The following is a 56,654-nucleotide window of genomic DNA, read 5'->3' as shown; positions in this document are numbered from 1 at the left end:
CAGCCGAAGGCGGTGCCACGGGTGTCCATGCCGCCGACCGCGGCGAAGAGCGCCCAGATCAGCGGCGTCCACGGCAGGGTCAGCAGCACCAGCAGGACGGCGGTGAGCGAGGCGTTGCGGTGCGAGAAGGCCGCCGTGTCCAGCAGCATCAGCGCCAGCGCGGCGCCGACGACGTACAGATAGCCGCGGGAGATCCGTTCCCGGTGCAGCGGGCCGGTGGCGGTGGTCAGCCAGGACGGTATGCGCATCGCTCCTCCTTGCGGTTCCGAACCCGTACGGTTCCGGCCCGTGAGGCTCCGACGCCTTCGCCCCGCCCGGTCTCCGGGCCCTACGCTTCCGGCAGTGGATCTCGCGGCCGGGGACCAGCATGCCGTGATACGTGGCGGTGAGCGCCTGTTCCGTCGGTCACTTCTCGGCGCGCGCGGCGCTGTTCCGTACGCCGTAGGCGATGGCCGCCGCGACCGCGGCCAGGGCGGAGACGGTGGTCAGCGCGGTGGGCAGGCCGACGGCGTCGGTGAGGAAACCGATCGAGGGCGGGCCGAGCAGCATGCCGCCGTAGCCGAGGGTGGAGGCCGCCGCGACGCCGCCGGGGCCGGTCAGTTCGCCCGCCCTGGCCATGGCGGTGGGGAAGAGGTTGGCCAGGCCGAGCCCGGTGACGGCGAAACCGGCCACCACGACCGGGGTGGACGGCGCCAGCGCGCCGATCAGCATCCCCGCGGAGGCGGTGAGGCCGCCCAGCACCAACGCCCGTGTCTGTCCGAGGCGTTCGATCAGCGCGGTACCGGAAAGGCGGCCGAGCATCATCGCGCCCGCGACCGCCGCGTAACCGGCCGCCGCGATGCTCGACCCCCCGTGCAGATCCTGCTCGATGTGCAGCGGCCCCCACTCGGCGAGCGCGCCCTCGCCGTACGCGGAACACGCCGCGATCAGCCCGAAGAGGAGGACGATCAGCCCCGTCCTGGCGGGCTTGCCGGGCGCGGTCTTCGCGGCGGGCGCGTGCACCGGGTCCTTCGCCGTCGCGGTGACCGCGTCGGCAGGTGCCGCGACCGTACGGGCCGGGCCGTCCGCGAGCGGCGGTTCCGTACGGGCCTGTACGGGTCCGGCCGTCTGGCGTGCCGCGACCGCCGACGGCTGGCGCAGCGGGTGCGCCAGCAGGACGCGTCCGGCGAGGAAGACCGTCAGCAGGCCGATCGGGGTGAGCAGCAGCAGGTGCGTGGCGGCCGACAGGTGCGGTGCCAGCAGGCCGCCGAGCCCCGCGCCGAGCAGGCCGCCCATGCTGTACGCCGCGTGGAAGCTGGACATGACCGGGCGGCGCATGGCCGCGACCAGGTCGACGGCGACGCTGTTGATCGCCACGTTCATGCCGCCGTAGGCCACCCCGAACAGCAGCAGGACGAGGCCGAGGGCGAGTGCCGAGTGCGTCCTCGGGGGCAGGGCGATGCTCAGGGAGAGGAGGATGCCGGTCAGCACCGTCACCCGGCGGCTGCCGAAGCGGCGGCAGAGCCGTCCGGTGAGCACCATCGTGGCGATGGCGCCGACGGAGACACCGAGCAGCGCGAGGCCCAACTGACCGGCGGTCGCGCCGGTCTGGGCCTTGATCGCGGGAATGCGGACGACCCACCCGGCGAAGAGGAAGCCGTCGACGGCGAAGAAGACGGTCAGGGCGACGCGCAGGCGGCGTAGGGCAGGAGAGGGTGGGGGAGTGTGGTGGGATCGGCCGAGGGCCGTCCCTATTTTGTTTAGCGTCGGCACAAAGTCAGAATAGAGGGGTGACACAGATTCGGACAAGGCTTGAGAGGGGTCGGGGCGCGCTCGGCCCGGCACTCTCCCTCGTGCACACCGGCCGCGCGGCGACCCGCGCCCTGCTCACCGCGGAGCTCGGAGTGACCCGCGCCACGGCCGGGGCGGTGGCCGCGGAGCTGGAGGCGCTGGGACTGATCCGGGTCGACACCCGGCCCACCGGCCCCTCCGGCGCCCAGGGCCGTCCCTCGCACCGGCTCGACGTGGCCCCCGGCGGACCGGTCGCGCTCGCCGCCCAGGTGCACGCCGACGGATTCCGGGCCGCGCTGGTCGGACTCGGCGGCGAGATCGTCGCCACCGCGCCCGGCTCCATGACCGTGCACGCCGACCCCGCGCATGTGCTCGCCGCGGTCGTGGAGGCCGGAGCGGAGCTGCTGAGCGCGTCGGGACGGGTCTGCGTCGGCGCGGGCCTCGCCGTACCGTCCGCCGTCGCGGAGCCCGAGGGCACCGCACTCAACCCGCTGCACCTCGCGTGGCCCGCGGGCGCCCCCGTACGGCAGGTGTTCGCGAGCCAGATCGCCCGCGTCGGGATCACGGGACCCGACGGCGACCCCGTCCCCTCCTTCATCGGCAACGACGTCAACGTCGCCGCGCTCGCCGAGCACCGGCACGGCGCGGGACGCGACGCCCAGCACCTGCTCGTCGTCGCCTCCGGACACCGCGGTGTCGGTGGCGCCCTGGTCCTCGACGGCCGTCTGCACACCGGCAGTTCAGGGCTCGCCCTGGAGGTCGGCCACCTCACCGTGCTGCCCGACGGACGCCCCTGCCACTGCGGCAGCCGAGGCTGTCTCGACGTCGAGGCCGACCCGCTGGCCTTCCTCGAAGCGGCCGGTCGCGCGCCGGGGCCCGAGGGCTCGCTGCTCCAGCAGTCCATCGACCTGCTCCGCAGGGAGTACGACGACCCGTCCGACCCTTCCGTCCGCGACGCCGCGCACACCCTCATCGACCGCCTCGGCCGCGGTCTGGCCGGACTTGTCAACGTCCTCAACCCCGATCGCATCCTTCTCGGCGGCCTGCACCGGTATCTGCTGGACGCCGATCCGGAGCGGTTGCGGGCTGTTGTCGCCGATCACAGCCTTTGGGGGCGCAGCGGTAGTGTGCCGCTGCTCGCCTGTGCTCTGGACCACAACAGCCTTGTCGGGGCGGCGGAGTTGGCGTGGCAGCCGGTGCTGGATGATCCGCTGGCGCTGCTGGGCGGGTGAGGGGCGCCCGTTCGTTTGGCGGTTCGCCGCTGTGTGCCTTGTCTTTGCCCGCCCGCCCACCCGTGCGGGTGTTTTGTCGTCTGCGGGTGCCGCTTGTGCCTGGTCGGTGCCGGTCCGGGGCACCTCCTCGGGGGACGAACGTGTCCGCACTTCGATGACGTCCAGCCCCTTGTCTGTTCGTCCCCCTGCGGGGGCACCCCGGCCCGTCCCCTCCCGGTACGTCGGCGTCCGCCCGCCGGTGGGGGTTGCCGGGGAGGGGGGTAGGTGGGCTCGGGTACGTCGGCGTCCGACGGTCCGCCTGGGGCGGATGGGACGGGGTGGGTGGGGGCTCGGCCCCCTGCGCGACCGACCGTCCAGCCGGGGCGGACGAGAAGGGGTGGGTGGGCTCGGGTATGTCGGCGTCCGCCTGTCCGTGGGGGGCCGGGGTGGGGGTCCAAGATTGTGAGGGTGCCCCGGGTGTCTTCCGCCCTGAGGGGGCGCTCTCCGTCGATCCCGCGGTGGAGGAACGGCCGGGTGCCGTCGCCGGTCTTTGGGACTTTCCTCAGCCACAGCGGACCGTCGGACGCCGACGTGCCCGAGCCCATCCATCCCCCTCCCGCCTACGCGGGCGGGTCGGGGGGCGCAGGGGCGGAGCCCCCACCCACCCCCTTCCCCGGCAGCCCCCACCGGACCGTCGGACGCCGACGTACCGGGAGGGGACGGGGCGGGGTGCCCCCGCAGAAATACGTTGACGGCTGGGTACCGAATGCGGAAAGGCCAGGTGGTACGGATTTCGAGGAGGTGCCCCGGACTGGCACCGACCAGGCACAGGCGGCACCCGCAGACGACAAAGCACCCGCACGGGTGGGCGGGCGGGCGGGCAAGACAGACCGCGCAGCGGCGAGCCCTCAGAAGAGCGGCGGCGGGGCTTGCTTGGCCGGCGCGGTGACGGCCGTCGGGACGTCCGTTGGCGCGCCGTGCGGCGCGCGCAGCAGGGGCCAGCCCTGGGCGAGCCGGGTGTCGAGCAGCAGAAGGCGGCCCGAGTCTTCCGCCCCCTCCGGCTCCGAGACCCGCACGTAGACGTCGTAACCGGCCGCCGCCCTGACCGTCCCGGTCACCGTGCTGCCCGGCGGCAGCGCGGTGATGCGGGCTGCCGGAGGCGGGAGTTGACCGGGGGAGAGGCCGAACAGGACGGCATGGTCGACGACTTCGCAGGGCCGAGCCCGCAAGGTGTCGGGCAGCAGGCCGGCCACCGAGGCGTGCAGGCCGCGCAGTTCGGCCGCGCGGGCCTCCGCGTCGGGCAGCGCGTGGCGGGCGGCGCGCTTGGCCGGAGCGGAGACGCGGTCGGGGACGCCGAGGGCCGCGCCCAGGATCGCCTCGGTACGGCGGGCCGTCATCAGGGGCCCCTCGCCGAGGAACGTGAAGCAGACGGCGGCCTGCTCCCGCAGCCTGGCCGCGCCGCGTTCGGCCGCCGTGATGCCCACCTTGAGCAGTCCGGGGCCGAACCAGGCCAGATAGACGGCGTACGGCCGCGGATCGTCCGCCTTGGTGTCGGCCGCCACCGAATACGAACGGTCCAGCGCCGCGCACCGCTCGCACTGGTCGCGCCGTACGTCGGGAGGCAGCCGCGCGCCGTAAGGACACGTCACGTACCTGCCACCGCGCCACACCCCCGCGCAGGTGCGTACCGCGTCCGCGCCGACGGCCAGGGACAGCGGTCCGCCGAGCCGCAGCGGGCTCGATCGGCCGCGATGCACCGGATGCCACCACGTCCACTCGGGACCGCCCTGGCCCCAGCCCAGTCCCGTGCAGCGCCACATGTCCCCGACCCTAGGGCAGGGGTACGACAGCGCCCGTCCTCGACCGCCGGTGGCGGTGCCCGCACCGGCCGGGAGCAGCGCCGGGGCCGCCGCGTACTGCGCGGGTGGTAGCGCGGGTGCCGCTGGCCGTACGACGACGGGCGGCCTGTGGAGGACGAGGCTCGGTGGTGTCGGAAGAAACCTCCCGACCCGGCATCCACCGAGGAGTTGACGAGCGATGAACACCCTGGCTTGGCATGACGGCGGGCCCGGCCCGTGGATTGTGTTCCTGCCCCTGATCTGGGCGGCCGTGGCCGTCACCGTGATCACCGTGCTGCGCCGCACCGTCTGGCGCGGACGCGGGCGCGGCGGCCCCTGGCGGGCAGCGCCGTGGCGGTCGGAGGCGGTCAGCGAGGCCGCGGAGAACTCGCCGGTCACCCTGCTCGGCCGCCGCTTCGCCGCGGGCGAGATCGACGAGGACGAGTACTGGCGCCGGCTGTCGGTCCTGGACGAGCGCTTCGGCCGTGACCTGCGCGAGGGCAAGGGCGGTACGGCGTGAGCGCGCTGCCCAGCGGGCCGCGCGACGGGCGGCCCGGCTGGACGTCCTGCGGGCCGTCACCACCGAGTGAGCCAGCGGGGCACGGCGGCCCGGCACGCCAGCGGGACACGCCAGCGGGACACGACAGCGGGACACGGCGGAGGAGCGCGCGCACAGACGGACCGGCCGTCGTATCCGCACGGGGGATACGACGGCCGGTTCCGTGGCCTCGCGGATCGCCGCGCAGGCACCGTACGGGATCGCCGTGACGGGCGGCCTGCGCACCGGGTCGGTCAGGCGACCGGTACGGCGATACTGGCGGCGACGGCGGCGATGCGCTCACGCGGGGGCTCGAAGGCCACAGCGGCACGCAGCGGGACCAGCGACGGCCGCGGCATCGGTGTGCGGAGCACGAACCACACGACCTTGCCGCCGTCCTCGGGCAGCAGATCGGTGCCCCAGCTGTCGCTCACCGCCTCCACCATGGCCAGCCCGCGACCGGCGGTCGCCAGCGGCTCCGCGGCGGCCGGTGCCAGCTTCGGCAGCCTCGGGTCGTTGTCGGTGACGGCCACCGTGAGGCGGTCGGACGCGTGCGACAGACGCACCGAGCAGTGCTTGTCGGGCTTGGCGTGGCGGTGGACGTTCGCGAGCAGTTCGCTGATGCCGAGCGACGCCGCGTCGATCAGCGGGTCGAGGCGCCAGTAGCGAAGCTGGGCGGACACGATGCGCCGGATCTGCTGGATCCGGTACGGATGCGCGTCGAGTTCGAGCGCACACTCTCTGTCGGTTTGGTCGGCTTGCATGATCACGGCTGCGACTCCCTCCGCGGCGGGGGCCGGAACACCGCGGGGCGGGTCCGGGACGTACGCCGCTCCGATGGGAACACCTGAGCGAAAATGCGTAGAGTGACTGCTACAGCACTCCGTGATGCGATTTCAGAGTCTCCCCAGGTGGCCGAATCCGCAACTTCCGGGACCGTCGCCCGCCTGCGCAAAGGCCGACGGGCCAGTGCTGGACCGCTTTCCGGTGGTTTAGACGCTTATGATCCACGGCATGGACGCGAACGATTCGGACGAGACCGGCGAGCGATCGGACGGGGCGAGCGGCGCGGGAAGAACCGCCGAGGGGGCCGGAGCGGCGGGGGCGACCGGAGTGGCCGGGGCGGGTGACCGGGCGGGCGGCCGTACGGGCACGGTGGACGTCGACCGCACCGACACCGGCTACCGCGCCTGGCTGAAGGAAGCCGTCCGCAAGGTCCAGGCCGACGCCAACCGGTCCGCCGACACCCACCTGCTGCGCTTCCCGCTGCCCGAGTCGTGGGGCATCGACCTCTACCTCAAGGACGAGTCCACCCACCCGACCGGCTCGCTCAAGCACCGCCTCGCCCGCTCGCTCTTCCTCTACGGGCTGTGCAACGGCTGGATCCGCCCCGGCAAGCCGGTCATCGAGGCGTCCAGCGGCTCAACTGCCGTGTCCGAGGCCTATTTCGCGGGTCTCATCGGCGTGCCCTTCGTCGCGGTCCTCCCGCGCACCACCGCGCACGAGAAGCAGCGGCTGATCGAATTCCACGGCGGCCGGTGTCATCTCGTGGACGACCCGCGCACGGTCTACGAGGTCTCCGCGCGGCTCGCGGCCGAGACCGGCGGGCACTACATGGACCAGTTCACGTACGCCGAGCGCGCCACCGACTGGCGCGGCAACAACAACATCGCCGAGTCGATGTTCCAGCAGCTCCGCCGTGAGCGGTACCCGGACCCGGCCTGGATCGTCGCCACCGCGGGGACCGGCGGCACCTCGGCGACCATCGCCCGCTATGTGCACTACACGCAGCACGACACGCGGATCTGCGTCGCCGACCCGGAGAACTCCTGCTTCTTCGACGGCTGGCTGACCGGTGACAAGTCCGTTTCCTGCGACCGGGGTTCACGGATCGAGGGGATCGGACGGCCGCGCATGGAGCCGAGCTTCGTGCCCGGCGCGATCGACCGCATGATGAAGGTCCCGGACGCCGCCTCGGTCGCGGCCGTACGCGCCCTCGACACGGCCATCGGCCGCAAGGCGGGCGGTTCCACCGGCACCGGGCTGTGGAGCGCCTTCAAGATCATCGCCGAGATGGTCGCGGAGGGGCGCACCGGCAGCGTCGTCACGCTGATCTGCGATCCGGGCGACCGCTACCTCGACAAGTACTACTCCGACGCCTGGCTCGCGGCGCAGGGCCTGGACATCGCGCCGTACGCGGCGGCGATCGACGCCTTTCTGGCGCACGGCAGTTGGCCGAATTGACGCCACGTCAGATACGAGGTCGGCGCGGTCCGGCGCCGGACCCAGTGCCTGATCAGATCGCCGCCAGCGCGTCGATCTCCACCCGGAACGCGGGGTTGACCAGCCCGGCGACCCGTACCAGGGAACACGCGGGGAGCCTCTGCGGGACCAGGAATTCGTCCCGCACCCGCCGGAAGGCGGCGAGGTCGGCGAGATCGGTGAGGAAGACGGTGAGCTTCACGATCCGGTCCGGCGTCGCGCCCGCGGCGGCCAGCGCCGCCACGAGATTGACGAACACCTGCCGGATCTGGGCCTCGGCGTCGTCCCCGCCGACCAGCGTGCCGTCCGCGTCGAGCGGCACCTGACCCGACACCGCGACCATGCGTCCGGTGAACGCCACCGCGTGGCTGTACCCGTTGACCGGCGGCAGCCCTTCCGGCCGCTCGTAGTGCGCGATGTCCGACTGATCCTTGTCACCCATGACGGGCATGGTGGCACAGCCGTGTGCCGGTCCCCGCACCCGCACCCGCCGCGACCTCGCGGAACGCACAGCGGACGCGGATAAACGGACCCGGATGTGACGAAACTCTGACGGAGTGCCGCCGACCCTGGCCAGCGGGCCTCCGGCGTGCTCGAATCGAGGAATGGAAGACAGCACGTCCCACCCGGTGAGGTCACCGGAACCGCTTCCGCCGTCGGCAGTCCCGCACACCCCGAAATCGCCGGACACCCCCAGAACGCCGGACACCCCCCAACCGCGGGACACCCCGGACTCGCAGGACGCTCAGGACTCCCCGGAAGGCGCGGAATCGGAAGGGCGCGGCACCCCCGTGGGTCGCCGAGTCATCCTCGGCATGCTGGGACTCGGCGCCGTCGGCGTCGGCGTGGGCAGCGCCGTCCAGGGCAAGCTCGACACGATCCTGGCGTCGGTCAGCGCCAAGGACCCCACCGGGGTGACCGGACTGCTGCCCGGCGGCGGCGGTTTCCGCTTCTACTCGGTGTCCAACTCCATCCCGCACCGGGGAGAGAACGACTACCGGCTGACCGTCGGCGGCCTCGTCGACAAGCCCGCCTCGTACCGCCTCGCCGATCTGCGGGCGCTGCCGCAGGTGCGGATGGTGCACGACGTGCAGTGCGTCACCGGCTGGCGGGTGCCGAGCACCGCATTCTCCGGGGTGCGGCTGTCCACCCTGCTCGACGCGGCGGGCGTCCAGGCCAAGGGCGGGGCGATCCGCTTCAACTGTTTCGACGGCGTCTACACCGAGAGCCTCACCATGGAGCAGGCCAGGCGGCCCGACATGCTGGTGGCGCTCACCATGAACGACAAGCCCGTCACCGACGCGCACGGCGGACCCGTACGGCTCTACGCCGCGCCCATGTACTTCTACAAGTCCGCCAAGTGGCTGTCCGGAATCACGGTCACCAAGGACGTCGAACCCGGCTACTGGGAGCACTACGGCTATGACGTGGACGGATGGGTCGGCACGTCGAACGGCCGCCATGATGACCCGACTACGTGAGGCACGGGCCGTCACCGGGCTGCGCCGCTTCACCCGCGCCGAGACCTGGGTGCACCGCTCACTGGCCTGGCTGATGGGCGTGTGCGTGTTCACCGCCGCCTGTCTGTACTTCCCGCCGCTGTCGGAGATCGTCGGCCGCAGACGGCTGGTCGTCACCGTCCACGAGTGGTCCGGCATCCTGCTCCCGGTACCGGTGATCCTGGGACTGGCCTCGCGTGCCTTCCGCCGGGACGCGAGCGGGCTCGGCCGGTTCTTCCCGCACGACTGGCGCTGGCTGCGCGCCGCGCTGCGCACCCGCAGGCGCGAGCCGAGCCTGGCGGGCAAGTTCAACGCGGGCCAGAAGCTCTTCGCCGCCTTCAGCGTCGGCGCGGTGCTGGTGATGATCGGCAGCGGGCTGATCATGTGGTTCCCCCGGATGTCCCCGCTGCTCTACCGCACCGGCGCCACCTTCGTGCACGACTGGCTGGCGCTCCTGCTGGCCGCCGGGATCACCGGACACGTCTGGTTCGCCAGCAAGGACCCCGAGGCGCGGCGCGGCCTGCGCACCGGCTACGTACCGCGCTGGTGGATCAAGGAGGAACACCCGCTGTGGCAGCCGGAATCCCCGACCGAGGGTGACGGGGAGGGGAGCGGCGGCGGCCGTGCTCCGGGGAGGACGGGGAAGTCGGGGTAGACCACGGCGCGCGGGCCGCGCTGAACTCCGGTGCGCCCGCGGCCGGTTCGCGGTCGCACGTACCTTTCGCGGCAGTTCTGTTACGGGCCGGACACCGGGCGGTCGCTCCGGGGCCACCGGGGTTTCGCGGGACGCGCCTAGCGTCGCCGCATGACGACGTCTCAGGTGACGCGGCCCCCGGCGGGCGACCCGCCGGCGGTGGTGGCCGTAACGGTCAGGCAACCGGAGACGATACGCGCGCCGCGGCGCGGCCTTCGACGGGGGAAGGCCGGGCCGCGGCGGCTCGGTACCAGGGCCGTGACGGCGCTGGCGCTGCTGGCCGCGCTGTGCGCCGTCGCGGTCGCCGGGGCGATCGGCGTACGGTCCGACACCGCGGGCCTGCGGGACGCGGTGACCCAACGGGCCGCCGTGGCGGGTCAGTTGCGCTTCGCCCTGGCCGACCTGGACGCCCAGCGGGCCGACACCCTCGCACCGGGCAGATCCGCCACCGACGCACAGGTCGAGGTCGGCAACCAGCTCATCGCGCTGATCACCGCGCAGCAGCGGCGCGCCGAGATCAGCGACCTGCTGCGGCAGCTCGCCGCCGACCGCTCGCAGAGCGTCCGGGTGCGGGACCTGCTCGACGGGCTCGGCCGTTACGACGACCTCAGCGGCCGGGCCGCCTACGTGGACGAGCAGCAGCCCGACCGCACCGCGGGCCACCCGCCGCCGCGCGCCGTGGCGATGAACGTCCAGGCCGGGCAGATCATGCACGACCAGCTCCTGCCCGAGGCCACGGAGCTGTCCGCCGGGTACGAGGCGAAGGCGGCGCAGTTGGAGTCCGCGGCCCACTCGGCCGCGCTGCGCTGGGCCCTCGTCATCGGTGTTGTCGGCCTGCTGACGCTCGGCTTCCTCCTGTGGTGGCAGTGGGAACTGGCCACCGACTACCGGCGGTTGTTCAACCCGGCGCTGGTCGCGGCCACCGTCGCCGCGCTGCTCGTCACCCTCGTGGGCACTCTCGCCCTCACCTCGTCCGCCGACGCCGTGACCGCGGCCGGCCGCGAAGGGCTGCGCCCCTGGTCCCGGCTGGCCGAGGCCCGCGCCACCGCCGCGCAGGCCGCCGCGAGCGAGAGCCGCTGGTTCGTCCACGACGCCGCCTACGGGGTCGCCGACCAGCGGCAGTTCGACGGTCTGGTCAAGCGACTCGACGCACTGCTCAGCCCCGACGGATACGCCACCGCGGCCGAACGCGCCGCGTACGAGGACGTTCTCACCCGCTACGGCCACTTCCTCGCCGACGACAAGCGGCTGCGGTCACTGAAGTCGCGGGGCAGGACGGACGAGGCCGCGGTTGTCCTGACCAACGTCGGACGCGGTGACGTGGCCTTCGACTTCTGGGACTTCGCCACCACCCTGGACGCCCTCGCGGGCCGTCAGCTCGACGACTTCGACACGCACGCGAGGGCCGCCCACGACGATCTGGCGGGCTGGCCCCAGATCCCGGCGGGCGCGCTCGGCGCGGCCGGTCTGCTGGTGCTCCTCGCCGTGCGCGCACGCTTCGCCGAATACCGCTGAGCCGCTGGACGGGCTGGGTCGAGTCCCTGGGCGGCCTGAGCCGAGTCCCTGGACGACCGGAGCCGAAGCCCTCTACGAACTGAGCCGAAGCCCTGAACACCCTTAGCCGGGCGGTCAGTTGTCGGCCGCGCCCGTCGAGCCCTCCGGCTCCTCGGCGACCATCAGCTCCGACAGGTGCTCGGCGATCTCCGCGCGCAGCACCTCGGGAATGCCCGCGTCCGTCACGAGAGTGTCCACGTCCTCCAGCGAGGCGAAGGAACTCAGGCCCACCGTGCCCCACTTGGTGTGGTCGGCGATCACCACGACGCGGCGGGCGGACCGTACGAACTGCCGGTTGGTCTCGGCCTCCGCGAGGTTCGGCGTCGACAGGCCCGCCTCCACGGAGATGCCGTGCACGCCGAGGAAGAGCAGGTCGAAGTGGAGGGACTGGATCGCCCGGTCCGCGACAGGGCCGACCAGCGTCTCCGACGGGGTGCGCACACCACCGGTGATGACCACGGTCGCGCTCGCCTCGCCACTGTGGGCGCCGGTCCGCCGCTGCCCCGACTGGAAGACGTCCGCGACCCGCACCGAGTTGGTGACCACGGTCAGATCCGGCACGTCCAGCAGATGGTGGGCCAGCGCGAAGGTGGTCGTGCCGCCCGCCAGCGCGATGGCGCTGCCCGGCGTGACCAGGGTCGCCGCCGCCCGCGCGATGGCCTCCTTCGCGCCCAGCTCAAGCGCCGACTTCGCCTCGAAGCCCGGCTCGTGGCTGCTGGCCTCGACGACCGGCACCGCGCCGCCGTGCACCTTCTCCACGACACCCTGCCGGGCCAGCGCGTCGAGATCGCGCCGCACCGTCATGTCGGAGACGTTCAGCCGCCGTGTCAGCTCGTTGACCCGGACACCGCCGCGCCGCCGCACCTCGTCGAGGATCAGGGCCCGCCGCTGCTCCGCGAGCAGGTTCTGGTTGTCGCTCACCCGTGACCCCGTCCCGTCCGTCTCGTTGTCCGCGATGCCGTCCACCGACGTGCTGCGGTCATCTTTCCATGAGCGGCGACATCGCGTGTACGTCAGGTGACCGGACCGGTACGACTTCCGACCATCGACATCACGATTACGGCACGGCTGCCGGGCCTGACGGCTGCCCGCGGGCCGGGCGGGCACCACCGGAGGGAACAGCGAGGGACGGGGGACGCAGTGTCACCACGAACGGGAGCGGGAGCGGAAGGCGGAACGGACGCGCGGGCGGCGGAAGCGGAGGCGAGAGCCGAAGCGGAACCCGAGGCGAACACCGGACCCGAAGCCGGTACGTGCGAGACGCTCGCGCTGGAACTCCTCGTCCACGGAGTCGGCGGCACCACCCCCGCCCTCATGCTCGACGACTCCCGCATCGTCTGCGTCGCGGGCGACGACATCGCCGGGATACACCGCCGCGTCCGCGACGCCGACGCCGAGGAGCACCCCGAGGAACACCGCGACGGCCCGGTGGCCGAGGCGTACTGCTGGTCCAACCTCACCTCGGGCAACGGCAGCCGCGCGCTGTGGCTGCTGCTCCTGCCGTTCATGATCGCCAACCTGGCGCACTGGATGCGCCCGCCGTCCACCCGGCACCGGTTGCGCCGCGGCTACGACGTCCTCGTCCGGCTGATCGCGCTGACCCTCACCGTGCTGCTGGTCGCCGCCGCCTGCGAAGTCGCCCTCGACATCGTCGCGTGGCAGTGCGCGGGCCGGGCCGCCTGCGCCCGCGACAAGGCGTGGCTCGGCTTCGCGGCCGTCGAGCGCGGAGGCTGGTGGAGCGAGCCCGGCCGCCGCCTCGCCCTGGCCGCCACCGCACCGCTCGCCCTGACCTGCCTGCTGTGGTGGCTGTCCCACCGCACCTGGTACGCGTACGAGTCGCAGCGCCCGAACGACCGGCAGGCCCCGCCGCCCGGCTCCGGCACCCCCGCCCTCGCGCTGCCCGGCTTCTGGTACGGCCGCCGGTCCGTCGCCCGGCTGCGCACCGCCCACACCGCCGCCGGCCTGCTCACCGTCGCCGCCGCCCTGTGCGTCCCGGCCCTGCGCTACGACCACGGGCACGGCGGGCGGGCGCTCCCGGCGGTCGGCTGGACGCTCGCCGGGCTGCTCGCTGTCCTCGGCACGGCGGCCGTCGTCGCTGCGTGCCGGGCCCGCCGTACCGAGAACGACGTGGACGACACCACCGACCGGCTCACCACGCGGGTCCTGCTCAACGGCACGGCGGCGGCACTGACCGCGGCCGTCGTCTACGGCGCCTGGCACCGGCCCGGCTGGACCTCCGCCGGACGGCTGCCCGCCGCCCAGACGTTCACCGTGCTCACCGTGCTCCAGGGCGCGCTGATCGCCGCGCTCGCGGTGACGGCGCTGCTCCTGCACCGCTCGCCTCCGCCGGAGTACGCGCCGACGTCCGCGGCCCCTCGCGGGTCCGCCGACGCGCCCAACGACGCGCCCGACGATTCACCTGACGATTCACCTGACGATTCACCTGACGACGCGCCTGACGACGCGCCTGACGACGCGCCTGACGACGCGCCCAACGACGCGCCCGACGGCCTGCCCGCCGACCGCGGGGTCGCGCTGCGCGGGCTCGCCGGGCCCGCCGTCGCGCTGCTGGCCTGCGCGATGGGCGGAGTGCTGACCGGCGGGGTGGCGCAGCGGTGCGCGGACTGGCTGGACCGGGGTCCGACGCCCGGCGAGAAGGGCAGTTCGCTGGCCGGGCCGCCCGCCGTGCTGACCTGGGAGGCGTCCGTGATCCCCGCCGTCCTCGCGGTGCTCCTGCTGTGCGCCGCCGCGGTGATGTGGCGGCTGCGGCGCCGGGAGCGGGAGCTGCGCGCGGAGGTCGAGCGGATGTACCCGGAAGAGCCGCACCACAGGACCAGGACCCGGCAGATCGCCGGGACCCTCGCCCGCGCCGGGCTGACCGACAGCGCGCCGACGCTGATCGCCGTGGTGTGCGCGGCGTCGTTCGCCCTGGGCGCCGGGGCTCTCGTGGGCGCCCTGCGCTCGGGCCGCACACCGGGGGAGACCGCCGCCGGGGCGCCGGGCGTCCTCGACGCGGTCGCCGGCACCGCGCAGGCGCTCGGCTCCTGGATGGTCGGCGCCGGAGTGGTGGCGCTGATCGCGCTGGGACGACGGGCGTACCGCGACGCCTCCGCGCGCCGCACGGTCGGCATCCTGTGGGACGTCGGCACCTTCTGGCCGCGCGCCGCGCACCCCTTCGCGCCGCCCTGCTACGCCGAGCGCGCGGTGCCCGACCTGAGCTGGCGGATCCAGACCTGGACGCGGCGCACCGGCGGCCGGATCATCCTGTCCGGCCACTCGCAGGGCAGCGTTCTGGCCGCCGCCGCGGTCTGGCAGCTCGACCCGGCCACCCGCGCCCGCGTCGCCCTGCTCACCTACGGCTGTCCGCTGGCCCGGCTCTACGGCCGCTGGTTCCCCGCCCACTTCGGGCCCGACCGGCTGCGCGCACTGCACGACGACATGCACGCCTGGCGCAATCTGTGGCGCCGCACCGACCCGATCGGCGGCCCCGTCCACCTCGGCGCCCGCTCCAACGCACAGGGCGAGCACGGCAGTTCGGCCGCGCCGTACGTCGACCGGGGTCCGCTGCTCGACCCCGTCGCGTACGGCCGCAGTCTGTACCACCCGCTGCCGGAACCGGTGCTCGGGCACTCGGACTTCCAGGCCGACCCGGCCTTCGCCGAGGAACGCACGGCGCTGCTCGCCGAGTTGGCGCGGTCAGGGCCGGAGCGGGCCGTACGGTCCGCCCCGGCGCCGACCGCGCTGCCCGCTCAGGGCAGCTCCGGCAGATCCTCCGGGTAGAGCAACTGGAGCTCCTCGTGCGTGGGTTCCTCGACCTGCGCGAGCCGTCCCGCGTGCCGCTCGACCATCGCTTCGAACGTCTGCCGGGCCGCGCGGCCGTTGCCGAACCCCGGACCCTTCGGGATCGCGGTGAAGTACTTGAGCAGCGCCTCGCCCGCGTCGTCCGCGAGTTGGTACTCCTGCTCCAGGACCTGCGACTCCACGATCCGCAGCAGCTCCTCCGCGGTGTAGTCGCCGAAGGTGATGGTCCGTGAGAAACGCGACGCCACACCGGGGTTGGAGGCGAGGAAGCGCTCCATCTCCGCGGTGTACCCGGCGACGATCACCACCACCGCGTCCCGGTGGTCCTCCATCAGCTTCACCAGCGTGTCGATCGCCTCGCGTCCGAAGTCCCGCCCGGAGTCCTCGGGGGCCAGCGCGTACGCCTCGTCGATGAACAGCACACCGCCGCGGGCCCGTTCGAACGCCTCCTGGGTACGGATCGCCGTCGACCCGATGTGCTCGCCCACCAGGTCCACCCGCGCCACCTCGACGAGATGGCCGCGCTGGAGCACGCCGAGCGACGCCAGGATCTCCCCGTACAGCCGGGCCACCGTGGTCTTGCCGGTGCCGGGGGAGCCGGTGAAGACCAGGTGGCGGCGGAGCGAGGGCGCCTTCAGCCCGGCCTCCTGGCGGCGGCGGCCGACCGCGATCAGGTCGATCAGCGTGCGCACCTCGCGCTTGACGCTGTCCAGGCCGACCAGCGCGTCCAGGTCGCCGAGCACGTCGTCGCTGTCCCGCGCGACCTGCTCGGGCGGCGCGGTCTCGGCCACCGGACGCTGCTCGGGAACACCGCCGAGCAGCCCGTACGACTGTGTCGCCGCGGCCTGCTGCACGGTCGCGGCGCCCGAGGGCACCGGCACCGGATCGGCCTCCGTCGCCGCCCGGTCGCTGGTGCAGTCCTCGGTGACCGGGCCCGGCTCGGCGAATTCGTAACCGCCGCGCGCGCACCGCTCGGTACGGCAGCGGGTCAGCGTGGACCGGCAGCCGTCGATGATGTGGAAGCCGTAGCCGCGGCTGCCGGTGACCCGGACGGCGGTGAAGGTGCCGCGGCCCTCGGCCGAGACGTAGATGCCGGACTCGGCCGCGTTGGTGACCGTGCAGCGGTCGAGCGCCGGGTCGGCGCCCTTGGTGACGATCACCCCGGTCGCGGTGTCGTCGATGGTGACCTGCGCGAGGGTGCCGCCGCTGCCGTGGTCGCGGAACCAGGCGCCGGTGGCGGCCTCCCGGATCCGGCAGTCGTCGAGCTGGACGTTCGCGCCGTCGCTCACCGACACCGCGGTGTTGCGGATCTGCGAGAAGTCGGTGTCCACGACATCGGCGCGCGAGCCCCGGTCCAGGACGAAGAGCGCGTCCGGCACGTCGTGGACCCGGCAGGAATCCAGTATGGCCACGGCGCCGTCGCTCACCCAGACCGCCGGATAGTCGCCCGTACTGTCGTGGATCTCGCACTGGTTGGCGTCCACGCGGGTGCCCGGGTCCCACACCGACAGGCCGTTGCGGCCGAAGCGGCGGACCTGGCAGCGGGTCAGCGTCAGCACCGAACGCGCCCGCAGGTCGACCGCGTTCTCCGGGATGTCGTGGATGTCGCAGTCCGCCATCGCCAGCACCCCGTCGGTGTCCAGCGAGATGCCGTCGCCGGTCGTGCGGTGCACCTGGCAGTCGGTGAAGTGCGCGGAGGCGCGCGCGGAGACCTGCACACCGCTGCCGCGGATCTCGTAGACCTCGCAGCCCACCGCCTCCAGGGCGCTGCCCTCGCCGGTCACCGACAGGCCGGAGCCCGAGGTGTTGTGCACCCGGCAGCGCTCGAGGCGCGGCGCGGCCCCGCCGCGTACGGCGATCCCGCTCTGGCCCGCGGCGACCACCTCGCACTCCTCGAACAGCCCGCCCGCGGCGTCCAGCACGCTGATCCCGAGGCCGCCCGGATTGTCCACCGTGCACTGCCGCACCGTGGGCCGGGCGCCGTCGCGCACCTCAAGGCCCACGGCGGAACGGGTGTTGATCCGCAGGCCCGTCAGCTCGGGCGCGCACGCCTCGACGAGCAGCGCGGCGGCCGAGATGTCCTGGCCCTCGACCACGAGGTCCTGGACGGTCGCGGCGGCCCGTACGGTCAGCGCCACGCCCGAGGCCGGGGCGATCCGTACCGTCCCGGCGCCGTCGGCGCAGCGCAGTGTCACCGCGCGGTCCAGCACCAGATTCTCCCGGTAGGTGCCTGAACTCACCGAGAGGATGTCACCGTCCGCCGCCGCTTCGACCGCGGCGGCCAGGGACTCGTACTCGCCCGTGCGGCGGCGCCACCGCGAGCTGTTCGGATTGGTCACCTGGACCACGCCATGTGCCATCGGGCTGCTGTGCCCCCACCTCTTGCATCTGCTGACCGGGGACCCACCGTAGCGTGCGCGGAAGGCGGCTGTTGACGAACACCGGTCCGCCCGCGGTCCCGCCCGGTCGTCGCGCCGCTCAGCCGCCCGCTCCCGCGCGGCCCCAGTCCTGGCCGACGCGGGCCCAGTCCCGCTCCCAGCTCGTCAGCCGGCGGCTCATCAGCCGCCACATCACCAACTGCCGTACGATCATCAGGAATCCGGCGGCGGACGTCGCGGCCGCGGTGCCCGCCAGCACGGAGTGCGTGGCGGCGGTGGCCGAATCCAGCGGTGGCGCGACCAGTTCGCCCGAGCGGTCCGTCCACAGCCAGATACCGCCCTTGCGCCAGACCTCGATGTCGCCGGGCACCGTCGCGCTGTAGACGGATTCGCCGTCCGGGGACTTCCAGCGCAGCAGATCGCCGCGGCGCGGATCGGCGGTGCCGACCTTGTCGGCGACCACGGGCGTCGTCGTGTCCGGCGGATCCAGCACGGTGGCGGGGACCAGCCGCCGCTGCGCGTTCTCGGTGCGCACCACCCGCTGGAGGGCCCGGTCCACCGAACTGCCCGCCCACCAGCCGAGCGCGGGGGTCGCGCAGAGCAGCACCACGGTGGCCACGCCGAGCCATGCCTCGACGAGATCGGAGCGGCGCCGCAGCGGATTGCGCCGCCACCGCCAGCCGAACTTCCTGAGCCGTGTGCGGTGACGCTGCCGACTCTGGCGATTCATGGACGGACCCCCTTCACACCCGTTCAACTACCGCAAACGGCGCGACTCATGCGTGTGGATCCGCGGGGGTCGCGGGAGCGCCGCGGCGACGCGTTACTCCACGATGGTCAACGGGTCGCCGACCCGTAGGGTTCCGGGGTTCTCGGGGATCAGATTCTGGCCGAAAACAAGACTCGAACCGATCCTGCGGTACTTGCCGAGGGTGTGCAGCGGCTCCTTGCCGCGCCCGGCGCTGCCCTGGTCGGTGGTGGTGATCACGCACCGCCCGCAGGGTTTGGGGACGCGGAAGGTGACCTCGCCGATCCGTACCCGCCGCCAGTCGTCCTCGGCCCACGCCTCGGTGCCGTCCACGACCGCGTTCGGCCTGAAGCGGTTCATCGGCAGCGGGCCCTCCTCGGCCCGCTCGCCCTGCGCGATCAGCGAGTTGAGGGCGGCGAGCGAGGCGGTCGTGGTCACCAGCAGCGGAAAGCCGTCGGCGAGGCTGACCATGTCGCCCGGCGCGGAGAAATCGGGGTCGACCGGCCGCCGGACCGCGGGGTCGTCCATGTGCATCAGCCGCACCGGGCGGCCGAGATACCCGCTGAACCAGTCGTCGGCCGCCTGCCCCGCGGGCACGACCTCGATCTTGTGGGCGAAGAGCGTCACCGTCTCCAGCGGACCCGGTTCAGGCACGGCGACATCGAGCGGCGGCAGCCCGGGACCGGTCAGCCGCAGACCGCCACCCCCCACGGGTTCGGCGGCCAGCAGCGCCATACGCGGCTGTTCCCGCTGTGTCACGGCCTTGCCCCGCTCGCGGTCGACCAGCATCCAACGGCGGTCAGCGGTGAGCCCCCACGGCTCCACGACCGCCGTCCGCATGCTGATTCCACGCAGCGACTTGACCGGGTAGATGTGCAGCGCGCTGAGGACGGTCGAGGTCATACCGCCATCCTGCCAGCACGCGCGCCGGGCCGATCGGCCCGGGAGGTACCTGATCAGCCCTGGTAGTAACCGCCTCCGGCGGCCGGGGGAACACCCTGGCCGAGATTGCGCCGCGGATACTGCTCCTCCGGGTGGCCGCCGGGCGCCTGCCGCGGCGGTACGGGACGAGGCGGCACCGGCCGCGCGGCCTCGTAGCCGGAGGGGGAGGGCTGCGGCGGCTGCGCCGGGTACCCGCCGCCGTTGCTGTAACCGTTGCCGGTGCCCGTCCCGTTGGAGCCGCCGCCGTTGAAAGCGCCGCCGTTGCCGCCGTTGAAGGCGTTCCCGTTGAAGCCGCCGCGCGGGGCGGCGGTCTGCTGCGGGATGTACGGCGCGGGCGGCGGCTGGTACGCGGGCGTCGGGTAGCCGTTCTGCGCGGCGGGCTGCGGCTGGGTGTATTGCGGCGAGGGGGCCGACGGCCCCGACGGCAGAGCCGGGAGGGCGGGCAGCGCGGGAAGGTTGCTGCCGGGGTAGCCGCTGTATCCGGTGCCTGTCTCGTACGGGGTGTAGGACGGCACGCGGATGGGGGCGATCTGCGGTGTGCCTCGCTCGGCCACGAGGCTGTCGTAGATCGGGGTGTCCGGGAAGGACGAGGACGAGGGGTAGTAGCCGCTGTAGCCGCCACCATAAGAACCGCGGGGGGAGCTCATGAGCCATAAGTTAAGCCCACGATGTGGTCGTTGGGGAGACCGATTAGCGGGTTGTTTGCGCTGCGTGTTGCGCGGTCCTGTCCCCAATATGAGCGAATCCGGGGAAAACGGTCAGCGTCTCATGATGTGATCAGGTAAAAGCCGTGCGTCCTTGGTGTTACCGGGCGTCTCGGCGCACGTGCGAGGGGGCATCCGATGACGCTGCGCAAGGGCGAGAACATGCCGCTGCCCACGGCGGTCCTCCAGGTGGAGTTCACCAGGCGGGCGGGTACGGGCATCCCGCGCGCCGACGTCTGCGCGCTGCTCGTGGCGGACACCGGGGCCCGCGATGCGGACGATCTGGTGCACGCCGCCGCACCCGTTCACCCCTCCGGCGCGGTGCGCTACGCGGCTGGTGGAACGCCGGATCCGGACCCGGCCGCAGGCACGGTCACTGACACTCTTTCGGTTGACCTCGCGTCCGTCGAAACGACCGTCACCTCCGTGCTGATCGTCGCCCGCTCCGACGGCGGCACCTTCGGCCGGATCCCCGGACTGCGGCTGCGCGTCACCGACGGGGGAGCGGAGGTCGCGCGCTTCGACTGCGAGGGGGCCACGGCGGAGACGGCGTACGTCCTCGGCGAGTGTTACCGGCGCGGCGGCGGCTGGAAATTCCGGGCGGTCGGGCAGGGGTACGGCTCCGGACTCGCGGGGCTGGGCGCCGCGTACGGGCTGCGGGCGGATCAACTGCCGGAGCGGCTGCCGGAGGTGGTGCCCGATCCCGTACCCGATCCCGTACCCGATCCCGTACCTGAGCCCATGGCCGAGCCCATGTCCGACCCTCTGCCCGAGGCGACGCGTGCCGTCGCTCCGGAGCCGACCGTTGTCGTACCCGTCGTACCACCCGCCCCGATGACGCCGCCCGTTCCGGCTTCGGCACCCGCGCCGGTACGGCTGTCCAAGGTCACGCTCACCAAGGACGCGCCGGCGGTCTCGCTCACCAAACAGGGCGGCGCGACGGGCGCGTTGCGGGTCAATCTGAGCTGGCGGGTCGACCCGGCCCGCGGCGGCGGGCGGTTCCGCAAGGGCGGCGGCGTCGACCTCGACCTGTGCGCGCTCTTCGAACTCTCCGACGGCAGCAAGGGTGTGGTGCAGGCCCTCGGCAACGCCTTCGGCTCGCTCTACCAGCCGCCGTTCATCCTGCTCGACGGCGACGACCGCACCGGCGGCAGCGCGTCCGGCGAGAATCTGACCGTCAACCTCGACCACACCGCCCACTTCCGGCGGATCCTCGTCTTCGTCACGATCTACGAAGGCGCCCGCAGCTTCGCGGGACTGCACGCCACCGTCACGCTCCAGCCGCAGTACGGCGCCCCGGTCGACTTCGTCCTCGACGAGTGCACCGTGCAGTCCAACGTCTGCGCCCTCGCGCTGCTGGTCCGCGAGGGCGACGACCTCGTCGTACGGCGCGAGGCGCGCTATCTGGTCCCCAGGCGCGGCGTGAGCCCGCAGCGCACGACGGACTACGCGTACGGCTGGGGCCTGAACTGGACGCCTGGCCGCAAGTGAGGCGTGGCTGAAGGGACTTGGTGCGGGCCTCGACGGGCTGGGCGCCGACGCGCCCTAGACGGAGGCGTCGGGTCGCGCGTAGGTGCGGCCCTTCCAGGCCGCGCCCCGGCCGCGGTAGTGCTCGACCGCGGAGTCGACGGTCATCAGCAGATACAGCGCCGCCGTGTACGGCAGGGTCGGCGCCAGCCACCACGGCTGACCGTAGTACCGCAGCATCGGTACGTAACTGGCCGCCATCGCCGCCCACGCCGCGAGCCCCAGCGCGCACAGCGGCCAGGCCCCGGCGATCGCGCCGCCGACCGCCGCGAGCGGCGGCACCAGATAGATCAGCGCGAGGCCGAGCACCGTGCCGAGCAACACCGCCGGATTGTGCCGGAGTTGCGCGTACGCGCTGCGCGAGACCATCCGCCACAGCTCGCCCAGGTCCGGGTAGGGCCGCACACTGTCCACGCGTTCGGCGAGCCCGAGCCAGATCCTGCCGCCCGAACGCTTCACCGCGCGGGCGAGCGCCACGTCGTCGATCACCGACTGCCGGATGGAGTCGGGCACGCGGGCGGCGGCCACGGCCGACGCGCGGATCAGCACGCAGCCGCCCGCGGCGGCGGCCGTACGGGAGCGGGCCTTGTTGATCCAGCGGAAGGGGTAGAGCTGCGCGAAGAAGTACACGAAGGCCGGGACGATGAGCTTCTCCCAGCCCGTCTCCACGCGCAGGCGTGCCATGAGCGAGACCATGTCGAGGTCGCGGGAGACCGCGGCGGCCGTCAACTCGCGCAGACTGTCCGGCCGGTGGGCGATGTCGGCGTCCGTCAGCAGCAGGTAGTCGGGGCCGCTGCGCTCGGCGGCCAGCGTGATGCCGTGCCGGACCGCCCACAGCTTGCCCGTCCAGCCGGGCGGCGGCTCGCCGGGCGAGGAGACCGTCAGCGGCAGACCTCCGTGCCGGTCGTGCAGCGCGCGGGCCAGGTCCCCGGTGCCGTCGGTGCTGCCGTCGTCGATCAGGAAGACCTCGGCGTGCCCCGGATACTCCTGGGCCAGCAGCGACGGCAGGCTCACCCCGATCACCTCGGCCTCGTCCCGCGCGGGCACGACGATCGCGATCGACGGCCACTCGTCCAGCGCGCCCCGCCGCGGCAGCCGCACATCGGTCCGCCAGAAACCCCCCTGCCCGACCACCAGCCACACCCAGGCCAGCAACGACACCCCTGCGATCACCATCAACACCGTCACGCACCGCAGTCTGCCGCACCCACCCCCCACCACCCGCCGCGCCCCGCCCTCCCCGAAGCCCGATCGGACCGCCTCCCTGCCCGCCGACGGCCGCCCGGCGGCTGCGGTACCCACCGCCTGCGGCGGCGACGACTTCGGTCCGGGCTGCCGCCGTGGCCCCATCCGCAGGGGCGCGGCCCCCTGCGGCCCGGCGCGCCCCGCCCTCCTCGACGCGGATCGGGCCGAACCTCCGACCGACGCGCGGCGGCGGCTCCGGCGGTGCGGGGATCGGCATCGGGGCGTGGGCGGGTCGGGGGTGGTGACGCGGCGGCGGGGCGGGGGGCGTCGCTAGAGTGGCGGGGTGAAGATCGCACTGGTGGACTCCGGGATCGGACTGCTCGCGGCGGCGGCGGCCGTACGGCGGCTGCGGGTGGACGCGGATCTGGTGCTGTCGTCCGACCCCGAGGGAATGCCGTGGGGTCCGCGCGGCGCGGACGACGTGACCGGGCGGGCGCTGGAGTGCGCGCGGGCCGCGGTCGCGCACCGGCCCGACGCGCTGATCGTCGCCTGCAACACCGCGACCGTGCACGCGCTGCCCGCGCTGCGGGCCGCCTTCGAACCGGCGGTGCCGGTCGTCGGCACCGTGCCCGCGATCAAGCCCGCGGCGGCGGCCGGCGGCTCCCTCGCCATCTGGGCGACGCCCGCGACGACGGGCAGCGCGTACCAGCGCGGACTGATCGCGGAATTCGGCAACGGCGCGCACATCACCGAGGTGCCCTGCCCCGGTCTCGCGGACGCCGTGCAGCACGGCGACACCGCGGCCGTGGCCGCCGCGGTCGCCGCCGCCGCGGCGCTGACCCCCGCCGGAGCGCGGGCCATCGTGCTCGGCTGCACGCACTACGAACTCGTCGCCGACCGGATCGCCGCGGCCGTCCCCGGCGCCGTGCTGTACGGCTCGGCGGACGCCGTCGCCGCGCAGGCGCTGCGCCGTGCGGGGTCCGCCGCCCGGGCGACCGGCGGCGGCCGGATCGAGGTCGTCCTCAACGGCCGGTCGGCCCCGCTCCCCGCGGCGGCGCTGGCGTACGCCGAAGGCGCCTCATTGGTGACACCCGCCACCGCCTGAGTGCATAGGGCTGCCTTCTGGTGGGTATCCCAGTACCCTTCACAGCATGACGCACCCTCCTCGGCCGGAGAGCGGCGCGCCCCAGGTCTGGACGGGGCGGGCCCGTAACCGCATGCAATGGGTGCTCGCCGCCTGTGGCGCCGCCTGCATGGCGCTGGGCATCGAGCTGGCCGTGGAAGGCCCCGACGCAACCTCGGGCCTGGCCCCGCTGGTGATGTCCGTGGTGGGCTGCGTGGCCGTCGGGCTCCTGGTGCTGTTCGGCACGGTCGCCTTCACGCACGTCAGGGTCCGGGTCGACCACGACGCGGTCGACGTGCGCTGCGGCCACATCGGAGTGCCGCGCCGCCGTATCCCGCTGGAGCAGGTCAGCGGCGCCCAGCTCGCGCCCCTGGTCAGCCCGCGCAACTGGGGCGGCTGGGGTTACCGCTGGCGCCCCGAGGAGGGCACCGCGGTCGTCGTCCGCCGTGGCCAGGGCCTGGTCATCGACCTCGGCAGCGGTCGCCGCTTCACGGTCACCGTCGACGACGCGCAGGGCGCCGTGGACACCATCCGCGACCTGCTGACGCTGCGCACCGCCCGCCACACCTCCGGCGCCTGACCCGCGTCCCGCGGGCCGGAGACACCCAGGCCCGCACACCCGTATCCGGGGCGGGCCCCGAGGCCGCGCCACCCGGTCAGCGCAGTGGACCGAATCCGTCGTCCGGCAGCAAGAGGCCGGACGCCGACCCGGCCACCGGCGGGCAGCCGTCGTCCGGCAGAGGGCGGGCCGTGGCCATGCCCGCGAGGAACCCGGCTCCCGCTGTGACCACGGCGTAGCTGAGCACGTGGTCGACGGTGGCGAGCAGGGCGAGCCCGGTGAGGGCGGCGCCCGCGGTGAGGACGACGGGGGTCGGGCGCGGCGAGCGCCACAGGGCGTACAGCAGCCAGCCGAAGGCGACGGCGAGCAGCGCCGCGCCCGGAATGCCCTGCTCGGCGGCGAGCTGAAGCGGCGCGGACGGCGGTGAGGCGGCGACGGCGGTGGTGGCGTCCGCGGGCGGACCGGCGTTCTCCTCGGTGAACCGCTCGGGCCCGACCCCGCGCAGCGGGTGCCGCTCGGCCAGGTCGATCGCCTCGTGCCACAGCTCGACCCGCGGCTGGGTGAGCTGGCCGGTCAGCGATTCGGACAGACCGGACGGCAGGGCGTCGACCGCGACGGCGTAGCTGCCGCCGACGGCGAGCGCGGCGGCCAGCGCCAGCCCGCACAGGCCGAGCAGCCGCCGCCGCATCCGGGCGGCGGCCAGCGAGTACAGGACGACGCCGATCCCCGCCGCGAAGCCCGCCGCCGAGCCCAGCGCGAGCGCGGTGACGGCGGCGCCCGCCGCCACGAGCCGCAGCCCGAGCCGCCACCCCTTGCCCCGGACCGCCCACGCGGCGCAGCAGGCGGCGCCGACCGCGAGGACCAGCAGCGCGGCGTCGGCGTTCGGATAGCCGAGCGGCGGCGCGTCGGGGTGCGCGGACAGCCGGCTCGGCGGGACGAGGACCAGGGCGAGTACGGCCACGGCCGCGACGGCGGGCGCGAGCACCGGCAGCAGCGCGCCGAGGATGCGGCCGGCCGCGTATCCGGCGCTGACCGCGAGGATGGCGAGCAGGGTGCCCTCGGGGCGGGCGGCGCGGCCCGCGGCGGCGATCAGCGTCCAGACGCCGCAGCAGACGAGGAGGGCGATGCCGACGGCGTCGGTGGTGCCGCTGTACGGACGCGGTTCGCGCCGCGGCGGGCGCGGCGCTCCGGCCGGCTTCGTACGCGTGGCGCCCGGCGTCCCGCCGGCCGTCGTGTCCATCCCCCGGTACCCCCTGCCACCCGGGCGCGACGGGGTACCGTCACACCCGCGTTCCCCGCGTGGGCGCTGTCTGTCGCCACCGTAACGGGTGACACCCCGACCTGTGGATACGTCGTACGGGAACCCGGCACCACGTGGGAAACCTGGTGCTGGTGTGGCGTTCACCGTCGTTCTCGTACGCTCTGGGCATGGCGATTCCCGAATTCATCCGAGACATCCGCGCGAAGGCGGGGGACACCCTGCTGCTCCTGCCGGGTGTGGTGACCGTCGTCTTCGACGACCGCGGCCGGATCCTGCTCAACCGCCGTACGGACACCGGAAAATGGGCGCTCATCAGTGGCATCCCCGATCCGGGCGAGCAGCCCGCCGAGGCGGCCGTCCGGGAGATCGAGGAGGAGACCGGGGTGCACGCCGTCGTCGAGAAGGTGCTGAGCGTCTTCACCAACGAGCCGGTGAGGTACGACAACGGCGACCGCGCCCAGTACATCGACATCGTGCTGCGCTGTCGGGCCGTCGGCGGCGAGGCGCGGGTGAACGACGACGAATCGCTCGACGTGCGCTGGTTCGCGCTGGACGAACTGCCGCCGCTCGGCCCGATCGCCCGCGGCCGGATCGACATGGCGCTGCGCGACGACCCCACGTGGTTCGCGCCCGCCACCGCTCCGGGAGCGGCGCACCCCGGATACCCGGCCCCGTAACAGCCGCACCGAGGACACCGGCCCGCGCGGGGGGTACGAACGAGGCCCAGGTGCGGAGCCGCCCCGTGCCGGTTCCGAACCCGGGCCTCGCCCAGGGGAGGCACCGCGCGTGTCCCGGCCATCGGCCGCCGGGACCCGAGGCGTATGCCATCGAGCCGATCTTCACGCCACACCCCCGTTGGGTGGCGGAAGACCGCCAAGCTTGTTTGCCTTCACCGCACTGATCGACTAATCAATCGACTACATCGACTACTCAACTGAAGGGCCTGGCTCAAGCATTGGGCACGGCGGCCTCAACTCGTCCTCAACTGGTCCTCATTGGAGCCCGCGGTCTATGATGCAGTTTCCGATCACAACGCCGGGCGAGCCCGGTAAGGGGGACGGCGTGAGGTTTCGGGTCCTCGGCGCCTTGGAGGCCTGGTCCGGTCGGACCCGAATATCCCTCGGCGGGCCCAGGGAACAGCGAGTCCTCGCGCTGCTGCTCCTCGAAGCCAACAGGACCGTATCGCTCAGCCACCTCGTCGACGCCCTCTGGGACGAGACTCCGCCCGCCACGGCCGGAAAGCAGATCCGCAACGCGGTGTCGCGACTGCGCTCGGCGCTGGTCGCCGCTCCCAGCGGGACCGGGGACATCACGGCCGTCGGAGACGCGGGATACCGGATGGCGGTGAGCGAAGGCGCGCTGGACAGTGCCGAATTCGACCGTCAGGTGGCCGCCGCGGAGTCGGCGCGCGTCGCGGGCGACCTCGCCGAGTGCGTGGAACTGCTGGGCGCTGCGCTGGAGTTGTGGCACGGACCCGCGCTCGCCGGCCTCTCGGGGCGGGTGATCGAGGCCAGGGCGGCGGCCTGGAACGAACGGCGACTCGCGGTCCAGGAGACCTGTACCGACCACCAGTTGGCCCTCGGGCGGCATACGGAAGTGGTCGCCTCGCTGTCCGCGATCGTCGCCGAGTACCCGCTGCGCGAGAAGCCGGTCAGCCAGCTCATGCTCGCACTGCACCGCGGTGGCAGACAGAGCGAGGCGCTCGCCGCCTTCCACGGGCTGCGCACCCGCCTGGCCGACGAGATGGGCCTGGACGTACCGCCCGCGCTCGACCTGCTGCACCAGCGGATTCTCGCCAATGATCCCTCGGTCGCCGCCCCCGAGAAGCCGCGCGCCACGGAGGGCGGACCGGTCGCCGCCCCGGCCCGCGTGCCCCGCCAACTCCCCGCTGCCTCAAGGCACTTCACCGGCCGCCGCAGACAGCTCAAGCTCCTCGACGAACTCCTCGACCACGCCGTGCAGTTCGGCGGTACCGCCGTCATCTCGGCCATCGACGGCACCGCGGGCATCGGCAAGACGACGCTGGCCATCCACTGGGCGCAGCGCAATGCCGAGCGCTTCCCCGACGGCCAGCTCCACGTCAATCTGCGCGGATTCGCTCCCGGCTCCCGTCCGTTGGCGCCGGTCGAGGCGATCCGCGGCTTCCTCGACGCGCTCGGGGTGCCCGCCGAGAGCGTCCCCGAGGAACTGGACGCCCGCGCCGCGCTCTACCGCACCCTGCTGGCGGGCCGCCGGGTCCTGATCGTCCTGGACAACGCGCGCGACACCGACCAGGTCCGGCCGCTGCTGCCCGGCAGCACCTCCTGCGCCGTGGTGATCACCAGCCGCAATCAACTGACCGGCCTGATCGCCGCCGAGGGCGCCACCCCCGTCACCCTCGACCTGCTCAGCGCGGTGGAGTCGCTGGACCTGCTGGCCCGCCGCCTCGGCCCCGAGCGCACCGCCGCGGAACCCGAGGCAGCCGCCGAACTGGTCGAGCTGTGCGCCCGGCTGCCGCTCGCCCTGAGCATCGCCGCCGCCCGCGCCCTCGTCTCCCCCCGGCTGTCGCTCGCCGACCTGGTCGCCGCGCTGCGCGACGTACGGCACCGGCTCGACACCCTCGACATCGGCGACGCCTCCACCGACCTGCGTGCGGTCTTCTCCTGGTCGTACGGGCACCTGTCGGAGTCCGCCCGGCGGATGTTCCGGCTGCTGTCGGTCCACCCGGGACCCGACATCACCGTCCCGGCCGCGGCGAGCCTGACCGGGGTGACCGTCGCCGAGGCGCGCCGCGCGCTGTACGACCTGACCCGCGCCCACCTGGTGATGGAGCATGTGCCGGGCCGCTTCACCTTCCACGACCTGCTCCGGGCGTACGCCGGTGAGCTGACCGCCACGCACGACAGCGAGGCGGAGCGCCGTACGGTCCTGCTGCGGGTGCTCGACCACTACCTGCACACCGCCCACGCGGCGGCCAGGCTGCTGAGCCCGGTGCCGATCCCGCTGACGCTGGGGGACCCGGAGCCGGGCGCGGTGCCCGAGACGCTCGCCGACGCGCGGCGGGCTGCGGAGTGGATGGAGGCCGAGGAGCAGGTCCTGATGGCTACCGTCACGCAGGCCGATGTCAACGGCTTCGACGTGCACTCCGACCGGCTCGGCTGGATCCTGATGGGCGTCTCCGACCGGCGCGGCCCCAACCCGGCCTCGCCGCCCGACCCCTGGGGCCCCCGGCGCTCCGGCGTGCACCGGGGTCTCGGCACCAGCTACTCGTGGCTGGTCGCCTACCCGGCCGCCCTCACCCACCTCGAACACTGCGCCGGGGTCTACCGCGACCTCGACGACAGCACCGGTCTCGCGCACACCTACTTCGGCCTCAGCTCGGTGCTCGAACACCGGGGCCGCTACCAGGAAGCGCTCGAATACGCCCAGCAGGCCGCGGAGTTGTTCAACGTCGTCGCGCACCAGCACGGCGAGGCGCGGGCCCGTAACGCGGCGGGCTGGCTGCTGGGCAGACTCGGCGACTTCGCCGCCTCCCTGACGCAGTGTCAGCAGGGCCTGGCGCTCTACAGCGTGCTCGGCGACCGGCCGATGCAGGCGGTCGCCTGGGACAATCTGGGCTACGCCCACCACGGGCTCGGGCAGTACGCGGAGGCCGTCGATGCCTTCGAACGGTCGCTGGAGATCACCCGGGCGTTGGGCGACCTCGCCGAGGAGGTCGTGACGCTCAGTTATCTGGGTGACACCCATCACGCCGCCGGTGACACGGCCGCCGCGGCCGAGGTCCGCCGCACCGCCCTGACCATTCTCGAAGGGCTCGAACCCCGCGAGGTCGCCGTGCTGCGCGAGGTGACCCACCTGTAGCCGCCGGTTGACGGACCAGCAGGCGGCTGTCACGGTTTTCCCAGGGGCTTGTCCTGCCCCACAACAGCCTCCGTGGGGGAACTCCCCTTCACACGGGGGCTTTTCGCCGCCCTGACCGCGCCGCGGGCGCCGGGCGAGTACACCCCCGCACCCGCGCGTTCACCTCGGCGATTCCCGCCGGTGGCCGCGCCGGTGTCACGCCTGTGATCCCTGCCTCACCGCCCGACGGCGATGTCACATCCGCTCGCGGAGGGCTCCTCTTGGGGCCGTAGAGCTGATCGTCGCCGCCTCGAACGACACACGCGACCGTGAGCGCCTGCCACGCCCACGGCAAGGAGGAATTGTGAACAAGTTGCGGGGCAACCCGTGGGCGATCCTGACGGTGCTGTCCATCGGGTTCTTCATGACACTGCTCGACCTGACGATCGTCAACATCGCCATTCCGGACATGGTGGAGCACCTGAACGCGTCACTCGACCAGATCCTGTGGATCACCAACGCGTACACCCTGGCGCTCGCCGTACTCCTGATCACCGCGGGCCGGATGGGCGATCTGACCGGCAAGAAGAACCTCTTCGTCTACGGCGTCGCGCTGTTCACCCTGGCGAGCCTGGCCTGCGGTCTGTCGCAGAACCCGTCGCAGCTCATCACCTTCCGCGCGATCCAGGGCATCGGCGCCGCGATGCTGCTGCCGCAGACCCTCTCCCTGATCATCGACGTCTTCCCGCACGAGAAGCGCGGTGTCGCGCTCGGCATCTGGGGCATCGTGGCCGGTGTGTCCGGCGCCGCGGGCCCGGCCGTCGGCGGCGTGCTCGTCACCAAGATCGACTGGCGCTGGATCTTCTTCGTCAACATCCCGCTCGGCGTCCTGGCGGTGGCCGGCGCCCTGCTGTTCATCCCCAACGCGGAACGAACGGTCAAGCACCGCTTCGACGTTCCCGGCGTCGTCCTGCTGTCGCTGACCCTCTTCCTGCTCTCCTTCGCGCTGATCGAGGGACAGAAGTACAACTGGAACGGCTGGATCTGGACGTCGATCGCCGCCTCCGCCGTGGTCTTCGCGGTCTTCCTGGTCTATCAGCGCGGCCAGCAGGACAACGAACCCCTCGTGCCGTTCTCGCTGTTCAAGGACCGCAACTTCACGATCATGAACTTCGTCGGCATCGCGATCTCGTTCGGCATCGTGGGCCTCTTCCTCCCGATCACCGTCTACCTCCAGTCCATCCTCGGCTACAGCGCCATGAAGTCCGGCATCGTGCTGCTGCCGCTGTCCGTCGGCACCTTCGTGATGGCCGGGCCCGCGGGTGTGCTCTCCGAGAAGCTGGGCGGCAAGTACATCCTGATGACCGGCCTCGTGCTGTACGGCGGCGGTCTGCTGTGGGTGATGTCCGTGGCCGACGTCGGCCAGAGCTGGACCGGCATCGTGGCACCGCTGTTCATCATGGGCATGGGCGCGGGCTGCACCTTCACCCCGATGGCCACCGAGGTCATGCGCAATGTGCCGCCCAAGCTCACCGGCGCCGCGTCCGGCGTCAACAACGCGCTGCGGCAGGTCGGTTCCGTGCTCGCGGGCGCCGTGGTCGGCGCGGTGCTCCAGGGGCAGCTCGCCTCCTCCCTCAAGGACCAGGCGGCGCAGCGGGCCGGGAGCGTACCCGCGGACTACCGCGAGGGGTTCGTGAAGAGCTTCGACAACGCGGGCAAGCACCTCGAAGTGGCGGGCAACACCTCGGGGTTGAAGCTCCCCTCGGACGTCCCCGCCGACGCGGCGCACCGCATCCAGGACGCGGGCACCGCGGTCTTCGGGCACGGCTTCATCGACGCCATGCACCCGACACTGCTGGTGTCCGTCGTGGTGATGGCGCTGGGCGCGCTGTCCTGCCTGCTCGTCAAGAAGATCGACGGCGCCTCGGCCAACCCCCACGGGCTGCCGCTCAGCGCGGACGAGATCGCCGCCGCGGAGGCCGCCGCCTCGCCCGCCGACCCGGCCCCCGCCAGGGGCTGAACCGGTACAGGGCGACATCGGTGCGCGGGCTCCGTTCCCCGGTTCGAGGGGGAGCGGGGCCCGTTTCCCGCACCGCGCCGCCCGTGACTCGCCGCACCGCACCGTACTGCGACTCGCCGCACCGCACCGCCCGCGCCCGACCCGCCGCTTCCGCGCAACCCCGAGGGGACCGTGCCCGCCATGCCCGACGCCACCCCCAGCCATGACGACGCGTACGACAGCACGCACGACGACACGTACGACACCGCCGTCAACGAGGCCCTGGAACGGCTCGGTCACGCCGGGTTCTTCCTCGGGTCCGGCAATCAACTGCGCGGATTCGCGCTCCACGCCCCGATGGGAGCCGAGGCACTGGCCGCCCTCGGCCACGGCGACCAGGTGCCGGACTGGGTCGAGTGGTACGCGGGCCACCGCGGCCTCGGCGCGCCGCCCGACCTCTTCGCCCCCATCGACGCGGCGGACCCCGACTCCTGGCGCGCCGCGCTCGGCGAGGCCCGGCGGCTCGCCGACTGGGCGACGCTGTTCCGGCGCGAGATCGACGGCGCGGGCTGGCGGGAGACCCTGGTCAAGTGGTGGCCCCGGCTGACTCCCGGCATGTTCGCCGGTCTGACCCACGGCGTGATCCGTACCGCGCACGCCGTACGCGGCATCACCGCCGTCGGCGCGCCCAGCACCGTACAACTCCATGAACTGGCCAACGGCCTCGCCTTCTGGGCCGCGCTCTACCAGCCGCCGGACGGCGCCCTCGCGCGCGGCGCGAAGGCCGTGGGCGCGGTCAGGACACTCGGCCGTCGACCGAAGTCCAAGCTGTTCGCCGCCGCCGACGCGCGGCTCGAACAGTCGGTGGACGCCGCGCTCGCCGAGCTGACCGCGATCGGCGCCGGACGCTACACCCTGATGCGGCCGGGCGGCAATCCGGTGCCCGCCATCCACGCCGTCACCGCGCCCGCCGCGGTCCGGATGACGCTGCCGCACCTGCCGCCGCAACTCGCGCTGCCCTCCTACGAAGCGGTCCGCGACGTGTCGGGAACGCTGCTCAACATCTTCACCGGACGCGGCGAGCCCGACCCCGCCGCACCGGCCGTGGACGCCCACGACCCCGCGGAGCGCCGCCGGATCGTCGAGGCCGCGGTCGAACTGCGCGACGAACACGCCATCAAGATCGCCGAGGTGGCGCGGCGCGAGTACGCGACCTACGAGGACCCGCGCTGCTTCGCCGCCGCCCACCACGCCGTACGGCTGCTTGGCGGCTAGGGCCTGTCCGGCGGACCGCGAAGGCGCTCGGTGAAATGTCCTGCGAAGTGCCCCGCGAAGCGCCGTGTGGAGGGCCCTCGCGCGGGTCGGAAGAACCTCCCCCAACCCCCGTCTGAGCAGCGGCCTTTGTCAGTGCTTGGCGGTAAAATCGACAGTGTTCGAGAGGGTTGGCCGACGCCTCAGGAGGATGCCGATGGCCGTTGCCGCACTGCCCCTACTGTCCTTGCCGAAGAAGCCGCTTCCCGCCGGACGGCCGCGCGAGTGGTACATCGCGCACAACCGCCGGCTCAAGACGATGCGCCTGGTCATCGCCCTGCTCGACTCGGGCGTCTACGACCCGGCGCAGGCGAGCAACCGCCGGATCCACGACACCGCCGAGCGCATCGGCGTCCACCCGCCGTCCGACATCACCTGCCGCATGGTCCGCGCCCTGATCAGCTACGGACGCTGACCCGCAGCAGCCCGCGGGCCCCCGCCGTCACCCTTGTGGGACGGCGGGGGCCCGCGGTCTTCTCCGGCGCCTCAGATCACAACTTGCGGTAGGTGTACGCGTCTTCGGCCGCCGCGGCCACCGCGTCCAGGTCCGCGCCGGTCGAGGCCGTGACGACCGCGGCGACCGCGCCTTCGAGGAAGGGGGCGTTCAACAACCGGCTGCCGGAGGGCAGTTCGTCGTCCGCGAGCAGCGCCTTGACGGTGAGTACGGCGCTGCCCAGGTCCGCGATGACGGCCACCCCCGCGCCCTGGTCGACCGTACGGGCGGCCGAGACGATCAGATCGGAGCTGGTGCCGAGCCCGCCGTCCGGGCCGCCGCCGGCCGCGACGACCGGCACATCGGTCGCGCCGCCGGTCAGTCCGGTGGCGAGCGCGACGACGGAGGCCGCGACGGAGGCGCTGTGCGACACGAGCACTATGCCGACTATCGGGGTGGTCACGCGGCACCGTCCCGCGCCGTGGCGGCCAGCGCGTCGACCAGGAGGGCCGCCGAGGTCGCGCCCGGGTCCTGGTGGCCGACGCTGCGCTCGCCGAGGTAGCTGGCCCGGCCCTTGCGGGCGCGCAGCGGCGTGGTGGCCTTCGCGCCCTCGTCGGCCGCGGAGGCCGCGGCGGCCAGGCCCTCGGCCAGCGAGCCGCCCGCGTCGAGCGCGCCGGTCAGCGCGTCCACCGCCGGGAGCAGCGCGTCCAGCATCGTCTTGTCCCCGGCCGACGCGCCGCCCAGCTGGGCGACCCCGTCCACCCCCGCGCGCAGCGCGTCCCGCAGCCGGTCCGCGCCGACGGCCTCCTCGTCGCCCAGCTCCTTGCCCGCCTTGCGCAGCAGCGTGCCGTACAGCGGCCCCGACGCCCCGCCGACCGTGCTGATCAGCGTCCGGCCCACCAGCACCAGCACGCCGCCGGGCGTGCCGGGCGGTTCCTGCTCGACGGCGTCGCGCGCCGCGATGAAACCGCGCCGCATATTGCTGCCGTGGTCGGCGTCGCCGATTGGCGAGTCGAGTTCGGTCAGCCGCTCGGACTCGCGGTCGACGGAGGCGGTGGCCGTGTCCAGCCAGCGCCGCACGAAGTCCGCGTCGACGGTGGAGCCGGCGGATCCGGGGGAGGGGAGGGCATTCATACGGTTGTACGGTCCTTTCGGCGGTGGCGGCCGGTGGCCGGGAGCGGTCGGTACGGCGCGGGAGAGCGGGCGCTCAGCAGCCCCAGCGCAGCGCGGGCGTCGAGACCGGCGCGTCCCACAGCCCCAGCAGCTCCTCGTCGACCTGGCAGATCGACACCGAGCAGCCCGCCATGTCGAGCGAGGTCACATAGTTACCGACCAGTGTGCGCGCGACCGGGACCTTGCGTTCGGTCAGGGCCCGGTGCACCTCGGCGTTGAAGCCGTACAGCTCCAGCAGCGGCGTCGCGCCCATCCCGTTGACCAGCACGATCACCGGTCCGTCCGGCTGAAGGTCCTCCACGACCGCGTCGACCGTCACATCGGCGATCTCGCCGGACGTCATCATGGCCCGGCGCTCGCGCCCCGGCTCGCCGTGGATGCCGATGCCCAGCTCCAGCTCGCCGCTGGGCAGGTCGAAGGTCGGGGTGCCCTTGGCAGGCGTGGTCACGGCGCTGAGCGCCACGCCGAAGCTGCGCGAGGACTCGTTGACCCGGCGGGCCACGGCCGCCACCCGGTCGAGCGGCGCTCCCGCGTCGGCCGCGGCGCCTGCCAGCTTCTCCACGAAGAGCGTCGCACCGGTACCGCGCCGTCCCGCGGTGAAGAGGCTGTCGACCACCGCCACGTCGTCGTTGACCAGGACCTTGGCGACCTGCACGCCCTCGTCCTCCGCCAGCTCGGCGGCCATGTCGAAGTTGAGCACGTCACCGGTGTAGTTCTTCACGATGAACAGCACCCCGGCCCCGCTGTCGACCGCGGCGGCGGCCCGTACCATCTGGTCCGGCACGGGCGAGGTGAAGACCTCGCCGGGACAGGCGGCGTCCAGCATCCCGCGCCCGACGAATCCGCCGTGCAGCGGCTCGTGCCCGGAACCACCGCCGGACACCAGACCGACCTTCCCCTCGTACGGCGCCCCCCGCCGCACGATCACCCGCCGCTCGACGTCGACGGTCAGCTCCGGATGCGCCGCCGCCATCCCGCGCAGCGCGTCGGCGACCACGGTCTCGGCGACGTTGATCAGCATCTTCATCAGTACCTCCTGAGAAGGTCGGCAGTGCGGCGACCGGGGGCCCTCGTCCAGGTCAAGGGGCCGGACGCGGTTCGGGGACCGCCTTGCCCGGTCGGCCCACGGCATGCTCCGGCCGGGCTGTCGCGTCTCCCCCCAGTATCGCCGCATACGCGCCGCACAGCGCGTTCCGCACCCGTGTGCTCAGGTGAGCGGGGCGGTCAGGGCGCGGAGACCGGGATCCAGGGGGTGGCGCGGAAGGCGGCGCTCGGGGTCAGGGTCTCGCCACGCACAGTGACCGCGGGTCCGGTGGCGACCCGCGCGCAGGCGGCCTTTCCGCCGGCGGTACGGCCGAAGGCGTGGGTCAGGGGCGGGGCCGGAGTCGGGCGCGGGGTGGCGGTGGCCGCCTCGCCGCCGTAGGGGTCCCCCGCCGCGTCCCCTGACGGGTCGCCGTCGTCACCACCCGTGACCCCCGCCGTGGAATCCGTGGAGTCCTTGGGGCCCGTGGCGTCCGTCGGATCGTCGGGCTTGCCGTCGATCGCCCGGGAGTCCGTGACGGTCAGCGGGAGGTCGGCCGCGATGGCGGCGAACAGGCGGCGGCCGGAGTGCGAGACGACCACGCGGTCGGGATCCTCCGGATCGGGCATGTTGGGCATGGTGACGAACGCGATCCGCGCCGACGGCACCTTGCGCAGGTCGTCGATCAGGCCGACCAGCCGGGAGACGCTCCCGAGCCGGGTGTCCACGGTCAGCGCCCGGGTGGCCGCGTCCGCGAGGTCCAGCAGCGAGGCCGGGTCGGTGAACGTGCTGTTCTCGCGCAGCCGGTGGGCGAGCGCGCCGAGGAAGAGATGCTGCGCGTCCGTACGGCCGAGGTCGCTGCCGTCGCCGAACGCGTGGCGCGAGCGCAGGAACTGGAGCGCGGCCGTGCCCTGGAGTTCGTGCCTGCCCTTGGCCAGCTTCAGGTGCGAGTAAGAGTCGTACACATTGCGGTCCACGCAGACCGGGACGCCGCCGACCGCGTCGGACATCCGGACCACGCCCGCGAAGTCGGCCATCACGAAGTGGTCGATGGGGATCCGCGTGAGCGCGTGCACGGCCGCGACCGTACAGCCGGGGCCGTAGCGCAGCGTGGAGTTGATCTGGGCGTGCCGGGGCTCGGTGACACCGCCGTGCGGGTCGCGGCAGGCGGGCAGGTCGGTGACCGTGTCGCGGGGGATGCTGAGCACCGAGGCGTGCGAGCGGTCGGCGGAGATGTGCAGCACCATGCCCACGTCCGCGTTCTGCCCCGGGCCGCAGTCGCCGCCGAGCCGGCAGTCCTCCGGGTCCGCGCGGGTGTCGGAGCCGATCACCAGCACATTGATCGGGGTCCTGCCGAAGGCGTCGGCCCGCTCGGTGCCCGCGTCGCCGCCGACCCCGCCGAACAGGGGCAGATCGCGGATGTTGCCGTCCAGGCGGAGGTAGAGGAAGGCGCCGGTCGCGGCGGTCAGCAGGACCAGGACGGAGACGGCGAGCGCGGTCACCCGCATCGTCCGCCGCCCTCGGTGCCGCCGGACGCCGAGGGCTGTGGCGCCCGGCACGGACGGCGTGTCCTCCTCGGGGGATTCCCCGTCTTCGGCCACCGGTTCCCCGCCTTCGGCCACCGGTACCCCGTCTTCGGCCACCGGTTCCCCGCCGGCCCCCGGCGGCCCGGTCCGGTCGTCCTCGTGGGGGTCGTCCTGCCCGTCGGCCATACGTGTGTGCGTCCCTCGCGTCCGTCCACGGACCGGTGGACACGGCGCCCACCAGCGAAATTGCAGTATCACCCACGGCGGCGGCGAATCCCGGCTGCCCGCGGGCGGGGTGTCGTGGACCGTCGCGGCACCCGGCCGCCCCCGTTCCCGCGCCGGGCTATCGGCCGTCGCCGCCCCTCGCACGGCCCTTCCGAATTTCTGGAACGCGTTCTACTGTGTGCGCCGGTATCGGGGCAGCGGCCGGCACCGCCGACGCGTCCCGACGGGAGTCCCGAAGAGTTCAGGAGGGGCCGTGGACCTGGAATACACGCCCGAACAGCGGCGGCTGCGCGCCGAGTTGCGCGACTACTTCGCCGGTCTCGTACCGGACAGCGCCTACGCCCGGCACGACGACCCCGCCGCACGCAAGGACTTCTACCGGCGGACGATCCGCGAGCTCGGCGCCGACCGCTGGCTCGGGATCGGCTGGCCCACCGAATTCGGCGGGCGCGGGATGACGCCGATGGCGCAGTTCATCTTCTTCGACGAGGCCGCGCAGGCCGGGGTGCCGCTGCCGCTGATGGCACTCAACACCGTCGGTCCGACGATCATGCAGTTCGGCACGGATGAGCAGAAGGCGTACTTCCTGCCGAAGATCGTCGCGGGCGAGATCGACTTCGCCATCGGCTACTCGGAGCCCGACGCGGGCACCGACCTCGCCGCGCTCAAGACCCGCGCGGTGCGCGACGGCGACACGTACGTGGTCAACGGCCAGAAGATCTGGACCACCAACGGCGACACCGCCGACTGGGTGTGGCTCGCGGTGCGCACCGATCCGGACGCGCCGCCGCACAAGGGCATCAGCATGCTGCTGGTGCCGACCACCGACCCCGGCTACTCCTGCTCGGTGATCAACACCCTGGCCTCGCACGACACGACCGCCAGCTACTACGACGACGTCCGCGTGCCCGTCGCCCGCAGGGTCGGCGAGGAGAACAAGGGCTGGCGGCTGATCACCACCCAGCTCAACCACGAGCGGGTCACGTTGGCCGCGCACGGCACCATGGCGATCCGCGCCCTGCACGACGTCCAGCGCTGGGCCGCCGACACCAAGCTCGACGACGGCCGCCGCGTCATCGACCTCGGCTGGGTCCGCGGCCGGCTGGCCCGCGCGCACACCCGGCTCGACGCCATGAAGCTGCTCAACTGGCAGATGGTGGACGCCCTCCAGCGCGGCACCCTCACCCCGCAGGACGCCTCCGCGGTCAAGGTCTACGGCAGCGAGGCCCGGCGGGACGCGTACGCCTGGCTGATGGAGGTGACCGCGGCGGCCGGACCGCTGAAGGAGGGCTCGGCGGGCGCCGTGCTCCACGGCGAGCTGGAACGCGGCTACCGCAGCGCCGTCATCTTCACCTTCGGCGGCGGCAACAACGAGATCCAGCGCGAGATCATCTCCTGGATCGGCCTGGGGATGCCGCGCGTCCGCCGCTAGGACCTGTGCGGCGGGTGCCCGGCTGTTCGGCCCCCGCCGGGGCGCGTGCCCGTGGCGGTCCGGCGGGTCGGAGCCGTCACCCGGCCGTCGGTCCGACTGGTGGGGCCCGGCGCCCGTCACCCGTCACCCGCCCGGCGGGCCGCGGCTTCGCGAGTCCGCGGCCGTTTTGCCCTGATGCGCTGTGCCGCTTGTCGGCGGTCGCGGCCATACTGGGACCGGGGAAGCACCGAGGACCACGGGGGCGGCGGCACGCGATGGCGGCTGGACATCACGACGGACACGACCAGGGACATCCACAGGGACACGGCCAGGGACGCGAACAGACCTACCAGCAGGGGCGCGAGCAGGGACACGGACCGGGACGCGGGCAGGGGAACGGCCCCGAGGGACTGGGGACCCTCATCCAGGGACGGTACCGGCTGCACGAACTGATCGGCCGCGGCGGCATGGGCGAGGTCTGGCGTGCGCTGGACGAGTCGCTGGGCCGCCGGGTCGCGGTGAAGTGCCTGAAACCGGTCGGCCACGCGGGCGACGCGGGATTCACCCGCATCCTCCAGGAGCGCTTCCGCCGCGAGGCGCGCGTCGCGGCGTCCCTCCAGCACCGCGGGGTCACCGTCGTGCACGACTTCGGCGAACACGACGGCGTCCTCTACCTGGTGATGGAACTGCTCGACGGCCGCAATCTGCTCCAGGTGCTGGACGACGCGCGGCGCCATCCGCTGCCGGTCCCCGACATCACCGACATCGCTGAACAGGTCGCGGACGCCCTCGCGTACACGCACACCCAGGGCATCGTGCACCGCGACCTGAAACCGGCCAACATCATGCGGCTCAGCGACGGCGCGGTGAAGATCTGCGACTTCGGCATCGCCCGGCTCGGCCACGACATCGGCTTCACCTCCCGGCTCACCGGCACCGGCATGGCGATGGGCACCCCGCACTACATGTCGCCCGAGCAGATCGGCGCGGTCTCCGAGGTCGACCAGCGCAGCGACCTCTACTCGTTGGGCTGCGTGCTGTACGAACTGGCCACCGGACGGCCGCCGTTCGACCTGGAGGACGCCTGGTCGATCCTGGTCGGCCACCGGGACACCGCGCCCGACCCGCCACGGATGACGCGACCGGAACTCCCCGCCGAACTGGACCGGTTGATCCTCGACCTGCTCGCCAAGGACCCGGAGGACCGCCCGCAGGACGCCGCTGACGTCGGCGGCCGGCTCAAGGCCATGCGGGCGGCGGCGGGCGCGGCCGCCGCCGAGCGTCCCTCGGCGCTGCCGTCCTGGGCCAGCGGACTGACCACCGGCTCCGCCGCGCGCTCCACCCGCGCGCACCGCATCCCCGACGCGCCGCACCACGAACTCACCGGCGCCTGGTCCACCCGCGTGGTCGTCGCCGCCGCGGGCCCCGACACCCTGGCGGCGCTCGCCGCCCGGCACACCGAGGGCATCGACCTCGGCCGGGTCGGCAACTGGCGGCAGGCGTACGACCTGCACACCTCCGTCGCCGCCGCCCGCGACCGCGCGCTCGGCACCGAGCACCCCGACACCCTGGCCAGCCGCCACGAGGCCGCCTTCTGCCTGGGCAGGCTCGGCCGCACCGAGGAGTCGCTGCGGCTGTACGAGTACATCTCGGACGTACGCCGCCGGGTCCTCGGCCCCGACCACCCGGACACGCTGGTGGCCCGGCACGAGGCCGCGTACGCGCTGGGCAGCCTCGGCCGTTACCTGGAGGCCCACCAGATCTACTCGGCCGTGCTGGCGGCGCGCGAGCGCACGGTCGGCGCGGACCACCCCGACACCCTGCACTGCAAGCACAATCTGGCCTTCAACCTGGGCCGTCTCGGCCGGACGGACGAGTCGTACGCGATGGCCGTCGAGGTCGCCGACGCCCGGGCGCGGGTGCTGGGCGCCGATCACCCCGAGACGCTGGTGACCCGCTTCGAGGTCGGCTACGCGCAGGGCCGCGCGGGCCGCTGGGCCGAGGCGCTGGCCACCTACCGCGACGTGGCCGCCGCGCGCGCCCGGGTGCTGGGCGCCGACCACTCCGACACGCTGGCCGCGCGCTACGAGACCGGCATCTGCCTCGGACGGCTCGGCCGCAGCGGCGACGCCCTCGCGCTGTACGAGGAGTTGGTCGAGGCCAGGACCAGGACCGGGGGCTCCACCGACGCCGAGACGCTGCGGGCCCGGCACGCGCTCGGGGTCAATCTGGGACGGCTCGGCCACTGGGACCGGGCGCTGGCCGAGGCGCGCGACGTGGCGGCGGTGCGCGAGCGGGTGCTGGGCGCGGAGCACCCCGACACCCTCGTCAGCAAGCGGGAGATAGCGGTGGGGCTGGGCTGGCTGGGCCGCTGGTCGACCGCGCTCGCGGTCTACCACGAGGTCGCCGAGGCGCGCGAGCGCGTGCTGGGCGCCGACCACTCCGACACCCTCACCAGTCGCAACGACGAGGCGCACTGCCTGGAACAGCTCGGCAGGACCGCCGAGGCGCAGGCCCTGTACCGCCGTGTCTCCGCCCAACAGCAGGGCGCGCCCGAGCGGTTGTGAGCGGCGGGTCCGATCCGGTCCCGGCCCCTCGGCCCCGTCCTCAGCCGATCCGGAGGGTCGCGGCGGCCTTGTAGGTGCGCAGGACCGGCGCCGTCTCGATCCGCGCGATCGGGTCGAGCGCGACCTCGCGGGTCAGATAGCGGTGCAGTTCCTCCGCGTCCCCGCACAGCGCCTGCGCGACCAGATTCGTCGGCCCGGTCGTCGCCGCGACCATCGCCAGTTCCTGGTGGCCCGCCAACTCCGTGGCGACCGCGTCCAGATGCGCGGGCTTCACCTGCATCCACAGCAGCGCAGACACGGTCACGCCCAGCACCGCCGGTTCGATGTCCACGTCGAGGAAGAGCGCGCCGCGCGTGCGCAGTTCGGCGAGTGTGCGGGCGACGGTGGCGGCCGTGGAGCCGGTCGCGGCGGCGAGTTCCGCGTAGCTGATCCGGGCGTCGTCGCGCAGCGCGTCCAGCAGGAGGCGGTCGGAGCCGGTGAGGAGATACGGCGACGCGTCCGGCTCCTCGGCGGCGCTCTCGGCGCGCAGCCGCGCCCGCTGTGCGGCGTCCAGGACACCGACCCGTCCGTGCCAGGCGGTCGGTCCGCCGACGTAGGTGTGCAGGAGGTAGTGCGCGGACACCGCGGTGATCCCGGCGGTACGGGGGATGTCGCGCAGCAGCAGCGCGTGCGCGTCGGGGCCCGCGGGCTGGGTGTGGATGATCGCGACGATCTCGGTGCCGCCCGAGGTCAGCCGTACCCACGAGGTGTCGGGGCGCCGCGCGAGGGCGACCGCGATGTCGTGCGCGGCGCGCGTGGCGGCGGTCAGCCGTACGAACCACTGGTGGATACCGGCGCTGCGCGGCGCGGGCAGCGCGACCACCCGGAGGCCCGCGTGCGCGTACAGGCGGCGGTAGCGGCGTACGACGGTCTGGGTGGAGCAGCCGAGGACGTCCGCGACGAGCGTGAACGGCGCCCGGCCGTCCACTTGCAGGGCGTGGATCAGGCCACGGTCCAGATCGTCGAGTGCGAGCGCCTTCGCCATATCAGCCGACCTCGATGGAAGTAATCATCGAATTCTGCCACGGAAATGGAAGCGGGTGCCGTACGGGCGGGACGGTGGTGGTCGTCGGTCACGGGGCCGGGGCGTCGCGAGACGGACCACGCGCACGGACGACGGACCGCGCACCCGTACGCAGGGGAGAGGCATGTCCCGCAGCACAGGACACGAGACGCACGACACGTACGACCCGCACGGCGCGCCCGCCGTGACCGGGGGTCCCGGCACGGGAGAGGGACCGGCGGCCGGTTCCGTGCCGCCGTCCGCGTACCCCTGGCGGTGGATCGCGCTGGCCGCCGTGCTGGTCGCGGAGGCGATGAATCTGCTGGACGCCACGATCGTGCAGGTCGCGGGCCCGGTCATCCACACCGACCTCGGCGGCGCGGCAGCGGCCATCCCGTGGTTCAGCGCCGCCTACACCCTCGCGTTCGCGCTCGGGCTGCTGACCGGCGCCCGGCTCGGCGACATCGCGGGCCGCCGCCGGGTCTTCCGGATCGGGGTGACGGCCTTCGCCGTCACATCGCTGGCGTGCGCGCTCGCGCCGACCCCCGAGACGCTGATCGGACTGCGGGCGCTGCAAGGCGCGGCGGCGGCGCTGATCATCCCGCAGACCTTCGGCCTGATCCGCGCGATGTTCGACGGCGACGAACTGGCCAAGGCGCTGGGCACGATCGGCCCGGTGATGGGCCTGTCCGCGGTCCTCGGCCCGGTGCTCGGCGGGGTCCTGACGCACGCCGACCTGTTCGGCTCGTCCTGGCGCGCCTGCTTCATGGTCAACGTCCCGCTCGCGGTCGTCGTGCTGGCCGTCGCGCGACGGCTGCGCGAGGACCGCGCCCCGGTCCGGCCGCGCCTCGACCCGGCGGGGACGGCGCTGGCCATGGCGGGCACCGCGCTGGTGGTGTGCCCGCTGGCCACCGGCTCGCCCGGAGCGGCCGGATGGGCGGTGGCGGCCGTCGGCGCCGCCGTACTGGCGCTGTTCGTCGTCCACCAGCGGCGCACCGCGCGCGGCGGCGGGGCGCCGCTGATCGAACCGGCCCTGCTGCGCGGCCGTGCCTTCCCCGCCGCGCTCGCCACCTCCACGCTGTTCTTCGCCGTCATGAACGGCGTCATGATCACCGTGGTCCTCCATCTCGAACTGGGCCTGCGCCGCGGCCCGCTCACCGCGGGACTGACCATGCTGCCCTGGTCGCTCGGGCTGTCCGCGGGGTCGGTGGCCGCGGGCGGCCGTCTGGTCCCGCGCTACGGGACCCGCGTCATGCACGCCGGGATCGCCTTCCTCGGCGTCGGGATCGGCGGCGCGGTCCTCGCCTACCGCTCCGCCGCGCCCGACGCGTACCCGACGGCGCTGCTGTTCGCGCTCGCCGTCGCGGGCCTGGGCACCGGGCTGTTCACCCCGCCGTTCTTCACCACCGCGCTGAGCGGCGTCGGCCGGCAGGAGACCGGCTCGGCCGCCGGGCTGCTCAACGCCGTCCAGCAACTCGGCGGCACCATCGGCGTCGCCGTCATCGGCGGCGTCTACCTCGCGGGGGACGGCACACCGCGCGCCGCCGCGCAGGCAGCCCTCGGCACCGCCGCCGCGATCCTGGCGGCGACCGCGGTCGCGGCGGCGGTGATGACGGTGCGGCGGGGCGACGAGGGCGGCGACAGCCGCTGATGTGACGGGGGGGCGGCCGGGAGTGTCGCCGACGTGACGGGGCGGCGGCCGGGAGCGCCGCCGAGGTGTGGCGCGCTCGGGCGTCGCGGCCCCGCGTGACGGGCGCGGGGTCGCAGAAATCTGACACCGCGTCAGAAAATCTCTTCCTTCTCCAGACCGGCTGCGGCATCCTGCCCCCCATGGAGACCGAGCTGAGCACACGGCTGGGCATCGAGTACCCCGTCTTCGGCTTCACGCCGTTCCCCGCGGTCGCCGCCGCGATCAGCCGCGCGGGCGGCATGGGCGTCCTGGGCGCGGTCCGCTACTCCGCCCCCGACGAACTCGCCCGCGACCTGGACTGGTTGGACGGGCACACCGACAAACTGCCGTACGGCCTCGACGTCGTGATGCCCGCGAAGAAGGTCGAGGGAGTCACCGAGGCGGACATCGAGGCGATGATCCCGCCGGAACACCGCGCCTACGTCGAGGCGTTGCTGACCAAACACGGCGTCCCCGCACTCGCCGCCGACGAGCGCGCGGGCTGGCGGATCACCGGCTGGATGGAGAAGGTCGCCCGCGACCAGCTCGACGTCGCCTTCGACTACCCGATCAAGCTGCTCGCCAACGCGCTGGGCTCACCGCCCGCCGACGTCGTGCGCCGGGCCCACGACCACGGTGTGCTGGTCGCCGCGCTCGCCGGCAGCGCCCGGCACGCGCGGCACCATCAGGAGGCGGGCATCGACATCGTGGTCGCCCAGGGCTACGAGGCGGGCGGCCACACCGGGGAGATCGCGAGCATGGTGCTCGTCCCCGAAGTGGTGCGCGCCGTCGACCCGTTGCCGGTGCTCGCGGCAGGCGGCATCGGCACCGGCGAACAGGTCGCCGCCGGGCTGGCGTTGGGCGCGCAGGGCGTCTGGCTCGGCTCGGTCTGGCTCACCGCCGCCGAGGCCGATCTGCACTCGCCCGCCCTCACCCGCAAACTGCTCGCCGCGGGCTCGGGCGACACCGTCCGCTCCCGCGCCCTCACCGGCAAACCCGCCCGCCAGCTCCGCACCGAGTGGACCGACGCCTGGGAGGACCCGGCAGGCCCCGGCACCCTGCCGATGCCGCTCCAGGGCCTGCTGGTCGCCGACGCCGTCTCCCGCATCCAGCGCTACGAGGTCGGCCCGCTGCTCGGCACACCGGTCGGCCAGATCGTCGGCGCGATGAACCAGGAGCGCCCCGTCCAGGCCGTCTTCGACGACCTCACGCGCGGCTTCGAGCGCGCGATGGACCGGCTGAACCGTATCGCCGGACGCGGCGCGCGGGACGGCGCCGCCCCCGGCCCAGGGCGTGACCGGCGCTGACCGCCCGCACGCGCAGAACAGATCTGCTCCGGCAGACCCGACCGCTGAGGAGGACCGGATGAGCACGTCCACGCCCAACGGCTTCTGGGCACAGGCCGAACAGGACCCCGGCCGTACCGTTCTCACCGCGCCCGACGGTGAGCAGTGGAGCGCCGAGCGGCTGCACGCGGCGTCCAACCGGCTCGTGCACGGGCTGCGCGCGGCCGGATTGGAGCCCGGCGACGCCTTCGCCGTCGTCCTGCCCAACGGCGTCGAGTTCTTCACCGCCTATCTCGCCGCCTTCCAGGCCGGTTTCTACCTGGTGCCCGTCAACCACCACTTCGTGGCCCCCGAGATCGGCTGGATACTCGCCGACTCCGGCGCCAAGGTGCTCATCGCGCACGAGCGCTTCGCCGAGGCCGCCCGCGAGGCGGCCGACGAGGCGGGGTTCGCCTCGGACCGCCGGTACGCGGTCGGCGACATCGACGGCTTCCGCCCCTTCGCCGACCTGCTCGCGGGACAGCCCGCCACCGCGCCCGACGCCAGGACCAGCGGCTGGGTCATGAACTACACCTCGGGCACCACCGGCCGCCCGCGCGGCATCCGCCGCCCGCTGTCGGGCAAGCCGCCCGAGGAGACGTATCTCGGCGGATTCCTCGGGATCTTCGGGATCAAGCCCTTCGACGGCAACGTCCACCTCGTCTGCTCACCGCTCTACCACACCGCCGTGCTCCAATTCGCGGGCGCCGCCCTGCACATCGGGCACCCGGTGGTGCTGATGGACAAGTGGACGCCGGAGGAGATGCTGCGCGTCATCGACCGCTACCACTGCACGCACACGCACATGGTCCCCACGCAGTTCCACCGGCTGCTGGCCCTGCCGGAGGACGTACGGGGGCGCTACGACGTGACGTCCATGCGGCACGCGATCCACGGCGCCGCGCCCTGCCCCGACCACGTCAAGCGGGCGATGCTGGAGTGGTGGGGCCCGTGCGTGGAGGAGTACTACGCGGCCAGCGAGGGCGGCGGCACCTTCGCCACCGCGCGGGAGTGGCTGAAGAAACCCGGCACCGTGGGGCGGGCCTGGCCGATCAGCGAGATCGCCGTCCACGACGACGCCGGGAATCTGCTGCCGCCCGGCGAGGTCGGCACCGTCTACATCAACATGAAGACCGGCGGCTTCAGTTACCACAAGGACGCGGCCAAGACCCGGTCCAACCGGATCGGCGACTTCTTCACCGTCGGCGACCTCGGCTATCTCGACGAGGACGGCTACCTCTTCCTGCGCGACCGCAAGATCGACCTGATCATCTCCGGCGGCGTCAACATCTACCCCGCCGAGATCGAGGCCGCCCTCCTCACCCACCCCGCCGTCGCCGACGCCGCCGCCTTCGGCATCCCGCACGACGAGTGGGGCGAGGAGGTCAAGGCCGTGGTCGAGGCCGCACCCGGACACGAGCCGGGACCGGCGCTCGCCGACGACATCCTCGAACACTGCGGCCGGAGACTGGCCGGGTACAAGCGGCCCAAGACCGTCGACTTCGTCGCCGAGATGCCCCGCGACCCCAACGGCAAGCTGTACAAGCGACGGCTCCGCGAGCCGTATTGGGCCGAGCGCGAACGCCCGCTGTGAGCGGCCCGCGGCACCGTAGCCTCGGCGTATGGGTGAGATTCTGAACGTCGAGGCGAACGGTGTGCGGCTCGCCTACGAGGTGGCCGGTCCGGCGGACGGGCCGCCGCTCCTGCTGCTGCACGCGCTGGGCGAGGACCGTACGTCCTGGCGTGCGGTGTCGGACGCGCTGGCCGCCGACGGCTGGCGCGCGTACGCGCCCGACCTGCGCGGCCACGGCGCGAGCGAACGCCCCGGCACGTACTCCTTCGAGCTGCTGCGGGACGACGTGCTCGGCTTCCTCGACGCGCTGGGACTGGGGCGGGTGACGGTGGTCAGCCACTCGCTGGGCACGTTCGCCGCGTCGCTGGCGGCCATCGCGCGGCCGGACGCCGTACGGCGGCTCGTACTGGAGGAGGGCCCGCTGCCCTTCCCCGCCGACCCGCCGCGCCCCGTCCCGACCGAAGCCCCCGAGGAGCCGACCCCGTACGACTGGCGTCTGCTGCCCGCCGTCGCGGCGCAGCGCAATGACCCCGACCCGGCCTGGTGGCGCGATCTCACCGCGATCACCGCGCCCACCCTGCTCGTCGCGGGCGGCCCGAGCAGCCACCTGCGCCAGGACCAGCTCGCCCGGGTCGCGGGCCGCATCCCCGACTGCCGCCTGGTCACCATCGAGGCCGGTCACATGATCCACGACGACCGCCCGGCCGAATTCCTGCGCGAGGTGCGGGCCTTCCTGTCCCCGGTCCCGGCCGGTCGGCCGGCGGACGGGGCGCGGGGCTGAGGCCCGACGAGTACGGTCAGTGCCTTCCGGCGACGGGAACCGCGCCGCCTGACACCGTGGCCGACGGGCGGCGTGGCCGTCGTGGGTGCCCGGTGCCGTCGTCCGGCGGCGGTCAGCCGGTGACGCGGGCGGCGATCGTACGGGCGCAGGCCAGCGACGGCGTGCGGCTGCTGTCGACCTCCAGGTCGTAGCGCACACCGCGGTGGACGAGGTCGGCCTGGGAGCGGGCCATGCCGGTGGCGCGGTCGCCGCGGGCGGCCTCGCGGGCCGCCGCCACCTCGGGGTCGCAGCGCACGCCGACCCACAGGACGTCGAGGCCGGTCAGGGCGGTGCGCCAGCGCTCCTGGGAGTCGGGCCCGCCGAGGAAGACCTCGTCCACGACGATCCTGGCCCCCGCGCGGGCCATCGCCCCGATGCCCCGCGCCCAGGCGATGTCCAGCAGCCGGAAGTCGTCGCCGACCGACACCGAGCCGTCGGGTCCGAAGCCGATGCCGCCCTCGGGGTCCTCCGAGGTGCGCATCGCGGCGGGCAGCGCGTCGACCAGGGTGTCGCAGCCGAAGGTCAGCCAGGGCCGCGGCAGCACATCTTGCAGGCAGCGGGCGATCCTGGACTTCCCGGAACTCGATCCGCCGTTGAGAATGATCACCTCAGTGGACATCCCGACACGGTAGGCGCGGCGAGGGGAACCGGCGAGTGGATATCGGCAGCGGCCCGGACACGGGCTTCGACGGCGGCTCCAGCAGCGGCTCCGGCAGCGGCTCCGGGTCGGCGGACACCACCCGCGTCATGACCTGGAATCTCTGGTGGCGGTTCGGGAACTGGCGCGAGCGGCGGGACGCGATCGTGCGGACGCTGGCCGAGGTCCGGCCGGACGTCGTGGGCCTCCAGGAAGTGTGGGGGAGCGCGGACGAGAATCTGGCCAGGTGGCTGGCGGACGAGCTGGGCATGGAGTGGGCCTGGTCGCGCGCCCCGGTGCAGGACCGCTGGCACGGGCGCAACGGCGGTGACACCACCGTCGACGTCGGGGTCGCGGTGCTCAGCCGCCACCCGATCCTGGAGACCGCCGAGCGTCGGCTGCCCGCGGGCTCCGCCGCCGACGACGGCAAGACGGCGCTGCACACGCTGATCGACGCGCCCGGCGGCCCGCTGCCCTTCTTCACCACCCACCTCAACTCCGGGGCCGCCGACTCCGCGGTCCGCTGCCTCCAGGTGCGGGAGCTGGCCGCCTTCGTGGCCGAGCGGTCGACCGGCGGGCATCCGCCCGTCGTCACCGGGGACTTCAACGCGGAACCGGACTTCGACGAGATCCGGCTGATGGGCGGCTACCGGACGGCGCCCGCCGTTCCGGGGCTCGTGCTGGTCGACGCCTGGCGGTTCGCCGACCCCGCCCTGCCGAACGGCACGTGGGACATCACCCAGCAGGACGCGGCCAACTTCGGCAACAGGCCCACCTGCCTCGACTACATCTTCGTCGGCATGCCGACGGCCGGGGGCACGCGCGGCGCCGTCCAGCGCGCCCACCGGGCCGGTGACCGCCCGGTCGACGGCGTCTGGCCCTCCGACCACGCGGCCGTGGTCGCCGACCTGGCCCAGGGCGCGGCGACCGGCGGCCGACCGGACCCGCGCTAGGGCCTGTCGGCGCCCGTGGTCCCGCCCCCGTCGAGCCATTCGGCGGACAGCGCCCGCGCCGGGTTTGTCACGAAGACCGCCTCGGCCGCCGCTGTGCCCAACTCCCTTTCCAGGCGCGGCCGGAGCGTACGCAGGAGGTAGGGCAGCCCCGGACCGCCGCCGGTCGAGGAGCGGGCGGCGGCCGTCGTGGTGTCGCCGCCGAGCAGGAGCTGCGCGGTGTGGCCGGCCTCGGCGAGCGCGACCATGCAGTCGATCAGCCGCCAGTCGGTGGCGTGGTTGGCGCGTGAGGGGCCGTCGAAGGCGAGGAACGCGCCGGAGGCGGCCAGTTCGCGGTGGACGCCCGGATCGGGGAAGCGGTTGAGGTGGCCGAGCAGGACGCTGGCGGTGGGCACGCCCTCCTCGCCGTGGAGTACGCCGAGGACGTCGACCGCGGCGGTCCCCAGCTCGTGGTGGACGCCGATCGGCGCACCCGTGGCGTGGTGGGCCTCGGCCGCGGCCGCCAGGACCCCCCGGGCGTGGCCGTCGAGGCCGTGGAACATCCCGGCGACCTTGATCATGCCCGCCCTCGCGGTGCCGCGCGGGCCGTCCGGGTCGTCGCCGTCGAGCAGCCCCCGGGTCAGCTCGGCGGTGAAGAAGGCGGCCAGGCCGTCCGCGCGCAGCCGTTCCACCAGCTCGGGCGCGTAGTGGGCGGCCTGGTGCAGTCCGGTCGCCGCCACGACGTGCACGCCCGAGGTCCGCGACAGCGCGGGCAGCTCGGCCGCTCGCCGCCCGAGGCCGAACGGCGTCCACTGGGCGACCGCCGCCCCGCCGAGCGCCCGGAAGGCGGCCAACTCGGCCCCGGCCGCCGCCGGATCGTCCAGCTCCTGTCCGGCGAGCGCGGGCATGCGCAGGAAGAGATGGTCGTGGGCGTCGCACGCCCCGAGCCGGTCGGGCGCGATGTCCCCGAGGACCGTACGCACCGCCCTCGTCCCGGACCGCCCGCTCATCGCGCACCGCCCGGCGCCGTGCCGTCGGCGTCGCCCGCGCCGCCCGCGTCGTCCGTGCCGCCCGCGCTGCCCGGGCCGTCCGCGAAGACGCCGGCCGCCACCCGCAGCCCGGCCAACGCCCTCGGCACGCCCGCGTACGGTGCGAGGTGCACCATCACTTCCACGATCTCGCGTGGGGACATGCCGATCCGCAGGCTGTTGCGGACATGGTCGTCGAGCTGCGGCTCGACCCCGCCGATCGCGGTCAGCGCCGCCAGATTGGCGATCTGCCGGTCCCTCAGGGCCAGCCCCTCGCGCTGGTAGGTGCCGCCGAAGAGGGCGGTGACGATCCAGTCGGGGAAGCCGGGGGCGAGCGAGTCGAGGCCGGTGAGGGTGGACTCGACGGTGGAGGGGCCCGCCATTTCGGCCAGCAGCCGGTAGCCCGCGTCCCGGTCGATCGTGCTCGGCGTCATCGTCGTAGGGGCCGCAGGGACCGTAGGGACCGTTGGGGATGTACGCGCCGTATCAGCCGTAGGGGTGGTCACCACTGCTGTCCCGTCTCGATCGTGTCCAACTCCGGTGCCGACAGACGCAGCACCTCGTACCGCTCCTCGCCGGGAGCGGGCGGGGCCGTCTGTTCCCACAGGGTGAAGCGCAGCAGCTCCCACCGCCGGGGGTCGACGGCGAGCGCGACGCTGTGCGCGCCGGGGCGTGCGGCCAGCTCCGGCAGTTCCGCGAGCGCGGCACTGATCACGGCGGCGGGCTCGGCGCCCGGGTCCAGCGGCCACGCCCGCCTGGCCGCCGCGCGCGGAACGGCGCCGAAGGACGGTCCCCGCGCGAAGCCGAGCCCGGTCCAGTGCTCGACCACCGGCCGTCCGAAGTCGCTGACGATCCCCTGGAATCCGGGACCCCACAGGAAGCCGTTCATGCCCTGCGGGGTGTTCCACAGATAGAACGGGGCGTACTGGTTGACCGGCGAGTCCTCGACCCCGCGCTCACGTATGAGGTACGCCTTGGCGCCCAGGCCGGGGAAATCGTCCAGGAGGTGGCCGCGGGTCGCCACCCGGTGCCGGATGATCCCCATGTCGTAGTCGGCGGGCAGGGTGATGCGGTAGTTCATCGCGTGCATGGTCGGTGGCTCCCCCATGAGTGCCGCGGCGCCGCCTCGGAGCGGTGCGCCGCCGTCGTGCGGCGGGACGGGTCCCTGTCAGGTGTCGGGTCGAGAAGCGGCGCAGGGCGGCGGTGGTCAGGACGCCGTACGCGCCGCCGTCAGCAGCGCCGTGGCACCCCGTACCGCCCGGTCGAACGGCTCCTGCGAGTCGGCGGCGCGGGCCAGGACGTAACCGCCCTGGACGACGGCGACTATCGCGGCGGCCGTGTCGTACGGATCCAGGCCCGGCCGCAGCTCGCCGCTGTCCATGCCGTCGGCGATGATCCCGGCGAGCCGGTCGCACAGCCAGCCGAAGGTCTCCGCCACCGGCTGTCGCAGCTCCGCGCTGTCGATGACGTCCGGGTCCATGGCCATCCGGCCGACCCGGCAGCCGCGCAGGGCGTCGCGCTCGCGCAGCAGATACGCCAGCGCCTTCTCCACGGCCGTCTCGCCGCCCGCCAGTTGCTCCTCGGCCTGCGCCCTGAGCTGCGCCGCGCTGCGCCGCATCGCGGTCACCGCCAGGTCCGGCTTGCCCCGGAAGTGGTGGTACATGCTGCCCTGCCCGGCACCCGCCCGGTCCTGTATGGCCTTCGGGCTGGTCCCGACATAGCCCCGCTCCCAGAGCAGCTCCTGGGCGCTCTCGATCAACCGCTCCGCCGTGTCCATGGAACCGAGTGTACATACTAGTAGGTACAGAAACCAGGGTGAAAAAGAAGGCGGCGGGCCACCCCGCCGCCACTCCTAGGTTCCCCAAGACCGGCGGGTTCAGCCGGGACCGGCGAATTCCACCTCCGCGGCGGAGACGACGGTGCCGAACCGGGGGAAGTCGAGGGAGACCGTCGCCCGGTGCTCGGCGGCGGTGAGGCCGGACATCGCGTCCTCGGCGAAGACCAGCCGGTAGCCGTGGTCGGCGGCGGCCCGCGCGGTGGACTCCACGCCCATGTTGGTGGCTATCCCGGCCAGGACGAGGGTGTCGATGCCGCGCTCCTGGAGCCGGTCGTGGAGGCCGGTGTCGTGGAAGGCGCCGACGGTCCGCTTCACGACGAGCAGGTCGCCGTCCCGCGCCACGCCCTCCACCAGGCCGCTGCCCGGCGGCTGTTCCGCAGGGCCGGTGCGCTGCGCGCGGACGGCGACGACCGTCGCGCCCGCGTCCCGGAAGGACGCGGCGAGGCCGCACGCGGCGGTGAGCACGTCGGGCCCGCTGTGCGGAGCCAGGGGTAACGCGACGATCCGGTCCATGAGGTCGACCAGCACCAGCGCGGTGCGGGCCGGATCGAGGCCGGGAGAGAGCGGGGACAGGGCGGAGTGCGGCGCATGCGGCGACTCGCGGCCGGAGTTCCGCCCGGCGCCGCGTTGGTGATCATGTACGGTCATGATCGGACCCTACCCGCCGGATCCGGCCCCCTGTACGACGATCGAACGGGCCCACCGGTAGTCGGCCTTGCCGCTGGGGGAGCGCTGGATGCGGTCGGTCACCACCAGACTGCGCGGAATCTTGTACCCGGCCAGCCGCGCACGGCAGTGCGCCTGCACGTCCTCGAGGGTGAGCGGGTCCGCCCCGTCCCGCGGCTGCACCACCGCCGCCACGCGGTGGCCCCAGCGCTCGTCCGGCACCCCCGCCACCAGCGCGTCGTAGACGTCGGGATGCGCCTTGAGCGCCTCCTCGACCTCCTCCGGATAGACCTTCTCGCCACCGGTGTTGATGCACTGCGAGCCCCGCCCGAGCACCGTCACCACGCCGTCCTCGTCCACGGTGGCCATGTCGCCGAGCAGTACCCAGCGCTCGCCGTCCCGCCGGAAGAAGGTCGCCGCGGACGCGGCGGGGTCGTTGTAATAGCCGAGCGGTACGTGGCCGCGCAGCGCGATACGGCCGGGCGCCGCTCCGGTCACCGGTTCGAGCGTGGCCGGGTCGACCACCGCGATGTGCGAGTCGACCGAGATGCGGAAGCCGCGGTCGGGGCCCGCGTCGGCCGTCGCGGTGCCGTTGAAACCGGACTCCGACGAGCCGAAGTTGTTGAGGATCAGCACCCCGGGCACCAGCGACTGGAACTGGTCCCTGACCGTTTGCGACATCACCGCGCCCGAGCTGGACAGGGTGAACAGCGAGGAGCAGTCGGTGCCTTGGAGCGGTCCGGCCAGCGCGTCGGCGAGCGGCCTGAGCATCGCGTCGCCGACCAGCGAGACACTGGTGACCCGTTCCTTCGCGATGGTGCGCAGCACCTCCTCCGGCACGAATTTCCGGTGGATCACCACCTTCTGGCCGAAGTGGAAGCCGATGAAGGCGGTGAGCGTGGACGTGCCGTGCATCAGCGGCGGGGTGGGGAAGAAGACCAGGCCCTCGCCGCCGGCCGCGACCCGCTCCGCCAGCTCCTCCGGCCGTTTGACCGGCTCGCCGGTCGGGGCGCCGCCGCCCATCCCCGAGAAGAACAGGTCCTCCTGACGCCACATCACACCCTTGGGCATGCCGGTCGTGCCGCCGGTGTAGATGACGAACTGGTCGTCGGCCGACCGCGGGCCGAAGTCGCGTAAGGACGATTCCGCGGCCACCGCGTCGGCGAACTCCACCGTCTCCAGGGCGGATTCCGCGTCCTCGGCGGCGGGCGGGCCGCCCACCCGGATCAGATGCCGCAGCCGGTCGGCTTGCGGCAGGGCCGCGGCCACGCGGTCGGTGAACTCGGCGTCGAAGACCAGCGCCGCGAGGTCGGCGTCCCGGTAGAGGTAGACCAACTCCTCGGCCACATAGCGGTAGTTGACGTTGACCGGCACCAGGCGGGCCTTGAGGCAGGCGTAGGCGGTCTGGAGGTATTCGACCCCGTTGTAGAGGTGCAGTCCGACGTGTTCGCCGGGGCGCAGGCCGGCCGCGAGGAGGTGGTGGGCGAGCCGGTTGGCCGCCGCGTCGAGTTGCGCGTACGTCAGCCGCCGCTCGGATCCGGTGCCCGGGTGGTCGACGTACACCAGCGCCTCCCGGTCCGGTACGGCGTCGACGACCGACTCGAAGAGGTCGGCAAGGTTGTACTCCACGGCGTCTCCCGTCCCGCGCGGTCCCGCGTCGGTCGTCGGTGAAGGTGAAGTGGCGGTGGGCTCGCGGTCATTAGAGCGGTCCGGGCGTGCGGTGGGAAGGGCTCCCGTCCAACAAATCTGACGAGTAGTCAGAAAACCCTTGTCCCCGGCCTGCGGCTACTGCAACCTGTTCCAGTACCGGACGGAAGGAGCACCGTGATGGGCGGTACGGAACACCTCACCGTGGAGCGTGCGGGCGCCACCCTCGTCCTCACCCTGAACCGGCCGCGGGCGCGCAACGCGTTCTCGCTGCCGATGCTCGTCGGGCTGTACGACGGCTGGGTCGAGGCCGACGAGGACGACGCGATCCGCTCGATCGTGCTGACCGGAGCGGGCGGCGCCTTCTGCGCCGGGATGGACCTCAAAGCGCTGTCGGAGGGCGCCGACGAGACCGCCACGCGGGCGCGGGCCCGGCTGAAGGACGACCCCGATCTGCACTGGAAGGCGATGCTCCGGCACCACCGGCCGCGCAAACCCGTGATCGCCGCTGTCGAAGGACCGTGCGTGGCGGGCGGCACCGAGATCCTCCAGGGCACCGACATCCGGATCGCGGGACGGAGCGCGGTCTTCGGCCTGTTCGAGGTCCGTCGCGGCCTCTTCCCGATCGGCGGCTCGACCGTACGGCTCACCCGGCAGATCGCCCGCACCCACGCGCTGGAGATGCTGCTCACCGGCCGCCCGTACAGCGCCGACGAGGCCCGCGACATCGGCCTGATCGGCCATGTCGTGCCCGACGGGACCGCGTTGGACCGGGCGCTGGAGACCGCGGAGCTGATCAACGCCAACGGCCCGCTCGCCGTCGAGGCCGTCAAGGCCAGCGTCTACGACACCGCGGAGTTGCCCGAGACCGAGGGGCTGAAACTCGAACTCGAGCGCGGCTGGCCGCTGTTCGCCACCGCCGACGCGAAGGAAGGACCGCGCGCCTTCGCCGAGAAGCGGCAGCCGGTCTTCCGCCGCGCCTGAGCCCCGTTCCCTGAAGCCTGGCCCCTGAAGCCGGGCACCTGAACCCCCGGCGCCTGAAGCCGGGCGCCTGAACCCCCCGGCACCGGACGCCCAGCGCGCTCGGACAGCCACCGCGCACCACCCCCGACGAGCCGCCCCACCCCAGGAGGCCAGCCCATGACACCAGGCCACGCACCGGACGTGCTCAGCGCCCCGCTCGTCGTGGAATTCCCCTTCACCCGCTCGCTCGGCCCCGTGCAGAGCGCCTTCCTCACCGGGCTGCGCGAGCGCACCGTGCTCGGCGTGCGGACCGCCGAAGGCCGCGTCCTCGTACCCCCCGTCGAGTACGACCCGGTCACCGCGGCCGAGGTGCGCGACCTGGTCGAGGTCGGCGCCACCGGCACCGTCACCACCTGGGCCTGGAATCCCGACCCGCGCCCCAACCAGCCGCTGGCCACGCCCTTCGCCTGGGTCCTGGTCCGCCTCGACGGCGCCGACACCGCCCTGCTGCACGCGCTCGACGCCGCCGCGCCCGAGGACGTCAGCACCGGCATGCGCGTCGCGATCCGCTGGGCCGGGCAACGCCAGGGCGCCATCACCGACATCGCCTGCTTCGAGCCGTACGACGACGGCCGTACGCGCGGCGCGGCCACCGCCCACGACGGCGTCTTCACCGACCCCGTCACCGGCATCGTCGCCCCCGCCCGCCTCGACTACACCTACTCGCCCGGCCGCGCCCAGACCGGCTACCTGCGCGCCGCCGAGGACCGGCGGATCGTCGGCGAGCGCTGCCCGTCCTGCCGCAAGGTCTACGTCCCGCCGCGCGGCGCCTGCCCCACCTGCGGCGTCGCCACCGCGGAAGAGGTCGAGGTCGGTCCGCGCGGCACGGTCACCACCTTCTGCATCGTCAACATCAAGAGCGCCCATCTGAAGGCCATGGACATAGAAGTCCCGTACGTCTACGCGCACATCGCGCTCGACGGCGCCGACCTCCCGCTGCACGGACGGATCGCCGGAATGCCGTACGACCAGGTGCGGATGGGCCTGCGGGTGGAGGCGGTCTGGACCGAGGGCGGACGCTACCCCGACCACTACCGCCCCACCGGGGAACCGGACGCCGAATACGACACCTACCGGGAGCTGGTCTAGATGCCCGACGTCGCCATCGTCGCCTTCGCGCAGTCCCGCCACCGCGCGCGCACCGACGAGGTCTCCGAGGTCGAACTGCTGATGCCCGTCCTGCACGACGCGCTCGGGCAGACCGGACTGGCCACCAGTGAGATCGACTTCACCTGCTCGGGCTCCGCCGACTACCTCGCGGGACGCGCCTTCTCCTTCACCATGGCGCTGGACGGCGTCGGCGCCTGGCCGCCGATCTCCGAGTCCCACGTCGAGACCGATGGCGCCTGGGCGCTGTACGAGGCGTGGGTGCGGATTCT

Annotated in this window: 49 protein-coding genes (2 of these 49 cut by a window edge); 25 read left to right on the top strand and 24 right to left on the bottom strand. The window is 73.4% G+C overall.

The features are described from left to right. Nucleotides 1-248: the 5' portion of an SCO4225 family membrane protein gene (locus ACIP4Z_RS32690; RefSeq protein WP_401313992.1), read on the bottom strand. The gene continues 166 nt to the left of window position 1, outside the view; only the first 248 of its 414 coding nucleotides appear in the window; the start codon lies at nt 246-248; its stop codon lies beyond the left edge, outside the window. Between the two features lie 157 nt (nt 249-405). Further along, nucleotides 406-1,752, bottom strand: coding sequence for an MFS transporter (locus tag ACIP4Z_RS32685; protein WP_401313990.1), 1,347 nt, complete (start codon nt 1,750-1,752; stop codon nt 406-408). A 17-nt stretch (nt 1,753-1,769) separates the two neighbouring features. Between ACIP4Z_RS32685 and ACIP4Z_RS32680 the strand changes: the two genes are divergently transcribed. Beyond that, entirely contained in the window at nt 1,770-3,002 is a 1,233-nt protein-coding gene (locus ACIP4Z_RS32680; protein WP_355343876.1) for an ROK family protein, read from the top strand. A gap of 887 nt (nt 3,003-3,889) precedes the next feature. Here the strand turns inward: ACIP4Z_RS32680 and ACIP4Z_RS32675 are convergent. Next, complete coding sequence (locus tag ACIP4Z_RS32675) at nt 3,890-4,801, bottom strand: DUF2797 domain-containing protein (protein WP_401313988.1); 912 nt, start codon at nt 4,799-4,801, stop codon at nt 3,890-3,892. 217 nt (nt 4,802-5,018) lie between these two features. Between ACIP4Z_RS32675 and ACIP4Z_RS32670 the strand changes: the two genes are divergently transcribed. Beyond that, the gene (locus tag ACIP4Z_RS32670) at nt 5,019-5,339 is read left to right on the top strand and encodes an SHOCT domain-containing protein (RefSeq protein WP_401313986.1); all 321 of its coding nucleotides are present in this window, start codon (nt 5,019-5,021) and stop codon (nt 5,337-5,339) included. 272 nt (nt 5,340-5,611) lie between these two features. Here the strand turns inward: ACIP4Z_RS32670 and ACIP4Z_RS32665 are convergent, their stop codons facing one another. Then, a complete protein-coding gene (locus ACIP4Z_RS32665) occupies nt 5,612-6,121 on the bottom strand; it encodes an ATP-binding protein (RefSeq protein WP_391050183.1) in 510 nt (169 codons plus the stop codon). Between the two features lie 250 nt (nt 6,122-6,371). On the opposite strand from ACIP4Z_RS32665, the gene ACIP4Z_RS32660 reads away from it, so the two are divergent. After that, entirely contained in the window at nt 6,372-7,601 is a 1,230-nt protein-coding gene (locus ACIP4Z_RS32660; protein ID WP_401313984.1) for a PLP-dependent cysteine synthase family protein, read from the top strand. Between the two features lie 52 nt (nt 7,602-7,653). Here ACIP4Z_RS32660 and ACIP4Z_RS32655 read toward each other — a convergent pair whose 3' ends face one another. Further along, on the bottom strand, nt 7,654-8,061 hold the full coding sequence (locus ACIP4Z_RS32655) for a RidA family protein (RefSeq protein ID WP_355343888.1): 408 nt from the start codon (nt 8,059-8,061) through the stop codon (nt 7,654-7,656). A gap of 349 nt (nt 8,062-8,410) precedes the next feature. On the opposite strand from ACIP4Z_RS32655, the gene ACIP4Z_RS32650 reads away from it, so the two are divergent. From ACIP4Z_RS32650 to ACIP4Z_RS32640, 3 genes are all read left to right on the top strand, one after another. Then, complete coding sequence (locus tag ACIP4Z_RS32650) at nt 8,411-9,100, top strand: molybdopterin-dependent oxidoreductase (protein ID WP_401313982.1); 690 nt, start codon at nt 8,411-8,413, stop codon at nt 9,098-9,100. Then, nucleotides 9,081-9,773: a cytochrome b/b6 domain-containing protein gene (locus ACIP4Z_RS32645; RefSeq protein ID WP_401313980.1), complete on the top strand. Its 693-nt coding sequence runs from the start codon at nt 9,081-9,083 to the stop codon at nt 9,771-9,773. Before ACIP4Z_RS32650 ends, ACIP4Z_RS32645 begins: the two co-directional genes overlap by 20 nt. Before the next feature lie 150 nt (nt 9,774-9,923). After that, complete coding sequence (locus ACIP4Z_RS32640; protein ID WP_401313978.1) at nt 9,924-11,327, top strand: hypothetical protein; 1,404 nt, start codon at nt 9,924-9,926, stop codon at nt 11,325-11,327. A gap of 114 nt (nt 11,328-11,441) precedes the next feature. Here the strand turns inward: ACIP4Z_RS32640 and ACIP4Z_RS32635 are convergent, their stop codons facing one another. Next, on the bottom strand, nt 11,442-12,287 hold the full coding sequence (locus tag ACIP4Z_RS32635; protein ID WP_188286022.1) for a DeoR/GlpR family DNA-binding transcription regulator: 846 nt from the start codon (nt 12,285-12,287) through the stop codon (nt 11,442-11,444). A 219-nt stretch (nt 12,288-12,506) separates the two neighbouring features. Between ACIP4Z_RS32635 and ACIP4Z_RS32630 the strand changes: the two genes are divergently transcribed. After that, complete coding sequence (locus ACIP4Z_RS32630) at nt 12,507-15,146, top strand: hypothetical protein (protein WP_401313976.1); 2,640 nt, start codon at nt 12,507-12,509, stop codon at nt 15,144-15,146. Here ACIP4Z_RS32630 and ACIP4Z_RS32625 read toward each other — a convergent pair. The 4 genes from ACIP4Z_RS32625 to ACIP4Z_RS32610 all read right to left on the bottom strand — a co-directional run bounded on the left by ACIP4Z_RS32625 (nt 15,116) and on the right by ACIP4Z_RS32610 (nt 19,882). Next, the gene (locus tag ACIP4Z_RS32625; protein ID WP_355343896.1) at nt 15,116-17,527 is read right to left on the bottom strand and encodes a right-handed parallel beta-helix repeat-containing protein; all 2,412 of its coding nucleotides are present in this window, start codon (nt 17,525-17,527) and stop codon (nt 15,116-15,118) included. The two genes, ACIP4Z_RS32630 and ACIP4Z_RS32625, sit on opposite strands and share 31 nt — an antisense overlap. A gap of 118 nt (nt 17,528-17,645) precedes the next feature. Further along, nucleotides 17,646-18,275: a hypothetical protein gene (locus ACIP4Z_RS32620; protein ID WP_355343899.1), complete on the bottom strand. Its 630-nt coding sequence runs from the start codon at nt 18,273-18,275 to the stop codon at nt 17,646-17,648. A gap of 93 nt (nt 18,276-18,368) precedes the next feature. Then, the gene (locus ACIP4Z_RS32615; RefSeq protein ID WP_355343902.1) at nt 18,369-19,196 is read right to left on the bottom strand and encodes an MOSC N-terminal beta barrel domain-containing protein; all 828 of its coding nucleotides are present in this window, start codon (nt 19,194-19,196) and stop codon (nt 18,369-18,371) included. 53 nt (nt 19,197-19,249) lie between these two features. Then, entirely contained in the window at nt 19,250-19,882 is a 633-nt protein-coding gene (locus tag ACIP4Z_RS32610; protein ID WP_355343905.1) for a DUF6643 family protein, read from the bottom strand. Nucleotides 19,883-20,077: 195 nt separating this feature from the next. Here ACIP4Z_RS32610 and ACIP4Z_RS32605 point away from each other — a divergent pair, with 195 nt between their 5' ends. Further along, complete coding sequence (locus ACIP4Z_RS32605; protein ID WP_401313973.1) at nt 20,078-21,430, top strand: TerD family protein; 1,353 nt, start codon at nt 20,078-20,080, stop codon at nt 21,428-21,430. A 54-nt stretch (nt 21,431-21,484) separates the two neighbouring features. Here ACIP4Z_RS32605 and ACIP4Z_RS32600 read toward each other — a convergent pair whose 3' ends face one another. Next, a complete protein-coding gene (locus tag ACIP4Z_RS32600; protein WP_355344119.1) occupies nt 21,485-22,642 on the bottom strand; it encodes a glycosyltransferase in 1,158 nt (385 codons plus the stop codon). A gap of 352 nt (nt 22,643-22,994) precedes the next feature. Between ACIP4Z_RS32600 and ACIP4Z_RS32595 the strand changes: the two genes are divergently transcribed. Then, nucleotides 22,995-23,756 carry a glutamate racemase gene (locus ACIP4Z_RS32595; protein ID WP_401313971.1) on the top strand — a complete coding sequence of 254 codons (762 nt, stop codon included), beginning with the start codon at nt 22,995-22,997 and terminating at the stop codon, nt 23,754-23,756. 46 nt (nt 23,757-23,802) lie between these two features. Further along, a complete protein-coding gene (locus ACIP4Z_RS32590; RefSeq protein WP_401313969.1) occupies nt 23,803-24,354 on the top strand; it encodes a hypothetical protein in 552 nt (183 codons plus the stop codon). A gap of 76 nt (nt 24,355-24,430) precedes the next feature. On the opposite strand, the gene ACIP4Z_RS32585 is transcribed toward ACIP4Z_RS32590, so the two are convergent. Beyond that, complete coding sequence (locus ACIP4Z_RS32585) at nt 24,431-25,573, bottom strand: O-antigen ligase family protein (protein WP_401313967.1); 1,143 nt, start codon at nt 25,571-25,573, stop codon at nt 24,431-24,433. Nucleotides 25,574-25,761: 188 nt separating this feature from the next. Here ACIP4Z_RS32585 and ACIP4Z_RS32580 point away from each other — a divergent pair, with 188 nt between their 5' ends. From ACIP4Z_RS32580 to ACIP4Z_RS32560, 5 genes are all read left to right on the top strand, one after another. After that, nucleotides 25,762-26,271 carry an NUDIX domain-containing protein gene (locus ACIP4Z_RS32580; protein ID WP_391050159.1) on the top strand — a complete coding sequence of 170 codons (510 nt, stop codon included), beginning with the start codon at nt 25,762-25,764 and terminating at the stop codon, nt 26,269-26,271. A gap of 385 nt (nt 26,272-26,656) precedes the next feature. Then, nucleotides 26,657-29,434, top strand: coding sequence for an AfsR/SARP family transcriptional regulator (locus ACIP4Z_RS32575; RefSeq protein ID WP_401313965.1), 2,778 nt, complete (start codon nt 26,657-26,659; stop codon nt 29,432-29,434). Nucleotides 29,435-29,777: 343 nt separating this feature from the next. Further along, the gene (locus ACIP4Z_RS32570) at nt 29,778-31,433 is read left to right on the top strand and encodes an MFS transporter (RefSeq protein ID WP_355343925.1); all 1,656 of its coding nucleotides are present in this window, start codon (nt 29,778-29,780) and stop codon (nt 31,431-31,433) included. Between the two features lie 180 nt (nt 31,434-31,613). After that, on the top strand, nt 31,614-32,687 hold the full coding sequence (locus ACIP4Z_RS32565; RefSeq protein WP_401313963.1) for a hypothetical protein: 1,074 nt from the start codon (nt 31,614-31,616) through the stop codon (nt 32,685-32,687). Nucleotides 32,688-32,880: 193 nt separating this feature from the next. After that, nucleotides 32,881-33,138: a hypothetical protein gene (locus ACIP4Z_RS32560; RefSeq protein WP_355343930.1), complete on the top strand. Its 258-nt coding sequence runs from the start codon at nt 32,881-32,883 to the stop codon at nt 33,136-33,138. A gap of 76 nt (nt 33,139-33,214) precedes the next feature. Here the strand turns inward: ACIP4Z_RS32560 and ACIP4Z_RS32555 are convergent, their stop codons facing one another. The 4 genes from ACIP4Z_RS32555 to ACIP4Z_RS32540 all read right to left on the bottom strand — a co-directional run bounded on the left by ACIP4Z_RS32555 (nt 33,215) and on the right by ACIP4Z_RS32540 (nt 37,062). Beyond that, nucleotides 33,215-33,619, bottom strand: a complete 405-nt coding sequence (locus ACIP4Z_RS32555) for a PTS fructose transporter subunit IIA (RefSeq protein WP_355343933.1) — start codon at nt 33,617-33,619, stop codon at nt 33,215-33,217. Continuing rightward, complete coding sequence (dhaL, locus tag ACIP4Z_RS32550; RefSeq protein ID WP_355343936.1) at nt 33,616-34,290, bottom strand: dihydroxyacetone kinase subunit DhaL; 675 nt, start codon at nt 34,288-34,290, stop codon at nt 33,616-33,618. The genes ACIP4Z_RS32555 and dhaL overlap by 4 nt, the downstream gene beginning before the upstream one ends. A gap of 73 nt (nt 34,291-34,363) precedes the next feature. Then, a complete protein-coding gene (gene dhaK, locus ACIP4Z_RS32545) occupies nt 34,364-35,356 on the bottom strand; it encodes a dihydroxyacetone kinase subunit DhaK (RefSeq protein WP_401313960.1) in 993 nt (330 codons plus the stop codon). Between the two features lie 197 nt (nt 35,357-35,553). After that, a complete protein-coding gene (locus tag ACIP4Z_RS32540) occupies nt 35,554-37,062 on the bottom strand; it encodes an LCP family protein (RefSeq protein WP_401313958.1) in 1,509 nt (502 codons plus the stop codon). 292 nt (nt 37,063-37,354) lie between these two features. On the opposite strand from ACIP4Z_RS32540, the gene ACIP4Z_RS32535 reads away from it, so the two are divergent. Together ACIP4Z_RS32535 and ACIP4Z_RS32530 are read left to right on the top strand one after the other, a co-directional pair. Further along, on the top strand, nt 37,355-38,533 hold the full coding sequence (locus ACIP4Z_RS32535) for an acyl-CoA dehydrogenase family protein (RefSeq protein WP_401313956.1): 1,179 nt from the start codon (nt 37,355-37,357) through the stop codon (nt 38,531-38,533). A 254-nt stretch (nt 38,534-38,787) separates the two neighbouring features. Then, entirely contained in the window at nt 38,788-41,079 is a 2,292-nt protein-coding gene (locus ACIP4Z_RS32530; protein WP_355343947.1) for a protein kinase domain-containing protein, read from the top strand. Nucleotides 41,080-41,119: 40 nt separating this feature from the next. On the opposite strand, the gene ACIP4Z_RS32525 is transcribed toward ACIP4Z_RS32530, so the two are convergent. After that, entirely contained in the window at nt 41,120-42,103 is a 984-nt protein-coding gene (locus ACIP4Z_RS32525) for an Lrp/AsnC family transcriptional regulator (protein ID WP_401313953.1), read from the bottom strand. A gap of 163 nt (nt 42,104-42,266) precedes the next feature. Here ACIP4Z_RS32525 and ACIP4Z_RS32520 point away from each other — a divergent pair, with 163 nt between their 5' ends. The 4 genes from ACIP4Z_RS32520 (at nt 42,267) to ACIP4Z_RS32505 (ending at nt 47,469) form a co-directional block, all read left to right on the top strand. Continuing rightward, the gene (locus tag ACIP4Z_RS32520; RefSeq protein WP_391050138.1) at nt 42,267-43,772 is read left to right on the top strand and encodes an MFS transporter; all 1,506 of its coding nucleotides are present in this window, start codon (nt 42,267-42,269) and stop codon (nt 43,770-43,772) included. A 179-nt stretch (nt 43,773-43,951) separates the two neighbouring features. Continuing rightward, on the top strand, nt 43,952-45,097 hold the full coding sequence (locus ACIP4Z_RS32515; RefSeq protein ID WP_401313951.1) for an NAD(P)H-dependent flavin oxidoreductase: 1,146 nt from the start codon (nt 43,952-43,954) through the stop codon (nt 45,095-45,097). Nucleotides 45,098-45,155: 58 nt separating this feature from the next. Then, complete coding sequence (locus ACIP4Z_RS32510) at nt 45,156-46,709, top strand: AMP-binding protein (RefSeq protein ID WP_391050135.1); 1,554 nt, start codon at nt 45,156-45,158, stop codon at nt 46,707-46,709. Nucleotides 46,710-46,737: 28 nt separating this feature from the next. After that, on the top strand, nt 46,738-47,469 hold the full coding sequence (locus ACIP4Z_RS32505) for an alpha/beta fold hydrolase (RefSeq protein ID WP_401313949.1): 732 nt from the start codon (nt 46,738-46,740) through the stop codon (nt 47,467-47,469). A 112-nt stretch (nt 47,470-47,581) separates the two neighbouring features. Here the strand turns inward: ACIP4Z_RS32505 and cpt are convergent, their stop codons facing one another. After that, a complete protein-coding gene (gene cpt / locus ACIP4Z_RS32500) occupies nt 47,582-48,127 on the bottom strand; it encodes a chloramphenicol phosphotransferase CPT (protein WP_401313947.1) in 546 nt (181 codons plus the stop codon). Between the two features lie 128 nt (nt 48,128-48,255). On the opposite strand from cpt, the gene ACIP4Z_RS32495 reads away from it, so the two are divergent. Then, on the top strand, nt 48,256-49,098 hold the full coding sequence (locus ACIP4Z_RS32495; protein WP_401314070.1) for an endonuclease/exonuclease/phosphatase family protein: 843 nt from the start codon (nt 48,256-48,258) through the stop codon (nt 49,096-49,098). Here the strand turns inward: ACIP4Z_RS32495 and ACIP4Z_RS32490 are convergent. From ACIP4Z_RS32490 to ACIP4Z_RS32465, 6 genes are all read right to left on the bottom strand, one after another. Continuing rightward, complete coding sequence (locus ACIP4Z_RS32490; RefSeq protein ID WP_401313945.1) at nt 49,095-50,084, bottom strand: phosphotriesterase; 990 nt, start codon at nt 50,082-50,084, stop codon at nt 49,095-49,097. The genes ACIP4Z_RS32495 and ACIP4Z_RS32490 overlap by 4 nt on opposite strands. After that, complete coding sequence (locus ACIP4Z_RS32485; RefSeq protein WP_401313943.1) at nt 50,081-50,536, bottom strand: carboxymuconolactone decarboxylase family protein; 456 nt, start codon at nt 50,534-50,536, stop codon at nt 50,081-50,083. The genes ACIP4Z_RS32490 and ACIP4Z_RS32485 overlap by 4 nt, the downstream gene beginning before the upstream one ends. Nucleotides 50,537-50,604: 68 nt before the next feature. Then, nucleotides 50,605-51,192 carry a DUF4865 family protein gene (locus ACIP4Z_RS32480; protein WP_401313941.1) on the bottom strand — a complete coding sequence of 196 codons (588 nt, stop codon included), beginning with the start codon at nt 51,190-51,192 and terminating at the stop codon, nt 50,605-50,607. 117 nt (nt 51,193-51,309) lie between these two features. Next, the gene (locus tag ACIP4Z_RS32475) at nt 51,310-51,879 is read right to left on the bottom strand and encodes a TetR/AcrR family transcriptional regulator (RefSeq protein WP_355343976.1); all 570 of its coding nucleotides are present in this window, start codon (nt 51,877-51,879) and stop codon (nt 51,310-51,312) included. Between the two features lie 99 nt (nt 51,880-51,978). Then, nucleotides 51,979-52,587: an isochorismatase family protein gene (locus ACIP4Z_RS32470; RefSeq protein WP_401313939.1), complete on the bottom strand. Its 609-nt coding sequence runs from the start codon at nt 52,585-52,587 to the stop codon at nt 51,979-51,981. A 9-nt stretch (nt 52,588-52,596) separates the two neighbouring features. Then, nucleotides 52,597-54,234 (bottom strand): acyl-CoA synthetase, encoded by a 1,638-nt coding sequence (locus tag ACIP4Z_RS32465; protein WP_401313937.1) that lies wholly within the window; start codon nt 54,232-54,234, stop codon nt 52,597-52,599. Nucleotides 54,235-54,432: 198 nt separating this feature from the next. On the opposite strand from ACIP4Z_RS32465, the gene ACIP4Z_RS32460 reads away from it, so the two are divergent. From ACIP4Z_RS32460 to ACIP4Z_RS32450, 3 genes are all read left to right on the top strand, one after another. Beyond that, entirely contained in the window at nt 54,433-55,236 is an 804-nt protein-coding gene (locus tag ACIP4Z_RS32460) for a crotonase/enoyl-CoA hydratase family protein (protein ID WP_401313935.1), read from the top strand. A gap of 156 nt (nt 55,237-55,392) precedes the next feature. Further along, entirely contained in the window at nt 55,393-56,364 is a 972-nt protein-coding gene (locus tag ACIP4Z_RS32455) for an OB-fold domain-containing protein (RefSeq protein ID WP_391050122.1), read from the top strand. Continuing rightward, on the top strand, nt 56,365-56,654 hold the start of the coding sequence (locus tag ACIP4Z_RS32450; protein ID WP_391050120.1) for a thiolase domain-containing protein. The gene runs 754 nt beyond the window's last position; the window shows 290 of its 1,044 coding nt (coding positions 1-290); its start codon is at nt 56,365-56,367; its stop codon lies off the right edge, out of view. It begins immediately after the preceding gene.

Source organism: Streptomyces sp. NPDC088910, from assembly GCF_044749865.1.
Classification (GTDB): Bacteria; Actinomycetota; Actinomycetes; order Streptomycetales; family Streptomycetaceae; genus Actinacidiphila.
This window is presented reverse-complemented; position numbering and strand designations above follow the sequence as displayed.

Coding starts and splice junctions, on each gene's coding strand:
- ACIP4Z_RS32530 (WP_355343947.1), top strand. CDS start 38,788: ATGGCGGCTGGACATCACGACGGACACGACCAGGGACATCCACAGGGA.
- ACIP4Z_RS32510 (WP_391050135.1), top strand. CDS start 45,156: ATGAGCACGTCCACGCCCAACGGCTTCTGGGCACAGGCCGAACAGGAC.
- ACIP4Z_RS32480 (WP_401313941.1), bottom strand. CDS start 51,192: ATGCACGCGATGAACTACCGCATCACCCTGCCCGCCGACTACGACATG.
- ACIP4Z_RS32665 (WP_391050183.1), bottom strand. CDS start 6,121: ATGCAAGCCGACCAAACCGACAGAGAGTGTGCGCTCGAACTCGACGCG.
- ACIP4Z_RS32520 (WP_391050138.1), top strand. CDS start 42,267: ATGTCCCGCAGCACAGGACACGAGACGCACGACACGTACGACCCGCAC.
- ACIP4Z_RS32470 (WP_401313939.1), bottom strand. CDS start 52,587: ATGACCGTACATGATCACCAACGCGGCGCCGGGCGGAACTCCGGCCGC.
- ACIP4Z_RS32505 (WP_401313949.1), top strand. CDS start 46,738: ATGGGTGAGATTCTGAACGTCGAGGCGAACGGTGTGCGGCTCGCCTAC.
- ACIP4Z_RS32625 (WP_355343896.1), bottom strand. CDS start 17,527: ATGGCACATGGCGTGGTCCAGGTGACCAATCCGAACAGCTCGCGGTGG.
- ACIP4Z_RS32460 (WP_401313935.1), top strand. CDS start 54,433: ATGGGCGGTACGGAACACCTCACCGTGGAGCGTGCGGGCGCCACCCTC.
- ACIP4Z_RS32585 (WP_401313967.1), bottom strand. CDS start 25,573: ATGGACACGACGGCCGGCGGGACGCCGGGCGCCACGCGTACGAAGCCG.
- ACIP4Z_RS32525 (WP_401313953.1), bottom strand. CDS start 42,103: ATGGCGAAGGCGCTCGCACTCGACGATCTGGACCGTGGCCTGATCCAC.
- ACIP4Z_RS32490 (WP_401313945.1), bottom strand. CDS start 50,084: ATGAGCGGGCGGTCCGGGACGAGGGCGGTGCGTACGGTCCTCGGGGAC.
- ACIP4Z_RS32590 (WP_401313969.1), top strand. CDS start 23,803: ATGACGCACCCTCCTCGGCCGGAGAGCGGCGCGCCCCAGGTCTGGACG.
- ACIP4Z_RS32615 (WP_355343902.1), bottom strand. CDS start 19,196: ATGACCTCGACCGTCCTCAGCGCGCTGCACATCTACCCGGTCAAGTCG.
- ACIP4Z_RS32670 (WP_401313986.1), top strand. CDS start 5,019: ATGAACACCCTGGCTTGGCATGACGGCGGGCCCGGCCCGTGGATTGTG.
- ACIP4Z_RS32485 (WP_401313943.1), bottom strand. CDS start 50,536: ATGACGCCGAGCACGATCGACCGGGACGCGGGCTACCGGCTGCTGGCC.
- ACIP4Z_RS32495 (WP_401314070.1), top strand. CDS start 48,256: ATGACCTGGAATCTCTGGTGGCGGTTCGGGAACTGGCGCGAGCGGCGG.
- ACIP4Z_RS32610 (WP_355343905.1), bottom strand. CDS start 19,882: ATGAGCTCCCCCCGCGGTTCTTATGGTGGCGGCTACAGCGGCTACTAC.
- ACIP4Z_RS32660 (WP_401313984.1), top strand. CDS start 6,372: ATGGACGCGAACGATTCGGACGAGACCGGCGAGCGATCGGACGGGGCG.
- ACIP4Z_RS32565 (WP_401313963.1), top strand. CDS start 31,614: ATGCCCGACGCCACCCCCAGCCATGACGACGCGTACGACAGCACGCAC.
- ACIP4Z_RS32675 (WP_401313988.1), bottom strand. CDS start 4,801: ATGTGGCGCTGCACGGGACTGGGCTGGGGCCAGGGCGGTCCCGAGTGG.
- ACIP4Z_RS32475 (WP_355343976.1), bottom strand. CDS start 51,879: ATGGACACGGCGGAGCGGTTGATCGAGAGCGCCCAGGAGCTGCTCTGG.
- ACIP4Z_RS32600 (WP_355344119.1), bottom strand. CDS start 22,642: ATGGTGATCGCAGGGGTGTCGTTGCTGGCCTGGGTGTGGCTGGTGGTC.
- dhaL (WP_355343936.1), bottom strand. CDS start 34,290: ATGAATGCCCTCCCCTCCCCCGGATCCGCCGGCTCCACCGTCGACGCG.
- dhaK (WP_401313960.1), bottom strand. CDS start 35,356: ATGAAGATGCTGATCAACGTCGCCGAGACCGTGGTCGCCGACGCGCTG.
- ACIP4Z_RS32620 (WP_355343899.1), bottom strand. CDS start 18,275: ATGAATCGCCAGAGTCGGCAGCGTCACCGCACACGGCTCAGGAAGTTC.
- ACIP4Z_RS32655 (WP_355343888.1), bottom strand. CDS start 8,061: ATGGGTGACAAGGATCAGTCGGACATCGCGCACTACGAGCGGCCGGAA.
- ACIP4Z_RS32540 (WP_401313958.1), bottom strand. CDS start 37,062: ATGGCCGACGGGCAGGACGACCCCCACGAGGACGACCGGACCGGGCCG.
- ACIP4Z_RS32645 (WP_401313980.1), top strand. CDS start 9,081: ATGATGACCCGACTACGTGAGGCACGGGCCGTCACCGGGCTGCGCCGC.
- ACIP4Z_RS32580 (WP_391050159.1), top strand. CDS start 25,762: ATGGCGATTCCCGAATTCATCCGAGACATCCGCGCGAAGGCGGGGGAC.
- ACIP4Z_RS32455 (WP_391050122.1), top strand. CDS start 55,393: ATGACACCAGGCCACGCACCGGACGTGCTCAGCGCCCCGCTCGTCGTG.
- ACIP4Z_RS32560 (WP_355343930.1), top strand. CDS start 32,881: ATGGCCGTTGCCGCACTGCCCCTACTGTCCTTGCCGAAGAAGCCGCTT.
- ACIP4Z_RS32640 (WP_401313978.1), top strand. CDS start 9,924: ATGACGACGTCTCAGGTGACGCGGCCCCCGGCGGGCGACCCGCCGGCG.
- cpt (WP_401313947.1), bottom strand. CDS start 48,127: ATGTCCACTGAGGTGATCATTCTCAACGGCGGATCGAGTTCCGGGAAG.
- ACIP4Z_RS32515 (WP_401313951.1), top strand. CDS start 43,952: ATGGAGACCGAGCTGAGCACACGGCTGGGCATCGAGTACCCCGTCTTC.
- ACIP4Z_RS32605 (WP_401313973.1), top strand. CDS start 20,078: ATGACGCTGCGCAAGGGCGAGAACATGCCGCTGCCCACGGCGGTCCTC.